The following is a 56196-nucleotide window of genomic DNA, read 5'->3' as shown; positions in this document are numbered from 1 at the left end:
TCGGGGCCCGAGGGTGACGCTCGCTCTCACGCTCGCCACCGTCGCCGGGATAGGCTATAACCCTTTCAAGGGTTCTTGACCTATCGACCGATTCTGGACCGGAGTCGCCGGCCGGGTGACAACCAGGGGGGCTGGGGGCTTGTCGCTGCGGTCTCGCCTCACGCTGTTCTTCGTCGTGATCGTGGTGGTACCGGTGGCGGCGATGACGCTGTGGCAGTTGCGCGTCGCGGCCGCGACCGCGGCCCACTACGAGCGCGAGGCGCTCGCGGTCGACGGGCACGCAGCCGGGCTCACCCTGCGCGCCCAGGGCAGGCATGCGTCGGAGGCGGCCCGGCTGCTGGCCGGGAGCCCGGAGGTCCAGGCGGCGCTGGTCCGGCCGGACCGGCGCGCGCTCCAGGCCGTGCTCGACCGGGGCGAGTTCGCCGACCTGCTCGTCGCCGTGACCGGCGCGCACGGGGAGCTGCTGGCCCACCGTGGCCGGACCGAGCCCAACCTGCTGGCCGACGTGCCCGTGCCCCGGCTCGAAGCCCTGCTCGGGTCGGCGCCGGCCGGCCGCGACAGCGGCCTCCTGCAGCGCCAGAGCGTGCCTGTCGAGCGCCGCGACTGCCGCGCCGACCGGTGCCTGATGGGCACCGTGGTGGCCGGCGTCTGGCTGGATGTCCTGGAGCTCGGCCGCCTGCGCCCCGACCGGGGCCAGGGCGCGGACCTCACCTTCGTGGTCGGGGGCCGCCCGGTGGCGAGCACCCTCACCTGGATGACCGGCCGCGACCGGGTGCCAGTGGCCGACCAGCCCCGGGGCGGCGAGCTCGCCGGCCGCCGGGTGCTCGCCTCGACCGGCTGGCTCTCGGCCACGCCCGGTCAGGAGGCGAGGCTGCTGGTCACCGCGATCGACGGCACGGCCGCCGGTGCGGTCGACACCCGGCTGGTCGCGCTGGTCCTGCTCCTCCTGGTGGCCGCTGGTCTGATCGCGACGCTGCTCGGCGCGACCCTGGCCCGGCTGCTGTCCCAGCCCCTCCGCGAGCTCGCCGATCAGGCCCGTTCCATCGCCAAGGGGAACTTCGCGAGCCCGCCTTCGGCCGTGCGCTCAGGCGGGGAGGTGGGGGAGCTGGCTCGTGCCTTCGACAGCATGCGGGTCGAGCTGGGGGAGTACCTGGCCGCCCTGCGAGCCAGCCGGGACGAGCTGTCCCGGTCGATGACCCGCCTCGGCCAGACCCTCTCGTCAACGCACGACCTGCCCAAGCTGCTCGAGGTCGTGCTGGAGGCGGCCGTGCGGGCATGCCGGGCACGGGCAGGGAGCGTGCTGCTGCTCACCACCGACCGGGCTGCCCTCGTGCGCCAGGCCACCTACGGGCTTGCCGACCGGGAGCTGGCCGGCCGCATCGCGGTCGGGCAGGGCGTGGCCGGGTCGGTGGCAGCCACCGGCAAGCCGATGGTGGTCTCGGCCCCGCCCGAGGTCCGCCGCGTCTCCTCCCAGGTGAGCGTCCCGCTCCTGGCTCAGGGACGCGTGCTCGGGGTGCTGAACGTCTACGACCGGGAGACGGGCGAGGCGTTCACGCTCGCCGACGCCGGCGCCCTGGCCGACTTCGCCGTCCAGGCCGCCGTCGCCATCGAGAACGTCCAGCTCCACGAGGAGGCCGAACGCCTGTCGCTGACCGACGCGGTGACCGGCACGTGGAACTACCGCTACTTCGAGCGCCGCTTCGAGCAGGAGCTCGAGCGCTCCCGCCGCTTCGACCGGTTGTTCGCCCTCCTCATGCTCGACGTGGACCACTTCAAGCTGGTCAACGACCGCCACGGGCACCAGCGCGGCGACGAGGTGCTGATGGAGCTGGCTCGCCGGATCGTCTCCAGCGTGCGCGACATCGACACGTTCGCCCGCTACGGCGGCGAGGAGTTCGTGCTCATCCTGCCCGAGACCAACCTGGCCGGCGGGATCGCCACGGCCGAGAAGCTCCGTGACCTCGTCAACGCCCGGCCGTTCACCGACCGGCCAGGGGACGGGGGCGTCCGCCTGACCCTGTCGATCGGGGTCGCGTGCTACCCAGAGCACGCGCGCTCCACCAGCGACCTGCTGCGGGCGGCCGACGACGCCATGTACGAGGCCAAGAGCCGGGGCCGCGACCGGGTCGTGGTCGCGGGCGCGGCGGCGGCCCCGACCAGGGCGCGGCGGCGGCCCACCCCGATCCGTCCGGCCCGGGTCGAGTAACAGGCTGCGCCAAGAGGTGGAGCCGGACTGGCGAGCTTGTCTTGGTCGCGAGCGGCATGCGCCTGCATTCAGTAGCATCGCCTCATCGACGATGCGCAGGCTCGGGGGGTCGAAACCACATGCTCGGAGGGTCGACGTGAACGTACGCAAGGCCGTCATTCCTGCGGCGGGGCTCGGGACCCGGTTCCTGCCCGCCTCGAAGGCACAGCCCAAGGAGATGCTCCCGGTCGTCGACAAGCCGGCGATCCAGTACGTGCTCGAGGAGGCGGTCCGGGCCGGGCTCGAGGACATCCTGATCATCACCGGCCGCGGCAAGGGCGCGATCGAGGACCACTTCGACCGCGCCTGGGAGCTCGAAGGGGTCCTCGCCGAAAAGGGCGACAGGGAGAAGCTGGCCGAGGTCCGAGCCATCTCTGACCTGGCCGAGATCCACTACATCCGCCAGAAGATGCCGCTCGGGCTCGGGCACGCGATCAGCGTGGCCGAGCAGCACGTGGGCGACGAGCCGTTCGCCGTGCTGCTCGGCGACGACCTGATCGGCGAGGACGAGAAGCTGCTGGCCGAGCTGGTGAGCTCCTTCGAGCGCCACGGGGCGAGCGTGATCGCGGCCATGGAGGTCGAGCCGTCGCAGATCAAGGCCTACGGCGCGATCGCGCCCGGCGACGAGGTCGAGCCCGGCCTGTACCGGGTGGCCGACATCGTCGAGAAGCCCGACCCGGACGAGGCCCCGTCCAATCTCGCGTCCATCGGCCGCTACGTGCTCCACCCCGACGTCTTCGACGCTCTGCGGGAGACCAAGCCCGACAAGAAGGGCGAGATCCAGCTCGTCGACGCGCTGAAGCGTCTCACCCAGGCCGGGGAGGCGGGCGTGAACGCGATGGTCTTCACCGGCAAGCGCTACGACGTGGGGGACAAGAACGACTACCTGCGGGCCACCGTCGAGCTGGCCAGTCGCCGGGAGGACGTCGGCCCCGGGTTCATGGCGTTCCTGCGCCGGTTCATTGCCGAGGCCGAGCAGGCCGAGCCCTGCCGCCACTGATGTCCGCCCGCTTCCCGCCCGCCCGGCCGAACCCGCCCGGCCTGCTCCCGTTCGGGGAGGCCAGGGCGCGGGTGCTCGAACGGGTGCGGCCCCTGCCGGCCCGGGACGTGCCCCTGGGCGACACGCTCGGCTGCGTGCTGGCCGAGGACGTGCGCGCCGGCGAGGATCTGCCTCCGTTCGCCAACTCCTCCATGGACGGCTTCGCGGTCCGCTCAGCCGACCTGGACGGGGCGGGGGAGGAATCCCCGGTGCCGCTCCGGGTGGTGGGGGAGGTGTTCGCGGGCACGGCCCGCCTGCCGGTGGTCCAGCCGGGGACCGCGGTGCGGATCATGACCGGCGGCGCCCTGCCGCCCGGGGCCGACGCGGTCGTCCCGGTCGAGCAGGCGACCGTGGAAGGTGACGAGGTGCTCGTCCGGTCGCAGCAGGGGGAGCGCGCCTTCGTGCGCGAGGCCGGCGAGGACGTGCGCGCCGGCACGGTCGTGCTGGAACGCGGGCGGGTGGTCGACCCCGCCGCGGTCGGCATGCTCGCGTCGGTCGGGCGGCGCTCCGTGCCGGTCCACCCCCGCCCGCGCGTCGCGGTGGTCTCCACCGGCGACGAGCTGGTCGACCCGGGAGAGCCGCTCGGGCCCGGCCAGATCCGCGACTCGAACTCGTGGCTGCTGGTCGCTCAGTCCCATCTGGCCGGAATGGAGGCGTTCCGCTGCGGCCGGCTCCACGACGACCCAGCCGCTCTGCGCAGGGGCTTCGCACTGGCCGCGGCCGAAGGGGACTTCGTGCTCACCTCGGGAGGGGTGTCCGTAGGCGACCGCGACCACACCAAGCGGGTGCTGGCCGAGCTCGGAGACGTCGAGCTGTGGCGGGTGGCGATGCAGCCGGGCATGCCCCAGGCGTTCGGCCTGGCCGCGGGAACGTGGCTGTTCGGGCTGCCCGGCAACCCGGTGTCGTGCTTCGTGGTGTTCGAGATGCTGGTGCGACCGGCGCTGCGCCGGCTCGCCGGCTACCCGGCCGACCGCCTGGACCGGCCCCGGGTCGCGGCCCGGCTGGGCGAGCCGGTGCTGAGCCCCAAGGGCAAGGTCTCGTTCCTCCGTGTGCGCCTCGACGTCGCGGGCGACGTCCTCCTGGCCACCCTGACCGGCGACCAGGGCTCCGGGGTGCTCAGCTCGTGCACGGGCGCCGACGGCCTCGCGGTCGTGCCCGAGGAGGCCGACCAGCTCCCCGCTGGCGCTCCGGTCCAGGTCGTGCTGCTCCGCGAGGACCTGGCATGGGTGACCTGACCCCGGACGGCTCCGAGCCCGGGGCGGGGCTCACCCACCTGGGCCCGACCGGGGCGGCCAGGATGGTCGACGTGTCGGCCAAGCCCGAGACCCGGCGTGAGGCGGTGGCGGGCTGCCGGGTCCTGCTCGCCCCGGCAACGCTCGAGCTGCTCGCCTCCGGCGGGCTGCCCAAGGGGGACGCGCTCGCGGTGGCCAGGGTGGCTGGGATCATGGGGGCCAAGCGCACTCCCGACCTGATCCCGCTCTGCCACCCGCTGCCGCTCACCGGGGTCGAGGTCGACCTCGCGGTCGAGGCGGACGCCGTCGCGATCACCGCCACCGCCCGGACCACCGGCCGGACCGGGGTGGAGATGGAGGCGCTGACCGCGGCCGCCACCGCCGCCCTGGCCCTCTACGACATGGTCAAGGGCGTGCAGCGGGACGTCCGCATCGACGACCTGCGCCTCCACGCCAAGCGGGGCGGCCGCTCCGGCGACTGGGAGCGCCGGTGACCGGGGCGGGCGCACCCCGGGCGGCGCGAGCGTGGGAGGAGCGCCGGTGAGGCTCGACGGCATCCGGGTGGCGGTGCTCACCGTGAGCGACCGGGTCGCCGCGGGGGTCCGTGACGACGCCGGGGGCGGCGCGCTCTACGGGCTCGTCGAGGGAGCCGGCGGGGAGGTCGTCGCCCGCGGCGTGGTGCCTGACGAGCGGGCGGCGGTCGGCGCCGCCATCCGCCGCATGGCGGCCGAGGCCGACGTGGTGCTCACCACCGGCGGGACTGGGCTCGGCCCGCGCGACGTGACTCCCGAGGCCACCCGGGACGTGCTCGACCGGGAGGCGCCCGGCATCGCCGAGGCGCTGCGGCACGCCAGTCTTGCGATCACTCCGTTCGCGATGCTGTCCCGGGCCACGGCCGGCCTGGCCGGCCGGACGCTGGTGGTCAACCTGCCCGGCAACCCCAAGGCGGTCGGCGAGGAGTGGGCGGTGCTCGCCGGCGTGCTGGGCCACGCCGTCGCGACGGCCCGCGGGCCGGTGCCGGACGCGAGCCACGAGGCACCCGGCACCTGACCGCCGGCACGCTCCGACCGCGCCGGATCGGCGCGCCGGTGGCCCTTTACGGTGTCACGGGGTCCCGGATCGGATACATTTGGCCCGCGTCGGTCTTCCCCCGGCAATCGGACCCGCCCGATGGAAGGTGGCAGCGTGAGCCTTGTCCTCCTCGCCACCGTGATCGTCATCTGGGCGTCCCTGCTCCTGCCGCTCATCTTCCGCGACCGCTCGACCTGGCCGTCCCGCCAGGCCCCCGCCCGGACGGTGCCGGGCGACCCCGCCGCCGTCACGGCCCTCCGCGGCCGGGCAGTCTGGCGCCCGGCCGCGAGCCCTCCGCGCGACCGGGGCCGCCGCGGACTCCGGCGCGGCCCGCGTGACCGCCGGCTCCAGCCCGCCCACGGCCGGGCTGCCCACCCCAGCAGGGCTCGGTCGACCCGCGGCCAGGCCGGGGGCCGCAGCGGGGCGCGGCCGGGCCTCGGCGCGGCGGCCCGCAGGGCGGTGCTCCGCCGCCGTCGCCTGCTGGTCCTGCTGGTCGCGGCCGCGCTGGCTGCGCTCCTGCCTGCGATCACGCTCGGGGGGACCTGGCGGCCCGTTGCGGCGGCGGCGGGTACGCTGCCAGCCGCCTACCTGGCCGCGCTCGCCGCATCCGCCACGCACCGGAGGCGCGCGGCCGCCGGGCCCGGGCGCTCCCCCCGATCCCTCCACGCCATCCACCGACGCCGTAGGCGCCGAGGTCGACCAGCACGGCCAGGAACCTCCACGACCAGCCCCATCCGGTTGCGGGGCACGTTCACGCCCCTCCCCGGGCCGGCCGCGCCCGAGCCGGACCGGCTCGAACCGGCCGCGCTGGTCCGAGGCCTGCGGGCCTGGCGCGCGTCCCGGGCGGGGGCGGACAACGGCGCCGACCGGTGGGCGGCGCTCCTGCCTGGCCACGCGCCACCGTCAGCCGAATGAGCCTCGATGACGTCCGTCAGGGGGTCCAGGCCCGCCTGGAGGCCAAGCACCGGGCCCGCGAGGTCGGGCTGGGCAACGCCCGCCAGGCGACCCGCCGCTGCGCCAACGCGATCCGGGCCGTGCACCGGGGCGAGCTCGAGCTCGCAGACCGGCTCCTGGTCGAGGCCAGGGAGCTGCTCGACGTGGCCGAGGCGACCCTGGCTGCCCATCCCGACGTGTACTACGCCGGGTTCCTGCAGGACGCCCAGAAGGAGTACGCCGAGGGCCTGGCGACCCGGGCGCTGGTGGCCGGCGCGCCACTGCCGCCTCCCGAGGACACCGGGGTGGGGGACGCCCCCTACCTGAACGGCCTGGCCGAGGCGATCGGCGAGCTCCGCCGGCACCTGCTCGACCTGCTCAGGGCAGGTGACGTGGCCCGGGCCGACGAGCTGTTCACCGCCATGGAGGAGATCCACGCCGTCCTGGCCGACGTCGACTTCCCCGACGCGATGACCGGCGGGCTGCGGCGCTCCACCGACGTGGCCCGCTCGATCATCGAGCGCACCCGCAGCGACCTCACCCTCACGGTCGTCCAGCGCGACCTGGCCGACGCCCTGCGCCGCCGTGCCGACAGCCCTGGCTCCTCTACCCTTGAGGAGTTCCCAGGCGGCCGGCGCGACGAGAGGGCCTGAGCGTGAGCGACACCCCGTTCCAGGAAGCGCCGTTCCAGGAAGCGCCCAGCCCCTTCGACAAGCTGCTCGGGCTCAGGGTCGAGGCGGCCTCGGCCGACCGGGTCCGGGCCGTGCTGGAGGTGACGCCGGACCTGCACCAGCGGGACGGCATCGTCCACGGCGGGGTGTACGCGGCGGCGGTCGAGACCGTGGCCAGCATCGGGGCCCAGCTCGCGCTGCAGGGGACGGGCAGGGTCGTCGGCATCTCCAACCACACCGAGCTGCTGCACGCGCTGCACCGGGGCGAGCTGCACGCCGAGGCGACCCCGCTGGCCCGCGGCTTCTCCACCCAGCTCTGGGAGGTCGCGGTCACCGACGGCCGCGGCCGGACGGTGGCCCACGGCCGGGTCCGGCTGCTGAACCACCGGTAAGCACCTGCTCAGAAGTCCTGGGCGTAACTTGGCGGGAAGCCCTGGTCGCTGGCCCAGGTTACGGGCAGAAACCTCTGGTGACCTGCTTGGAGGCCGGTCATCCAGGAGAAGCCGGGACAGCTCGGGCGCCGGCCCCTGCCTTCGCGCCGGAGAGGCTCTACAGTACCGGCCGGAGGCGTGCGATCGGTGACGGGACGGCCTCGGCGCGAAAGGGGGGCGCATGCGGATCGACGGGCTCGACCTCGCCGTCTACACGGTGCCGACGGAGGAACCGGAGTCCGACGGCACGCTCACCTGGAACGAGACGACCGTGGTGGTGGTCGAGCCGAGGGCCGGCGGGGTCACCGGGCTCGGCTTCTCCTACGCCACCGCGGCCTGCGCCACGCTCATCTACGACGTGCTCACCGACGCGGTCGTCGGCGCCGACGCCATGAACGTGTCCGGAATCTGGTCGAACATGGTCAGGCGCATCCGCAACCTCGGCCGTCCCGGCATCGCCTCGATGGCCATCGCCGCGATCGACACCGCCCTGTGGGACCTGAAGGCGCGCCTGCTGGAGCTGCCGCTCGCCCGGCTGCTCGGCACGGTGCGCGAGGAGGTCCCGGTCTACGGCAGTGGCGGGTTCACCTCCGCCACCAACGACGAGCTCGCGCGCGAGCTGGCCGGCTGGACCCAGGGAGACCGCATCCCTCGGGTGAAGATCAAGGTCGGGACCGCCTGGGGCAGCCGGCCCGAGCGCGACCTCGACCGGGTCGCCCTGGCCAGACGGACCGTTGGCGACGACGTGGAGCTGTATGTCGACGCTGGCGGCGGCTACAGCCGCAAGCAGGCCGTGCGCCTGGCCAGGGCGTTCGCCGAGGAGGGCGTGTGCTGGCTCGAGGAGCCGGTGTCCTCCGACGACCTGGTCGGCCTCCGCGAGGTCCGCGACCAGACCGAGCCCGACATCGCGGCCGGCGAGTACGGCTACGACCTCCCCTACTTCGAGCGGATGATCGGGGCGGGCGCGGTCGACTGCGTGCAGGCCGACGTGTCGCGCTGCGCCGGGATCACCGAATGGCTCCGGGTCGCCGCGCTCGCCGCCGCCCACAACCTGGAGATCTCCGGCCACGGCGCCCAGTCCCTGCACGCCCACCCGGCCGCGGCGGTCGGCAACCTCCGCCACCTCGAGTACTTCCACGACCACGCGCGGGTCGACCGCCTGCTGTTCGACGGCGTGCTCGAACCGACCGACGGGGTGCTCCGCCCGGACCTGTCCCGCCCGGGCATGGGGCTCGAACTGCGGCGGGCCGACGCCGAGCAGTTCGCCGCGGACGGCTGATCGTGCGCCTACCAGCGCCTGTCAACTGGCCAGCAGCTCCTTCGCCTGTAACTGCCAGCAGCTCCTTCTCATGCCCCGCTTCCCGGCCGGCGCGGACGCTGGGGTTCGCCTACCCGCGCACCGGCCGGTCGTGCGAGGCCGCCTCGACCGGCCCGAGCGCCTCGAGAGCCGGGCTGGAGCTCGGCGAAGGGTCAGGCGCCGAGGTCGTAGATCTGGCCGGGGTCCATGTCGAGGCCGTTCATGACCTGCCAGAGGGCGGCCAGGGCCTTGGCGGCGTTGCGCCTGGCGAACGGGGGCAGCTCCTCCCCGTGCTCGCGCAGCACCCCGGCCAGCCGCTCGTACGCCTCGACCAGGCCCGCTTCGGGCTCGGTCAGCTCGACTCCCATCCGGTTGCGCATCACTGCCTCCGCTCGCCCTCGCCGCCGATCACGGTCCGCTCGTCCACCACCCGCTTGGCCTTCAGCTCGAACCGGGGCAGCGAGCCGGTCTCGACCTCGCGCACCCCGAAGCGCAGGGCCTCGTGAGCGCCCGCCAGGTCGCCGGCCAGGCGCTCGAGCAGCGGCGCCCGGTCCACCACAGGGTCGGGCACCTCGACGAGGACCTCGATCTCGTCGCGGATCCCGTCGACGGTGAACAGGTGGATCTGGAACTCGTCGACCTCCTCGTGCTCCCGGACGATGGCCTCGATCGCGCGCGGGTAGACGTTGGTGCCCCGCACCAGCTTCATGTCGTCGACGCGCCCGCGGATTCCGCCCTCGTACAGGTCGAAGGTGCGCCCGCAGCCGCACACGGTGTGGGGGACCTTCACGACCAGGTCGCGGGTGCGGTAGCGCAGGACCGGGATGAAGCCCCGGCCGAAGGAGGTCACCACCCGCTCGCCCATCTCCCCGTAGCCGACCGGCTCGCCGGTCTCAGGGTCGACCACCTCCTCGACGTAGTGGTCCTCGATGACGTGGGTGCCACCGGGCTGCTGCTCGCACTCGAAGATCATGATCGTGCCGAGTTCGGTCATGCCGGCGGTGTCCCCGGCCTTGGCGCCCCACTGGTCCTCGATGAGGCGCTTGGTGGCGGGGATGGACCCGGCTGGCTCGCCCGAGAGGATGAGCCGCCGCACCGGGCTCGCGGCCAGGTCGATCCCGAGCTTCCTGGCCTCCTGGGCCAGGCGCAGCGCGTAGGTCGGGGTGGACGCCACCACGGTCGCGCCCATGTCGGCGAGCTGGCGCACGCGCTGCTCGGTGGTCATGGCCCCGCCGGCCAGGACCAGGCAGCCGAGCTTCTCGGCGGCGCCGTGCAGGCCCCAGAACCCGATGAAGGTGCTGTAGCCGAAGGCCACGAACACGGTGTCGGCCGGCCGCACGCCGAACCCCCAGAGCGCGTAACACCACATCTCCGCGATCCACTCCCAGTCCTTGAGGCTGTCCAGGACCCGGATCGGGGTGCGGCCGGTCGTGCCGGAGGTCGTGTGGTAGCGGACGGCCGCCTCGGGCGGGGCGGCCAGGACGTCGCCGTAGGGCGGGCGCTCGATCTGGCCCTGCATCCACTCGTCGCGGGTCGTGAACGGGATCCGGCGTAGGTCGTCCAGGCTGCGCACCGAGTCCGGGGTCACGCCGGCGCCGCGCAGGCGCTCGGCGTGCCAGGGGACCTTGGCGCCGGCCCACTCGAGCAGGGACCGGAGCTTGCGGAGCTGGAGCGCCTCCAGCTGCTCGCGTGGCATCGTCTCGTGCCGCGGGTTCCAGTACTGCGACTCGGGCATGCCGCCTCCTCTGCGTCGTTGCACGCGGCTAACCTCCGCCCAGATTGAAGCCGTTTTCGGTCGGTCCGGCCAGCGGCACCGGAGATCTCCTGGCGCGCGCGTCATGCGACGATGACCGCATGACGGAGGCCAAGGGAGCCAACCCCCGGCCTCGGCGGCCAGTCCACCACCAAGGAGGTCACTCTGGCGTGGGTCACTCTGGCGTGGGTCACTCTGGCGTGGAGGTCACTACGGCGAGGAGGTCACTACGGCGAGGAGGTCACCTCGGCGAGGAGGTCACTACGGCGGGGGGGTCACCTCGGCGAGGGGTCATTACGGCGATCGTCGAGGCGCTGGACCGGGAGGCGCCGTGAGCAGCGGGACGGGAGGGCGTGATGGAGGTCGGAGTCGGGCTGCCGACGGCGGTGCCCGGGACCACGGGGGCGCTGGCCGTGGAGTGGGCCAGGCGGGCCGAGCAGGGGCCGTTCGCAAGCCTCGGCGTGCTCGACCGGGTGGTGTACCAGAGCTACGACCCCTTTCTCGCCCTGGCCGCGGCCAGCGCCGTCACCAGCCGGGTGCGGCTGGCCACGATGATCGTGATCGCGCCCCTGCGCAACCCCGTGCTGCTGGCCAAGGAGGCCGCCTCCCTGGACGCGCTGTCGGGTGGCCGGCTCACCCTGGGCGTCGCGGTCGGCGCCAGGCGGGACGACTACGAGGCGGTGGGGGTCGACCACCGCAGCCGCGGCCGCCGGCTCTCCGAGCAGCTCGCCCACGTCCGCCAGGCCTGGGAGGAGGGCCCGGTCGGGCCCCGGCCGGCCCAGCCGGACGGGCCCGAGCTGCTGGTGGGGGGCCTGTCCGGGCAGGCGTTCGTGCGCATGGCCAGGTACGCCGACGGCTACGTGCACGGCGGCGGGCCGCCCCGGGCGTTCGCCGGCGCGGCCTCCCGGGCCTGGGCGGCGTGGACCGAGGCGGGCCGGCCGGGCCGGCCGCGCCTGTGGGGCCAGGCCTACTTCGCGCTCGGCGGCGACGACGACGTCGAGCAGGGCGCCGCGTACCTGCGCGAGTATTACGCGTTCACGGGCCCGTTCGCCGAGAAGGTCGCGGCTGGCAACCTGCGCTCGCCCCGGATGGTCAAGGACCTGGTGCGGGGGTACGAGGAGGCCGGCTGCGACCACCTGGTGCTGCTGCCCACCGTGGCCGACCTGGCCCAGCTCGAGCGCCTGGCCGACGTGCTGCGATGAAGGTCGGCATCCTCGGCGCCGGGCCCGCCGGGCTCTACCTGGCCCTGCTGCTGAAGAAGCTCGACCCCGGCCACGAGGTCCGGGTGGTCGAGCGCAACCCGCCCGGGGCGACCTTCGGCTGGGGGGTGGTGTTCTCCGAGGAGACCCTCGGGGCGCTCCGGGACGCCGACTACGAGACCCACGAGCAGATCACCGACAGCTTCGCCAAGTGGGGCGCGATCGACGTCCTCTACCGGGGCGAGACCGTCCGCTCCCGGGGCCACGTGTTCTCCGGGATGAGCAGGAAGGTCCTGCTCGAGCTGTTGCAGCGCCGCTGCCGGGAGCTCGGCTCGGTCCTCGAGTTCGAGCGCGAGGTCGCCGACCTCGAGCCGTTCGCCGGCTGTGACCTCGTGGTCGCCGCGGACGGCGTCTTCTCGACCGTGCGGCGCCGCCTCGAGCGGCACTTCGAGCCGAGCCTCGATCCCCACAGGACCAAGTACGCCTGGTTCGGGTCCGACCTGGTCTTCGACGCCTTCACCTTCGTGTTCCGCGACACCGAGCACGGCCTGTTCCAGGTCCATGCCTATCCGTTCGACGCACGCACCAGCACGTTCATCGTGGAGACGCACGAGAGCACCTGGCGCCAGGCCGGGCTGGACCAGATGTCTGAGCAGGAGAGCCTCGAGTACTGCCAGGAGCTGTTCCGGCCGGAGCTGGGCGAGCACCGGCTGCTGTCCAACCGCTCGATCTGGTTCACCTTCGAGACGCTCCGAAACCGTAGCTGGCACCACGGCAACGTCGTGCTGCTCGGCGACGCCGCCCACACCGCCCATTTCACCATCGGGTCGGGGACCAAGCTGGCCATGGAGGACGCCATCTCGCTGGCCAACGCACTGCAGCGGTTCCCAGGCGACCTGGAGGCGGCCCTCACCCGCTACGAGCTGGAGCGCCAGCCGGTGGTGGAGCGGTTCCAGGAGGCGGCCCGGGACAGCGCCACCTACTTCGAGAGCGTCTCCCGCTACAACCGGTTCGAGCCCGTCCAGTTCGCCTTCAACCTGCTCACCCGGAGCGGGCGCATCAGCCACCTGGAGCTCGAGCGGCGCGACGCGCGCTTCGTGGCCGCTGTGGACCGGTGGTTCGCGGGCGCAGCCACCGGCCAGCACGCCCCCATGCTGGCCCCGCCGCCGCTGTTCACACCGTTCACCCTGGGCGCCACCACGGTCGGCAACCGGATCGTGCTCTCGCCCGGTGGCGAGGACGTGGCCGTGGACGGGCAGCCCGGCGAGGTCCACGAGCGGGCCATCGCCGCGGCGGTCCGGTCGGGAGCGGGGCTGGTGCTCACCGAGGAGGTGGCGGTCTCGGCCGAGGGGCGGACCACCCCGGGCACGCCAGGGCTGTACCGCGACGAGCACGCCACCGCCTGGCGGTCGCTGCTGGAGCGGGCCCGGGCCGAGGGCCCGGGGCTGCTCGGCGTCCGCCTCGCCCACGCCGGCCGTCGTGGGGCCACCCAGCCCCGCCGCCGGGGTGTGGACCGGCCCCTCCGCGAAGAGGGCTGGCCGCTGCTGGCCCCCTCGCCGCTGCCCTACACCCCGCAGCACCCCGCGCCCCAGGAGCTGACGCGGGAGGGCATGGAGCAGGTCCGCGAGGCCTACCGGGCGGCCGCCGGGCGGGCGGCCGAGGCCGGCTTCGACCTCCTCGTGCTCGACATGGCCCACGGCTACCTGCTCGCGAGCTTCCTGTCGCCCCTCACCAACCGCCGCCAGGACGGCTACGGCGGGCCGCTCGAGCAGCGGCTCCGCTTCCCCCTCGAGGTCCTGGACGCCGTCCGGGCCGCCTGGCCGTCCGAACGGCCGCTGGCGGTCCGCCTGCAGGCGAGCGACCGGGCCCCGGGCGGTCTCGACATCGACGACGCGGTGGCGGTGGCCGGGCGGCTCCGCGGGCACGGCTGCGACCTGGTCGAGGTCGCGGCCGGCTGGACCGTGCCCTGGGACCGGCCCGACTACCGCTGGCTGTACCTGGTGCCGGCCAGCGACCGGGTCCGCAACGAGGCGGGCGTGCCCACCGTGGCCGCGGGCAACCTCACCACCGCCGACGAGGTGAACACGATCCTGGCCGCCGGCCGGGCCGACCTGTGCCTGCTCGACCCTAGGCTCCACGCGGCCGCCGGCTGACCGGGTGCCTACCGCATCCCGGCGTCGCCGGCACCGGGGACCGGCTGCCACCAGACCCCGGCGTCGCGGTGACCGGGACCGGCTGCGCCAGACCCGGCGTCGCCGGCCACCGGGACCGCCGCTACCCGACCCCGGCGTCGCGGGCCGTGGCGGCGACCAGATCCCAGACCGCGGCCGGGTCCTCCACGTGGGCGTTGTGCCCGAGCCCGGGCAGCTCGCGCACGTGGGAGTGGAGCACGGCCAGGTCGGCAGTGCCGACCATCGGGTCGCCGGCGCCGCGGGCGAGCACCACGGCCGCCCGCGCGGCGGCCAGGGCCCCCGCCATGTCCGGGGCGCCGAGCCCGAAGGCGGCTGGGTCGAACGCGAGCCGCCAGCGGCTCCCGGACTCGGCAACGCCCGAGGCGACGACCGGGGAGCCCGGCTCGACCACGCCGTCCAGCCCGACCGAGCGGAGGTAGCGGGCGGCGGCCTCCTCCCGGGTGTCGAACCAGCGCACCGGCTGGCCGGCCCGGCGGCGCATCCCCTCCAGGTCCTCGGCGCTCCAGCGGACCTTGATGCCGAGCCCGACCACGGCGGCGACCACGAGCCCGTACCCCTCGCCCGCCAGCAGCAGCCCGACGTACCCGCCCATGGAGTGCCCGGCCACCACCACCGGGTCCGGGCGCCCGTCCAGCAGCGCCGCGACTGCGCTGGCGTGCGCCTCGTAGGAGTAGGCGGGCAGCGTCGCCGAGCGGCCGTGGCCCGGCAGGTCGACCAGCAGGCGGGTACCGGGCCAGCCGGTCGCCAGGTCAGCGACGCCACGCCACACCTCACCGGTGGCGCCGAGCCCGTGGAGCAGCAGCAGGACCGGCGCCCCCCCGCCGTGCTCCTCGTGCCACAGGGACTGCATTGGCCGCTCCTCGGATCGCTCGGGGCACAGATGCGGCGCTGGAGGGTTTGCCGCCCGGCTGCCGACGCTGAATCATCCCATCCCATGGACCACGACCCGACCCGTCCCATAGGCCATGACCCGACCCGTCCCATGGATCCCGACCTGACCCGCGACTTTCTCGACTGCTTCGGCGGGCTGGCTGCGATCGGCAGGGACCCGGCGACTGGCGGGTACCAGCGCTTCGCCTGGACCGACGAGGACAGGGCGGCCCGACAGTGGTTCGCTGCCCAGTCCAAGGCCCGCGGGCTGGCCTACCAGCGCGACGCCAACGGCAACCTCTGGGCCTGGTGGAGAGCGCCCATGCCTGAGGCGCGCGAGGCCGGGCCGCCTGAGGCGGCCGGGGCCCAAGCACCGGAGGCGGCCGGGGCCAGGCAGCCGGAGGCGGCCGGGGCCAGGCAGCCTCAGGCGGGCGCGGCCCCCGGTGAGGGCCGCGTGCTGGTGGTCGGCAGCCACCTCGACACCGTGCCCCAGGGGGGTGCCTACGACGGCGCGCTCGGGGTGGTGGCCGGGTTCGTCGCGGTCTCGGCGCTGGCCCGCCGGGGCGTCACCCCGAACCGCCCGGTCGCGGTGGCCGCCTTCGCCGACGAGGAGGGCGGCCGGTTCGGGCTGGCCACGTTCGGCAGCCGCCTGCTGGCCGGCACGCTGGCGCCGGCCGATGCGCTGGCCCGGCGCGACGCCCTGGGAGTGACCGTGGCCGAGGCGATGCGGGCCGACGGGCTCGACCCCGGCCGGGCCGGGCCGGACCCCGCGCTTGCCGGGCTGGTCGGGGAGGTCGTCGAGCTGCACGTGGAGCAGGGCCGGGGCTTGGCCGACGTGCCCGCGCCGCTCGGGGTCGGGACCGGGATCTGGCCCCACGGCCGCTGGCGGCTGGCGCTGCGCGGCGAGCCGAACCACGCCGGCACGACCCGGCTCGAGGACCGGCGCGACCCGATGCTGGTGCTCGCGCGCGGGGTCGAGGCGGCCCGGGCGCTGGCGGCCGGGGCGGGCGCGGTCGCCACCGTCGGGCGGGTCCTGGTCGACCCCAACGGCACCAACAGCGTGCCGGGCGCGGTCGACGCCTGGCTGGACGCGCGCGCCCCCGACGAGGCGACCCTCGACGGCCTGGTCGGCGCCTGGCAGCGGGAGGTCGCCAAGGCCGGCCGGCTTCACCGGGTCGAGGTCGGGCTGGCCTGCGAGTCGCGCAGCCCGGCGGTCGAGTTCGACGCGGATCTGCGGGCCCGGCTGGTGGCGCTGCTCGGCCAGCAGGGCCTGCCGGCACCCGAGCTGCCCACCGCCGCCGGCCACGACGCGGGGGCGCTCGCCGCGGTCGTGCCGACCGCGATGCTGTTCGTGCGCAACCCGACCGGGACCAGCCACAGCCCGGCCGAGCAGGCCGCCGACGCCGACTGCGCGCTCGGCTGCGAGGTGCTCGCCGCGGTGGTGGAGGCGTGGGCGTGCCGGTGACCACCTGGCACGCCGAGCGCGCCTGGCTCGGCGGGGACCGGGTCGCGCGGGACGTGCTCATCGAGACCCGGGCCGACCGGATCGCCGCGGTCGAGCCCAGCCGCCCCCCGCCCCCTGGCGCGCGGCGGCTGCCCGGGCTGGTCCTGCCAGGGCTGGCCAACGCCCACTCCCACGCCTTCCACCGCGCCCTGCGCGGGCGCACCCACGGCGGCCGGGGGGACTTCTGGTCCTGGCGCGAGCGGATGTACCAGGTGGCCGCCAGGCTCGAGCCCGACACCTACCACGCCCTGGCCCGCGCCACCTACGCCGAGATGGTCCTGGCCGGTGTCACCGCGGTGGGGGAGTTCCACTACCTGCACCACCCGCCCGGCGGCGGCCGCTACGCCGACCCCAACGCCATGGGCGACGCGCTGGCCGCGGCCGCCCGCGACGCGGGCATCCGCCTGACCCTGCTCGACACCTGCTACCTGCAGGCCGACGTCGACGGCAGCCCGCTCGCGGGCCCCCAGCTCCGCTTCGGCGACGGCGACGCGGGGCGCTGGGCAGAACGCGCCGACCGGCTCGCCGAGACCCACGGTCAGGCGGGCGGGGTGCGGGTGGGCGCGGCCGTCCACTCGGTGCGGGCCGTGCCCCCGCCCGCCATGCGGGCCGTGGCGGCCTGGGCCGGCGGCCGCCACGCGCCCCTGCACCTCCACCTGTCCGAGCAGCCCCGCGAGAACCAGGCCTGCCTGGCTGTGACGGGCCGCACCCCGGCCGGGTTGTGCGCCGACACCGGCGTGCTCGGTGAGCACACCACCGTGGTCCACGCCACCCATCTGACTGGTGACGACGTCGGGCTGCTGGGCGGCAGCTCCACCGGGGTCTGCCTCTGCCCCACTACCGAGCGCGACCTGGCCGACGGCATCGGCCCGGCCGCCCGCCTGGCCGCCGCCGGCACGCCGCTCTGCCTTGGCAGCGACAGCCACGCCGTGGTCGACCTGTTCGAGGAGGCCCGCGCCGTGGAGCTGGACGAGCGCCTGGCCACCCTGCGGCGCGGCCAGCACCGCGCTGCGGACCTGCTGGCCGCGGCCACCCGGCAAGGCATGCGGTCGATCGGCTGGGAGGAGGCCGGCACCATCGAGCCCGGCCGCCTGGCCGACCTGGTCGCCGTCCGCCTCGACACCCCGCGTCTGGCCGGGGCGCCAGCCGACGACCTGCTCGCCGCGGTCGTGTTCGCCGCCACCGCCGCCGACGTGTCCCATGTCGTCGCCGGCGGCCAGCTCATGGTCGCCAGCGGCCACCACACTCGCGTCGACGACGTCCCCGCCGCGCTCACCCGCGCCATCGAGGCCGTGACCGACTGACCCCGGCGGGTGCCACCCCGGGGTCATGCGGGCGGCAGCCGCGCGGTCCCCGGCGGTGCCATCCGGGCCGATGGGCGGGAGGAGTGCCGGTTCTCCCCGCAGGCGCCGCCCTGGGCCCCGATGGGCGGGAGGAGCGCCGGTTCTCCCGGCCGCGGCCGGGAGAACCGGCCGTTACACGACCACGTCGACGAAGTCCACGCGCATCCCGGCGACGAGGCGGGCCGGGTCGGGGTCGAGCGCGGTCCGCTCCGGGGAGGCGTAGTAGGCCGCGTCGGCCTCCTGCCACGGCGAGGGCCCGTCGTGGCCCAGCAGCCAGACAAACTCGTCGGTCCCGTGGACGGCCCAGGCGCCGAGCACGGTGAAGCCATGCCGCTCGCGCAGCGGCCGGATCTTGGCTCCCCACTCGGCCACCCACTCCCGCATCCCGCCAGCGACGATGGTGTAGCGGCGCAGCTGCACCGTCATACGACTCCCCTCCCCGAAGCTGATCCGCCAGTCAAGCAGATCAGGGCATGCCCAAGCATGCTCAGGGCACGCCAAGGACCCGTGGCTTCTTCGTGTTGCGGGGGTTGGGCCTCCACCTCGGCAGAATCACCTCCTGCGCGAAGGGAGCAACTCGGCGACCAGCTCCTCCACCCGGGCGGCGGCGCCGGCGGGAAGCGCGCCGCGCACGAGCCGGCGCGCGTTGCGCGCTTCCGCCGGGAGGGCCGCGGCCGCCTGGGCTGCACTGGCAGCGAGACGCCCGCCGAGGGCCGAGAGCTCGGCGTGCACAGCGGCGTCCGGGTCGTAGGTGGGGATGGGCAGGTCGAGGACGCGTTTGTGGATGTGGCGCGGACCGAACAGCCCGGTGGTCATGAACGCTCTGATCCGGTCGGCGGCCCACTCGCTGTTGAGGACGGCGGCGAGGTAGTACGCCTCCGCCGGGTCGTGGAACGACGCCCAGTAGGTCTGGTCGCGGACGACCAGCGGGTGCTCGGTGGCCGTGCTGTCCACGACCGCCGCCACCGGCCGGCTCCCCGCGCTGGCGTACAGCACGAGCCAGCGGTCGCGTCGAGCCTGGGCGGACAGGTGGCCCAGATGATCCAGCCGTTGCCACAGCGGCGGGCCCTGCCTGGTCCGGACGCCGTGCCAGGCGTGCTCGGCCGCGTCGAACCAGCCGGCTGCCCCGGGACGGCCGTGAAGGCGCAGCTCCTCGGGGCCGGCGACCCGGAAGGCCGGGTCGCCGGGGGTGGCCAGGACCGGCAGGACCACGGTCCAGGGCATGGGCGAGAGAATGTGGGGGAGCAGGTGCTCCGCGGCGGCCGTGGAGAACAGGGCGGCCCGCTCGACCACCGCACGCAGACGGATGTCGCGGAGCAGCCTGGCGGTCGCCCGGGCCGACGGGTCGGTCTCGACCACGACCTGGGCTGGCCCTCCCCCGCGCGCGCCGACCACGCGGACGCCGAGCAGGGTCTGGGGGTAGAGCACCGCCCCCTGCCGGAACCGGCGCCGGTACGGGCTGCCCGCGGCGGCGTCGCCCGAGGGCCGGCTCGGGCTGGTCGTCCTGCCGGCCTGGCCTGCGGCGTCGTCCGAGGGCCGCCAGGCGCTGCGAGGGCCGAGCCGGTCGAGCACGAACACGACCGTCTCCCGCCGCAGCCGCTCGGCCACGACCGACGGGTCGGGGTCGCGGGACGGCAGCCGCCCGCGGTAGACGCGACCGGGCCTGGGGCGTGCTGGAGCGGGCTCGCGGGCGCTGGCGAACACCACGCAGCCCGGCACGCTGAACAGCGGGTCGACCGCTGCCAGGTCCCACAGGCCGGTCACGTCGAACCGCCCACCGTGGCTGCCCTCCCGCAGCGCCCGGTGGTGGGTCGCGGTGAACACGCTGCGGGGCATCACGAACGCCAGCCGCGGCAGCCAGTCGTCGTCGCCCGGGACCAGGAACCGGCGGAACGCCTGGGCGAGGAACAGCGTGGCCAGCTCGGTGTGGGCCTGCTCCCCGGCCGTGCGGGGTGCTACGCCGGTCTCCGCGGCCCGGCGCAGCACCAGCTCGCGCCGACCGGCGACGGTCACGTCGGCCACCGTCAGCCACGGCGGGTTGCCCACCACCAGATCGAAGCGCTGGTCCTCCGGGGGGTCGAAGCGCTGGTCCTCGGCGGAGAGCGCGTCACCCCGGTACACGGGCACGCGTACGACCTCGCGCGCGTGGGGGAGCAGGTCGACGACTGCGAGCAGGTAGGTCGCCTTGGCCACGGCGACCGCGAGCGGGTTGACGTCCATGCCGGCCACGCCACCCAGCAGCCGGCGCAGCAGGTCCTCCTCGCCGTCGCCGGCCAGGCGTGCGCGCAGGCGGCCGATGGCCGCCCGCAGGAACGACCCGGAACCGCAGGCGGGGTCCAGCACGCGCGGCTGCCTCCCAACTGCCGTCCACGGGTCGAGGGCAGCCTCGACGACCTCCCCGGCGAGCCAGCCGGGGGTGTAGTACTCGCCCAGGCCGTGCCGGGTCTCCGCGCCGACGAGCTGCTCGTACACTGGCTTGAGCACGTCCTCGCGGACGGCGCCCAGGTCGTAGGCGGCGACCTGGGCGGCAAGGGCCGCGCAGGCCGCCTGCAGCCGGGGCTCCGACGCCAGCAGCGGCCACTGGAAGTAGTCGGCGTCGACCAGGTTGGCGATGCGCCGGCCTGCGGACCAGGTGCCGTCGAGCACGGCGCCGGCCTCGCCGTCACCGAGTGGCCGGCGCTCGATGGCCGCGAACACCAGCAGCCGGGCAAGCAGGGCCAGGTAGGTGTGACGGACGAACAGCTCCTCCCGTGCGTCACCGCCGCCATAGCTGCTGCACACCTCCTCTGCCCAGGCGTCCCGGTGCGCCCGCAGCAGCGGCTCGCCGGCGAGGTCGCGCAGTGCCTGCCGGAGCCCGGCCGTGGTGGCGACGAACGCCGCGCTGTCGAGCCCGAAGTCGCGCGCGAAGCTCGACGCCGTAGGCGGGAGCAGGGCGGTCACGCCACGGCGCCTCATACCGCGGGGTAGCCGCCGTCGACCGGGAAGCGCTCGGCGATCGCCTCGCCGATCCCCCTGGACGCCCCGGTCACCAGCGCCCGCTTGCCTTCCAGCCGGCCCATTCATACACCTCCGCGGCCCTCGAGATCTCTTCAGGGATGGGGAAGGCGGCGCAGCGGGCGGTCATCCCACCGTCGGCGACCACCGCGGCGCCGGCGCGGCCAGGAAGCATGCGCCGCACCGCCACGGCCGTGCCGTCCAGCGGGCCGAGCTGGAGCACGCGCAGCCCGCGGTAGTACAGCACGCCCGCGTCCAGCACGCCCGCGCCGGGTGTGATGCAGACTCTCCGGTACATGGATCCCCAGCCCGCTCCGCTCGCTCCGCCCGTCCGCCGGCCGGTCATGCGGCAGCGCTGGAGCCACGTCAGCTTCCTGCACTGGCCTTACCCGGCCGCGGTGGTGCAGGGCCTGCTGCCGCCGACCCTCGAGGTCGAGACCGCCGCAGGGTCGGCCTGGGTGGGCCTGGTCCCGTTCCTCATGGAAGGGGTGCGTCTTCCCGGCCTGCCGCCGGTGCCGTGGGCCTCACGGTTCCCCGAGACCAACGTGCGCACCTATGTCCGGGGCGCCGACGGCCGTGCCGGCATCTGGTTCTTCTCGCTGGACGCCGCACGCCTGGGCGCCGTGGTCGCGGCCCGGGCCACCTACCAGCTGCCGTACTTCTGGGCCGGGCTGTCGGTTCGGCTCGACGGCACCCAGGTGCACTACCAGAGCCGGCGCCGGTGGCCGGGTCCCCCGGGCGCCCGCTGCCACGCGAGGGTGGAGGTTGGCGCCCCCTTCGCTCCGGAGGAGCTCGGCGCCCTGGATCACTTCCTCACCGCCCGCTACCGCCTGTACACGGTGGTCGCCGGCCGGGCCGCCGAGGCCGAGGCCGAGCACGCGCCCTGGTCCCTGGCCCGGGCCCGGCTGGTCACCCTGGAGGAGGATCTGGTGGAGGCGGCCGGCCTTCCCCGGCCGGGCGAGCCCCCGCTGGTCCACTACTCGCCGGGGGTCAGGGTCCGCGTCGGGCGGTGGAGGTACGTGCACCCGCGAGCGGCCCGAGCCCGGGTCAACCGCGATCCCCCCGCGACCGGGTGCGAATAGCGTACCTGCCGGCCCACGGTCCCCGGGGTGAGGGGCAGGAAGCGGGGGACGCCCAGCCTCGCAGTGCCAGCCTGGAATCGGCTGTATCCAAGGCAACATCACGACGAACACGGCCCTGTACCAGGTGGCTTCGGCCAGGCCGGGTCCGCGGCCGGCAGGTCCCCGCCGGCTTCTGTCACGCTCGGTGCGCCCACGATCGAGACGAAGCCAGGGAGCTGCCGGCGCACTGCGCAGCTGTCGGGCGATCAGGGAGGCGGGTCGGCGCGCCGGATGCGCCGGGCGTCCGGGCCGCGTTCCAGGTCGATCTCGCGGAGCAGCCGGTCGACGTTGGCGAGCAGGCTGCCCTGGATGTGCCAGAGCTCGGGGTCGGTGCGGGCGTCGACCAGCATCAGCTCGGCGAGGACGTCGCGGTGGGTCTGGGCGATCTCCAGCGCGATCCGCAACGGCACCGCCTCCCGCGCCGGGCCAGCCACGTCGGGGGCGACGAGCTGGCCGAAGGCGGCCACGCCGCCGCCTAGCTCCACCAGCAGCCGCCCCAGCGCGACCAGCACCTCGGGCTCGGCCTGCCCCCGCGCTTCGATGCTTTCGGCCAGGTCGGCCAGGTCCCGGCAGACCCCCCGAACCTGGATCGCGGCGTGCTCGAGGGCGGCCAGGCCGGCGCGCAGGCTCGAGGTGCCCTCCGCGACCCGCCGCCTGCGCGGGTTCAGCCGCAGGCTGTCCTCAGCCCGGGCCAGGGCGATCCCGGCCGAGCGGAGCGGCGCGTCCAGCTCGTGGGTGCGGCGCACCCAGCCATGGGCCAGCTCGCTCGACCACCCGTCGGTCAGTTCCTCGCCCATCGCTGCGAGCAGCCCGGCCATGTCGTCGGCGACCTCGCCGATCGCGTCGCCGGCCGGCTGCACGTAGACCGGCGGCCCGAGCAGGACGTTCACGGCGACGCCGGTCAGCGCGCCGATCAGCGTTTCCGCGACCCTGCTCTGGGCGGCGGCCTGGGTGGCGCCGGTCACGGCCAGCACGAGCATCGCGCTGATGGGCACCTCGAGTGCCTGCTCGCCGAGCCGCAGGAGCTGGCCGACGACCAGCGAGGCGAAGATCACGATGGCAAGCCCCCACCAGGTCAGGCCCACCACGTTCGACAGCAGCACGGCCACCAGTACGCCGGCGACGACGCTGCCGACGCGCTCCAGCCCGCTCCTGACCGTCTCGACGATCGTGATCTGGGCCACCAGCAGGGCGGTCAGCGGCGCGAGCAGCGGCAGGACCTGGTCGCCCAGGAGCTGCCGGGCAAGCTCGTAGGCCAGCACCGCGGCCAGGGTGGTCTTGGCCGTCCGCCAGCCCGGGGGCGCGCCGCGCCCACGGTAGGCAGCCCAGGAGGGGCGGCCCAGCCGCCGGGAGCGCAGCGCGGCCACATGCCGGGAGAACCACGCCGTGGCGGTCGCTCCCATCCTGGAGCGACCCCAGAGGGCAGCTGGTCCTCCTCGCCGCACATGGATCGGGAATCGGGTTCGTTCAGCCATGGGGAACCGGGTTCTTCAGCATGTCCGGATCGAGGGGAGCGTTCAGGTGGTTCCGCTGCCGGCCCCGGACGTCGCACTACCCAGCAGTGTCACACCACCCAGTACAGGTTTCGTCTCCGTTACTGGCCCGTCAAGCGTGCCTCGACCGTGACGTGGGTGCGAGCGGTCCGCCACGGCTGGCAGGCGATGCGCCCCGTCACGGATTGACGCCTGAGCGAGCTACTGCGTACTATGCTACGCACGAGCTAGCTATGTCAAGAATTTCTCCGCCCAAACGGCGCAAGCAGCGAGGTGAGGCGAATGCGACGAGTTCGGATCGGCAAGACACGCCGAGGCTCTCGGGACGAGGCCGACCGGCGCAGCTGCCAGGGCGACCGGCCCACCGTGCGGGACCTGTGGGAGCTGCTGGGGATGCCACGCCCGAGCCGATGAGCAGCGCGACCCAGGACCGCCACACCGCCAGGCACCGGAGGGGCGTCATGGGCGGCGTCATGGACCTGGCAGCGGCGCGTGCCGTCGACGCTCCCCGGATGGATGGGGACGGCTGCTGGGCACACCCGCACCCGACGGCGTGCGCGTGCCGTCAGTCGTGCGACCGGCCCGAGATCAGCGACCTCGGCCTTTGTGGCACCCACTATGCCGAGATCGTCGGCCGGTCGCGTCCCGCCTGACCGCTGCGGTGCGTGCCGGGGCGCGGGCGCTCAAGGTCATGTCACGTCGTCATGTCACGTCGTCATGTCACGTCGGTTCGGGACCAGCGGTAGTGGGGTGACCGCGCCCGTCGTACGGCCACGGGCATGGGCGGGTCCGGCGGGGCAAGCCGCCGCACCAGTGCCCCCTCGGCCAGGAAGGCGGCCTCCACCTCGCGGCCGGATGCCCTGACCGGATCGAGGCCGGCGTCGAGGATGGCTCGGGTGCAGGCCCTGCCCAAGCGCCCGGTGAGCGCCTCGTGCACGATCGCGGGGAGGGTCTCGGGGTCCTGGAGTGGCCACGAGTGGGTCCCTCCATGGACGACGACCAGCTCCCCGGCTGTGCGGCGGGCCGCGTCGCGAGCGGTCGCGAGCGGCACCACGAGGTCGCAGTCACCATGGACGGCCATGACCGGCACCTCGGCCTGCCGGATCCGGTTGAGCAGCGGGACGCTCGCCGGGGCGTAGAGGGCGGACAACCCAGGGCCGAGAAGCCGCCACGGAGCGCTCAGGTGGCCGAGCGCGACGGGCGCGGCCAGCCGGCTGAGCTTGAGCGCCTGCTCGACGTCACGGGCAAGCGGGACCGTGCCCAGGGTGTCGGCCAGGAGCATCCCCCCGAGGACCCCGATGGATGCCGGCGCGACCGCCATCAGACGGACGAGCTCGTCCCATGGTGCGCCGACGCCCGCGTCGACGAGCAGCAGCGCGATGGCAAGCTCTGGCCGTCCGGCGGCCAGCTCGGTCACGAGCCGGCCGCCCAGGGAGTGGCCGGCCAGGATCGCCCGGCAGATGCCGAGCTCGTCGAGCAGGCGGCCGAGCAGGCGGCCGTAGTCGTCGAGCCCTCGACCGTCGCTGGCTGCCCCGCTTCCGGCGACGTCCGCCGCCACCACCCGGAAGCCTGTCGACGCCAGCCGGCTGAGCGTCTGCACGTAGAGCCGGTCGGTTGGCAGCAGCCCGCTGGCGAGCACGAGCGGGATGCCTCGTCCGCCGACGGCAATCGTCACCTGCTGCCCGCCGATGGCCAGACGATGCCGGGCCAGCCGAGTCTTCCCCGCCGCCCGCGGTGTCCCGACCGACCCCGGTGTCCCGACCGCCCGCAGGGTCCCCGCGGCCCGCGGTGTCCCCGCGGACCAGGACGCGAGTCCGCGGGCCCCGTCCACCCTCGAGCCGTCGGCAAGGGGCAGACATGAGCCGGGTGGGTCGGTCACCTCCAGTTCCGGCTCCACCGCCCCCCACGCTCCCCGCAACGTCTGTTCACGCCTCCGTTACCTCCCGTTTGCGAGCCGGTAAGGAATATAGAGTCCCATGCCAGGCGGGTCCCGAGCGAGGCCCAATGCAGCAGCCGGCCGAGCGGGCGGATACTGTGGGGGCTTGACCGGGGAGTGCGAGAAGGATGAGGCGCCGCGACCCACGAGCAGCCCTGGACCTCTACCGGCAGCTGGCCGGCACCTACGACCTTGCAACCGGCTGGCTCGAGCCCTACCGGCACCGGGCGATCTCGAAGCTGGGCCTCCAGCCCGGCGATGTCGTGCTCGACGTGGGCTGCGGCACCGGGATGAGCTTCACCCCGATCGAGGCGGCCATCGGCCCGCAGGGGCGGCTGGTGGGCATCGAGCAGAGCCCGGAGATGCTGGCGCACGCCCTGGCGCGAGTCCGCGCGGCGGGCTGGGCGAACGCGACCCTGCTCGAGGCGAGCGCCGAGGAGGCCGTGATCCCGGTGCAGGCCGACGCGGCGCTGTTCGCCTTCACCCATGACGTGCTGCGCTCTCCAGAGGGGCTCGCCAACGTGCTTGGGCAGGTACGGTCCGGCGGGCGTGTGGCTGCGGCGGGCCCCAAATGGACGCTGCTCGCGCCGCCGCTGAACCCGCTCGTGTGGCAGGTGGCCCGCCGGTTCGTGACGACCTTCGAGGGGTTCTGGCGGCCCTGGACGGAGCTCGAGCGCTTCGTGCCGGCCCTCACGGTGGAGGAAGCCGTCCTGGGCTGCGTCTACGTCGTCTGGGGACTGCGCCAGCCACCCGCTCCGTAGCTGTTCACAGCAAGGCGAGGACGCGGGTTGACAGGCAGGTCGTCACGATGCGGGGCGTCGATGCCGGCAGGGCCCCTCCTCGGAGTTCCCTGTGACAATACGTGGATGAACATGAGGTCGAGGAGCCTTGGCAATGCGGGAGCACGTTCCTTTCCGGCGGTCGCCGGCCAGGCCGTTCGCCGCGGGCTGAGGAAAGGGATCCCGTCGGGGAGGGCGCGCTTCGCGGCAAGCGACGGCGTCCCGGTGGCGTACGAGCTGCGTGCTCGGCCCCTCTCCAGGCGGCCCTGGGTCGTGCTCGTCCAAGGGCTCGGCTTCGACCGCTCGGGCTGGGATCCGGTCGCGCGGCGGCTCGGCCGGCACTTCCGGCTCGTGCTGCTCGACAACCGGGGCATCGGTGCCAGCGGCGTGCCACCCGGGCCCTACACGGTGGCGGCCATGGCCGGCGACGTCGTGGCCGTGCTGGACGCGGCCGGGATCGGGCGCGCCCACGTCGTCGGGGCCAGCCTCGGTGGGATGATCGCCCAGGAGCTGGCCATCGGGCATCCCGACCGGGTCGATCGGCTCGTCCTGGCCTGCACCACGCCCGGCTGGCCGTCCGGCTACCCACCGCCCGTGCCCACGATCCGCCTGCTGGCGCAGGCCGGCCGGCTGCCCCGCGAGGTCGCGCTCCGCCGCCACGTCGAGAACGCCCTGGCCGCCGACACCGTCGATGGCCGGCCCGAGCTGGTCGAGCACATCATCGCCCACCAGCGGTCCCGGATCCCGGACCGCGACGGATGGATGGCCCAGGCGACCGCCGGCGCCCGCTGGGCCGGTCGCGGCCGGCAGCGTCACATCCAGGCCCCGACGCTGATCGTGCACGGCACAGCCGACCAGGTGGTGGACCCGCGCAACGCCAGCCTGCTCACCGGCCTCATTCCCGACGCCCGGCTGGTGACCTTCCCCGGTGCCGGCCACCTGCTGTTCTGGGAGGACCCCGAGCGCTTCGTCGAGGTGGCCACCTCCTTTCTCCGCGACCGGGCGCTCGCCGGCCGGTCGACCTAGCGGCGACCCCGGCAAGGTTGGAGAGGAGCCACCAGACGGCATCGCCATCCACCACAGCATCGCCATCCACCACATGGGTATCCTGGGTCTCTCCTACGATCACCGAGCGCTGGACGGGGGTGGTGGCCGGGCAGTTCCTCGCCCACATCCGCGGCCGGCTGCAGTAGCGCGACTGGGAGGCGGAGCTGTGTGCACCGACCGGCGAGGGCGACGTTGAGCCCGCGGGCGAGCAAGCCGTTCGAGTCCACCTTGGTGGTCTCGAACGCTGCTCGGCGCCGACGTGCCAGGCTCGCTCGGCCTGGACGGGGCGGCACTGGCCTGCGTCCTCGCCGGCAGCGCGACGGCGCTGTTCCGCCTCCGACAAGCCAGTGAGGGAGGACCCAGATGAGCGCTGGCAAGACCGAGGAGCTGCCGCACGTGGTGATCGTGGGAGCCGGGTTCGCCGGGCTGGCGGCGGCCAAGGCGCTGGCCAAGGCGAAGCCGCCGGTGCGGGTCACGCTGGTCGAGCGGCACAACTACCACCTGTTCCAGCCGCTGCTGTACCAGCTCGCCACCGGCGTGGTCGAGCCCGCCGACATCGCCCACCCGGTCCGCGGGATCGTCCGCAAGCCGTGGCGGGTCGCGGTGCGGATGGCGACGGTGAGCGGGGTCGACCGGGATGCCAGACAGGTGCTGACCGAGGACGGCCAGCGCATCGGGTACGACTTCTTGGTCCTTGCAGCGGGCGCGTCGGTGGCCACGTTCGGCATCGAGGGGGTGGAGGAGTACGGCTTCCCGCTCAAGACCCTCGACGACGCGGTACGGCTGCGCAGCCATCTGCTGCGCCAGTTCGAGCAGGCCGAGATCGACCCGGGCCTGGTGGAGGCGGGCGCGCTGAGCGTGGTGGTGGTCGGCGGTGGCCCGACCGGGGTGGAGATGGCCGGGGCGGTCATCGAGCTGTTCCACCACGTGCTCGCCCACGACTTCCCGGACCTGGACACCAAGCGGACGCGGGTGGTCCTGCTCGAGGCCACCGACCACCTGCTGGCACCGTTCCATCCGCAGTCGCGGCAGCACGCCGTGGAGAAGCTGCGCGCCCGTGGCGTGGAGGTGCGGCTCGGGCAGGCGATGGAGCACGTCACGCCGACCGAGGTCCAGCTCAAGGACGGCACGGTGATCCCGACCCGCACACTGGTGTGGGCGGCAGGGGTGCGGGTCTGCCCGCTCGCCGACGCTCTCGGCGTGGAGCAGACCAGGGGCGGCCGCATCGTCGTCAACAAGGACCTGACCATCCCAGGCCATCCCGAGGTCTTCGTCGTGGGGGACATGGCCGCAGCTACCGACGACAAGGGCGGGCTGCTGCCGCAGGTCGCCCAGCCCGCCATCCAGGCCGCCAAGCACGTCGCCAGGCAGATCACCGCCTCGTTGCGGGGTGGCGCGCCGCGGGCCGGGTTCGTCTACCGGGACCGGGGGATCATGGCCACGATCGGGCGGCACGCGGCCGTGACCGAGCTGCCGAGCGGGCCGCGCTTCAAGGGCGTGGTCGCCTGGTTGATGTGGCTGGGGCTGCACCTGGTCTACATCGTGGGCTTCCGCAACCGCGTCAGTGTCCTGCTGAGCTGGGCGTGGAGCTACCTTACCTATGACAGGCACGCCCGCCTGATCTTCGACCCGGTGAAGGCGAGCGAACCCGCGCCGGCGCTGCCGGGCGGTGCGGCCGCCGCGGCGCTGCCTGGCCCGGCCGCCCCGCCAGTCCCTGGCCCGGCCGCCTCCCAGGACCCGGACCCGGCCGCCTCCCGGGACCCGGACCCGGCTGCCTCCCGGGACCCGGACCCGAGAGCCTCGCCGGACGGGGCAGAGGAACGGCGGACGGTGTGACCTCCACGGCCGCCGGGGCGGCTGACCTCATGGCCGCAAGGCGGCCGTCGCCACGCAGCCCGCTCCCTGGCAGGGCCAGGGCTTGACATAGCAGTCTCATGCTAAGTATAGTTAGCACACCGAGCGACCAAGGAGGCCGCTCGACAGACTAGAGAGGAGGCACCGATGGCCACCACCAAGGAGACCGCCGAGGATCTCCAGGCCCAGGTACTGGACGGGATCCGCAAGAGCCAGGCCGCCGTCATCGAGGGCATGCGCACCTGGACCGAGACGATCCAGCAGCTCGTGCCGCAGTCGGCTGCGTGGCCGCAGCCCGAGCAGCTCCCCACCCCGACCGAGGTCGTCGACTCTGTGTTCGACTTCGCCGCCCAGTTGCTCAACGCCCAGCGCGAGCTCGCCCACAGCGTGCTCGGCGCCACCGCGTCGATCGGCGAGCGGGCCCGCGAAGAGGCCGGGAAGGCCACGCCGCCGGCGCAGAAGACGACCAAGAGCAGCTGACGATGCAGGTCCGCAACCTGATGCAGCAGCCGGTGGTCTCCGTGGGGCCTGGCCAGTCGGTGCGCCAGGCCGCCCGGCTGATGCAGGACCACGTGATCGGCTCGGTCGTCGTCCAGGAGGGCGACCGCTTGGCCGGCATCCTCACCGAGCGCGACGTGCTGCGAGCGGTGGCCGAGGGCCGCGACCTCGAGCGGACCCCGGTCGCCGAGCTCATGACCAAGAGCCTCGTCACCGCCGGTCCGAACTGGGACGTGGTCGTGGCCGCGAGCGTGATGACCGCCAACCGCATCCGCCACCTCGTCGTCCAGGAGCAGGACCGGCTGCTGGGGGTGCTGTCGCTGCGCGACGTGCTGTCGGTGTTCCTGCCCGACCAGGTACACGAGCAGTAACCCGCCGGGCGGTCCGACCGGATCCCCACGCGTGCGGCGCCGAGAGGCGCCGCTCGCGATCTGGGCGCTCATGCCGGCTCCGGCTGCTCGTCGAGGCAGCGAACCTGCTCACACTGGCTCGAATGGTGGCGCGCTCGAGCGCGACTCGCTCGTGCCCTCAACGCCATGCCGGCAAGGGGAGCTGGGACGGGGCCGGTACGATCTCCCCCCACTCCCGCATCCCAGCTCCCTGCCCTACGTATCGACACACCCCCGACCGGTCTGGACCACCGGTCTGGACCACCGGCTTGCCTTCCCGCTCGCGCGCGTTGGAGCCGCCGGTGCCGAGCGGTCTTGCCGCGTTGTCGGCGCCGCTGGCGGCCTTGGCCGGGTGACCATCACGCACCAATACAAACCGCTCCAAGCGTGTAGGATCCGGCGATCCCGGCAGGAACAACCAGACAAAGGAGACATATCGTGCGGTTGTATCGCATCGTGATCGGCCTGATCGCCGGGCTGGGACTCCTCATCGTCGGCGCCCTGAACCTCTCCGACACCGCGGTCAAGTGCAGCGGCAAGGTCATGCAACCCGGGGCCATCTGCACGACCACCCGCAAGGGCACCACCACCGAACGCACCTATGACCAGCAGCAGTCCTACAACCGCCGGATCGGCGTGCTGTCGATCGGGGGCGGGGTGGTCGTGACGCTGGTGAGTGGGGCGTTGCTGGCGGGCGTGGTCCGCAAGCGGCGCGCCACATCGCAGCCGGTGCCCGCGTCTTCGGGCCAGGGGTAGCCCGGCGCTCCCGGCGGTCGACCGGGCCGGCGTGCGCCTGACGGCGTACTCGTCCGAGTGTCGCCTGGGGCCCGGCGGTGACACCAAGCGTCATCGTCGCCGACCTCCGGCAACAACAAGCTCGAACCAGCTTGCGACCGCGATGTCGCTGTCATGCCGGCGCCACCCCGCCGGCGAGCGTGTGCGCTTGGGGGTGGTGGACGTAGTTGGGGCGCAGGTCGGCCTGGTCGTAGTAGCGGTGGAACACCGGGGTGGCGGCGGCCGAGATGGGCGGCACGATCCATGACCAGTCGGCGGGGGTGATCCGCCCGGCGCGCTGCTCTCTGGCCAGGTGGGTCAGGAAGCGGTGGGACTCGGTATGGTGGTCGGCGATGGTGATCCCGGCCCGCTCGAAGGAGTGCAGCACGGCCACGTTGAGCTCGACCAGCGCCCGGTCGCGCCATAGTGAGCGCTCATGGGTGGTGTCGAGCCCCAGCTGCCCGGCGACCACCGGCAGCAGGTCGTAGCGGCTGGTGTCGGCCAGGTTGCGGGCGCCGATCTCGGTGCCCATGTACCAGCCGTTGAACGGCGCGGCCGGGTAGCAGATGCCCCCGATCTCCAGGCACATGTTGGAGATCACCGGCACGGCGTGCCAGCGCAGCCCAAGGTCGGTGAACCACCCGTAGCGGGGGTGGCAGAGCGGGACCTCGAGCACCGCGTCTGCGGGCAGGTCGAACAGCCTGGCAGGCTCCCCAGGAGCCTGCACCACCAGCGGCAGCACGTCGAAGCGGGTGCCCGGCCCGCCCGCCCAGCCCAGCCCGCGCACGGTGTCGGTGAAGCTGGCCGAGCGGGGGTCGCCGACGACCGTGCCGTCTGGACGGCGGTAGCCGGCGTAGCGGATCAGCTGCTCGTTCCAGATCCGCGGACCGTCCCGCTGCGGGGTGCTGGCGGCGAACACGGTGACGGTGGGGCGGATCCGCCCGCCGTTGGTGGCCTGGCGCAGGTGGGTGACTGCCTCGGCGGCGACGTCGTCGGGGTCGGCGACGTGGCGCCGGTCACGCACGCGCAGGCTGCGCCAGTACAGGCGGCCGATGCAGCGGCTTGCGTTGCGCCATGCCACCCGTGCCCCGAAGGTCAGCTCCGCGGGGGTGTGGACGTAGGTGCCCGACTCCTGGATCTGGGCGTGGACCTGGTCCAGTCGTGGCTGCACGGGCCCTGCCGCGGGGCACTCGGTGTGATGCAGGCGCAGGAACTCCTCCGCGGCGGCCGGGTCGACCGCTGCTCGCGCCGGGGCGGGCCGGCCAGGCCCCCACGGCCATGACCAGACCGCTGGGGCCACAGGATGGTGCGCCTCCTCCGAGCGGGGGCACCCCTCCGGCCCGCGTCCACCGTAGCCAATGCCAGTCCTCACGGCGCTCACTCTCCCGACGAAAGCGACGTCCCTGACAGCCGGCTTACAGTGCCATAACTAATCATTTCGGACTAGGCTTGACTTTGGCGGATCCACGCCCGGCATCCTCTGCCCGCCCGTCCGAAGCCGGGGATGACCTACGACGGGTCCAAGCCGAGCAGCTCTTCGAGCGATGGCCTCGCGTTCGGGTCGTCGACCCCGACGACGAGCCAGCACCGGGACCCGGACACCTCGCCTGACCGGGGCTTACTGCCGGCCATCCCCTCCTGGTGTGCTGCAGGTTTCGCACACCAGGAGGCACGCCTTCGTACGCGGTCAGCCGTTGACGAGGACTACCTCGTACTGGTCGGCGGTAGGCGGAAGGCCCGTGTCGAACTTCGCGTTCACTACCGCGAGTCGACTGCCAAAGCGCGCCGCCGTCGTTGGCACCTGGAACAGGTCGCTGGTGATGACCTCCTCCACCACCCCGGACGCCAGGTCCGGGCGCAGCCGGATCCTGGACACCTGGTTGCTGAAGTTCTGCACCGCCCACAGCCGCCCCGCCTCAAGCACGATGCCGTCGACGTTGGGCACGCTGACCCCGGCGATGGCCGCGCTGGCGCCGCTGGCCGGATCGACCGTGTACAGCTGGCCGGTGGCGGAGTGCGCCACGATCAGGGTCTTGCCGCTGGGGGTGGCCGCGATGCCGTTGAGGTTGAACGCCCCGCTGGTGTCGGCCGCCGGGCCGCTGAGCGCAAGCGTGCGGGACGGCCCCAGGGCCCCGGCGCCGCTGACCGGCACGAAGCAGAGCCTGGCCTGCAGGGAGTCGGTGAACCAGGCGCCGTCTTGGGTGACGGTCACGTCGTTGACGAACGTGGTGGCCGCAGCGGCGCACTGGTAGGTCGCCACGGTGGCGCCGGTGCGGGTGTCGTAGACGTAGGCCTGCCCGGTCAAGCCACCGGCGACAAACAGCAGATCGTGGGCGATATCGGCGGCCATGCCCACGGCCATGCGGCCGTCGGGGGCGTCGATGAACAGCTCGGCGCTGCCGCGCTGGAGGTCGCCGCGGAAGATGTCGCCGCGGAACAGGTCGCCGGCGTAGAAGGTGGCCCCGCGGCCGGCGGCGATGCCCTCGGCCGAGCTGGCGCCCGGCAGGACGATGAGCTCGGCTGGGCGGGCCGCGGCGGCCGGCGCGGCCAACGCGGCCACCAGGGCCAGCAGCAGGAGCGGCACCGCCCCCAGCCGGACCCGCGCCACTGCCGACCTACGCTGCGCAGTCGAGTGCATCGACCATCCTCCTGTTCAGGTGCTGACGGGGCGGGCCCGGCCAGTATGGCCGCCGCCCAAGCCGCACGTCCATCAATCGACCATGAACAGCAGGGAGCCAATCGACCATGAACAGCAGGGAGCGTCGCAGCTCGGCGCCGGGATGAAAGGCCAGCCTTGACGTATCACCCAAAGCTCGCGGTGCGGTCGTGGTCCTTCCCGGACCCGATGGCGACCGACCGAGCTGTAACGATCCATGGGCGCATCGCGGTCTTGACGACAGCGGCACGACCGAGGAGCGGTCCCCCCCCTCCTCGGTCGTGCCATCCAACCCGCGAGGATCATCCAGGCCGGCCGTGCCACAAGCATCGGCGGCGACCGGTGCTCAGTGGACGCCTACGCGCTGGCCGGCATGGAACGACGGCGCCGTGTCGCCCTGTCGCAGCAGTCCCAGCTCCCGGGCCCGGGTGACGGCTACCATGCACGGGCCACCAGCCGCGCCCGATGACCGAACTCCCGGCAGGTGCGAAGCTACCTTCTCTCGAAATGCGGGAATGGCGGCGCAGCCTCGTAGGCCGCCACGCGCGTCTGCGCCTTGCGCAATCGTTCGACGTCGAGTTTGGGCGATCGGTCGAATCGGTACAGGCCGTTGCGCTCTTGGAACGTGTCGGTGAGCTGGGTGTAGCAGTACCCGAACATCCGTGGATCGTCGAGGAGTACGCCGACCAGGCCGGTGAAGCGGCCGTACACCTCTTCCTCGTCCGCAGGGCGTTGACCATAGCCCCACGAGGCTGCGTCGTCGTCACCGCTGGCCGAGGGTGCGGCGTCGGGGTCCCACCAGATCCCGCCGAACTCGCTGCAGAAGTACGGCTGGCCGCGATAGGGCAGCGACATGGGGCGGCCGCCGGGCAGGGTGTTGAGGTACGGGCGGCCCTCGGCGAGCCCCGACATCTGCTGGGCGAAGACCTTGGGGTCCTGCTCGTACAGGTGCGAGTCGAAGACGTTAGTCTCCGACACCCGGTGGGAGTACCCGGAGGCGTCGATGACCGGACGCGAGGTGTCAGCAGCCTTGGTGGCAAGGAACATGGCTCGGGTGACGTCGTCGAGGGTGGTGATGCGGTCGTGCAGCAGCTGGTAGGTCTCGTTCAGTGGGCACCAGCCGACGATGGAGGGGTGGCTGTAGTCGCGTTCCACAGCCTCCAGCCACTGCGTGACGAATGACACTGTCGGTTGCTGGTTATCCCCCTCCCTGCCGCCGCTGGCCGCTCCCCAGTCGCCGAACTCGGCCCACACCAGATAGCCCAGCCGAGGTAGCCGTGGCAGTCGGGACCGGCAACACGGCCGACGCCTACGGGCTGAACACCGGAAAGCAGGCGCCCGGCCGCGAGGCCGACCTGCTGCTGATCGACGCGCCCAAGGGGTCCGGCTGTGATGACGGCCTGACCTCGCTCGAGCACGGCGACGTCCCCTCGGTCAGCCTGCTCATGATCGACGGCCAGATCCGGTCGGTGGGGACCAGGAACACCCTGCCCCCCAAGCGGCTGCCCGAGATCCGGGCGAGCTGAGCTGGCACAGGTCCCGGGTGTCGCGGCTCAACGCACGACCTTGCCGGGAAGGTCTGCTGACCGGCGAGAGGTCGTGGTTGACGCAGTCGCCGAAGCGGGGGTCGCGGCACGCTCTCACGACCGCCGGACCCCATGAGCTGGTGCCCATCGAGCCGCCGGCGAGCGGCCCCGCCGGAGAGGCGGCGTCATGGTTGCCTCGACGCGCCGGCACCTTGGTGTGGGTGAGCCCCCTTGTCGGTGGGTGAGTCCCTTTGTCGGGGGTGCTGTGTAGCCTGCGGGCATGCCTGACACGGCGCATTCGCATGCGTATCTTGGGCGGTCCACGGTCGATCCCGTCAGCCGGCGGGTCGGGTTGCAGACCTCCGGCGGGGCGACCATGGCCGGCCCGGCGGCCAACCCGCGGTTCTTCACCGGCTTCCTGGCCGGTGCCGAGCAGGCGGCGGCCGGGTTGCTGGCCGTCGCCGACGTCGCCCAGTCGCGCTACCACCAGCCGCAGGTCGCCGCGCTTCGCGACCCGGTGGTGACCTGCAGCGGGGATCGGCTGCGGTTTGAGTCGTTCTCCGGCTGCTGCGGGGTCTATGCCCGCCTGGACCTCCTGTCGGAGGTGCTGGACGGTGAGGTGCTGGACCGCGGCACCACCAACGTGGACGTGAACGGTCCGCTGCGGGAGGCGCTGGCCCGGGTGGGTGGCGCCGATCCGCTGCATCTCGCGGTCGGTCCGGACGAGCTGGCGGTGACGACGCTGGATGGGCCGGTGGTGGAGAAGAAGGTGCCGCTGCCCGAACGGTGGCTGCGCGGGTTCGCCGAGGTGCAGGTGATCGCGGCCGGGTTCGACCTGCGGGCCGAGGTGCCGGCGGCGGAGGCGGTGCGGTTCCTGCGGTCCCTGCCGAGCAGTTCGCGGGCGGGCGGTGCGCTGTGGGCAGTGCCGGCCGGCCGGTCGCTGCGGCTGGCCTCGCGGCCCGCGCCCGGCGCGGTGTGCCTGCCCGGACCGCAACGGCTGGAGGCGCTGCGGCCACTGCTGCGGCATGCCGGCGCGCTGCGGGTGTACGGGCCGGCGGTCGGCGCCGGCAGCCCGCCGGTGACAAGCGTCTGGGAGGTGGAGCTGCGCGGCATGCGGCTGCTGCTGATGTTGTCGCCGGAGCCGCGGCGGGGCTTCTCCGGTGAGGGCGCGGTGCTGGACGCGCTGGCCGGCGACCAGGTCGAGGCCGATGCCGATCTGGTCGGCGCGCTGCTGGCGTTCGAGCCGCGGGTGGAGGTGGACCTGTTGGCGGAGCGGTCCGGGCTTCCGCCGGGACGGGTGCGGGCCGCGCTCGGCCAGCTCGGCACCGCGGGGCGGGTGGGCTACGACGTGGCCGAGTCGGCTGGGTGTCGATGCCCGGATGGCAACGAGCCCGAGAGGGGCGGCGACTTGTCGATGCGCTGCGGGATGACCCCTTCCTGGCGGCGCTGGCGCCGCGGCTGTTCGAGGTCGACGGCGTCGGCCGGCTGTTGGCGTGGTCGGTCCGCGACTGGACCCCCTCGGGAGCGGACTGGCCGGCGGCACTGGCCGTGCTGGCGGCGGAAGGCCGGCTGGAGCGCGACATGCTGCTTGACCGCTGCCTCGGCCGGCTGCTGCGCGGCGGACATCCAACCGAGCTGCGCGGCTTCCTGCTGCTGCACCAGGCGCTGAGCCCGGACCTGGACGAGGTGGCGGGCCGGGCACGGGACTACGCCCGCCTGCTGGTGGACGCCCATTCCACCGTCGCCGTGCCGGCTCAGCGCGCGCTGCGTCGGCTCGACGACGCCGGCCGGCTGGACCTGGGCATGCTGCTGGCGGCCAGCAGGGCGGTGCTGTTCCGCCCGGAGAAGAAGCTGGTCGGCGCGCAGCTGTCCTGGCTGGACGCGGCGGCACGGCGGCAGCGCGACCGCGCCGGCGAGGTGCTTTGCGCGGTCGCGGTCGCGTTCGGGCAGGAGGCACCCGACCTGCAGGCACGGGCGCTCTCCCTGACGCTGCGGCACGCGCGGCACGCCGACCAGGCGGCCCGTGCCGAGCTGCTGCGGGCCGCGGCCGGACTCCCCGCCGACCTGCGGGAGCGGGCCGCCACGGCCCTCGGCGGCCAACTGCCCGACCCGCCGGCCGCAGCGCCGCGGGCGGTCGACGGGCCGGCCTCGGCGTCGTGGCCCGCCCTGCTGCCAGCGACGCCGCGCGAGCTGCCGCCGCCCGCCGGGCACGTTGATCCTGCCGAGCTGGTCGCCCGGCTCGAGCAGGCCGCGGCCGAGGGGTGGCAGCCATGGGAGTACGACCTGCAGCAGGCCCTCCTCCGGCTGCCACGCGAGCCCGACGCGGCGGCTGCAGACCGTGCCCGGCGGCTTGCGACGCCCGCTGGCAGGCGGCTTGCCGACTGGCTGGCCACCGGCGGCATGCCCGACCCCAAGGTGACCCGCATGGTCTACACGATCCGGCGGCGCCGCTACTGGCCGCCGTCCTCGTCCCGGCCGGCGCGGGAGGAGCTCGTCCGCGTGCTCGCAACCGTGGCCCCGCAACCAAAGGCCACGCGGCTGCTCGGCCTGACCGCGCGCCATGGCGTGGCCGCGCGCCGCCTGCTGCCGCAGCACCCGCCGCTCGCCCCCCTGCTCTGCGACCTCGCCGCACCCCAACGCTGGGAGTACGGCCATGCCGGGTGGCTGCTGTGCTGGCCGGCCGTGCTGCCCTCCCACCGCGACGTCATCGCCGCGCACCTGCAGCCGCAGCTTGCGCACCTGCCCCACGGCGCGCGCGGCGATGGGCAGGTGCTGCCGCTGCTTGCCGAGGCCGACGGCCCGGTCGGGCCCGGGCTGACCCTCGCCCTCGCCCACGGGCTCGGCGCCCGGGACCAGACTGACCGGGCAGCCACGGTCGACGCCGCACTCATCCTCGCCGGCCGCCGCCAGCTCGACGGGTCCGCGCTCGGCAGCGAGCTCGGCGCGCTGACCGCCCTCGGAGCGCTCCCGCTGAATGGCGTCACCCCGGCGCTGCGAGACATTGCGCGGTCAGGAGCGTCCGCCCTGGTCTGGGCGATCGTGGCCGCGGCGCTCCCCCCAATGCTGCCGCCCGCGGTCCAGCGGCCGCCCCGACGGCTACCCGACCTCGTGGCACTCGGCACCGAGGTCGCAGGTGCTGCCGACGGCCACGCTGCGATCCCCGGGCTGACCGCCGTCACCGGACGTCGCGGGTCGAGTCGACTGGTCGCCGAGTCCCGTCGCCTGGAGCGCGTCTTGGCCCGAAGCGGATGATCCCGTCGGCACTGTTGCATCTGGGCGAAGGGCGTCGCCGACCGTCTTGTGGAAGTGCGTGTCCGGTCCGCTCGGGCCCGGCCCCATCTCCCACCGGTAGAGACCGAACTGTCCGCTCGTCGACGCGCCGGTGGCGAGGTAGTGCGCGCCGCCGCCGGACGCGTTGACCAGCTCGGGCGGATGGCTCCCCGGGCGGAACGTCGCGCTGACCTCTCCGCTGTCACCCAGATAGCGGGGTGGGGGATAGGACATGTCAGCTTCCGCTTCCGTAGGGGCGGGTGATGATCTCCAGAACGTGGCCGCTCGGGTCCTCCCAGTAGACGCCGCGCCCCCCGTCGTTGGTGTTGAACTCGCCCGGCCGCTGCCGACCGGGGTCGGCCCAGTAGGGCAGACCCCGCTCGCGAATGCGCCCGAAGATCTGGTCGAACTCGGACTCGCCGACCAGGAACGCGTAGTGCTGCGGATGCACTGGGCCGTGGTCGTCGGCGAAGTCGAGAGAGACGTCGTTGTCGACCTGCACGACAAGGAACGGCCCGTACAGCGTGGGCGGGGCGACGCCGAGGATCTCGGCGAGGAAGGTCGCCGACTGCTGCTTGTCGCGCACGGACACGATGGTGTGGTTGAGGTGGACGGGCATCAGAACTCCTTTGCCTTACGCTGCCGGGCACGTCACCAGGCTTGGCCTTGTCACGCGCGCCCCGGTCTCCTGCCGCATGATCTTCGCGGCGGCAGTCTTGCGACGGCCACTATACATATGTATAGTTCATAGCTATCATGAGTAGCTGCTCGTACCTGTGTATAGGGGTTGAGGGATGGCGGTCCACCCGGTGGGCGATCCAGCGTTCGAGGACCTGACGGCACGCGCGCGGATCAGGGACGCGGCGCTACGCCTGTTCGCCGAACGGGGCATCGACGGGGCGACGATCCGGGACATCGCCAAGGCGGCGGGCGTGTCGGCGGGGCTGATCCGGCACCACTTCGGGTCCAAGGAAGCGCTGCGCGACGCCTGCGACGCCTACGCGCTGGAGCGTTCCATGCGCATCAAGGAGCAGGCGGTCCTGGAGGGCAAGGGCGCCGACCCGGGGTTCCTGCCCGCCGTCCACCCGACGATGCTGCTGCTGCAGCGCTACCTGGGGCGCTCGATGGTCGACGGGTCGCCTGCGGCCGCGTCGCTGTTCGACCAGATGGTCGAGCTCGCCGAACAGTGGATCGCCCACCACCACCCTGGCATAACCGCGGATCCGCGCGCCTACGCCGCGGTGCTCGTCGGGATGCAAGCGGGCCTGCTGGTGATGCACGACCACCTGTCCCGGGCGCTGGGAGCCGACGTGCTCAGCCCCGAAGGGCATCTGCGGATGAGCAGGGGAGTGGTGGACTTCTATTCGCACGCCCTGCTCAGCCCGGACCTGGCCGCCCAGGCACACGCGGCCTACGACCGGCTCCAGGCACAACGATCCCCTACCGCGGCGGAGCCGCGCTCCGCGGCTGAAGGAGCACGACGATGACCGAGGCGATCCGCGCTGAGGCGCTGGTCAAGACGTTCGGGCACACCCGCGCCCTGGACGGGCTGGACCTGACCGTACGCACCGGCGAGGTGCACGGCTTCCTCGGCCCCAACGGGGCCGGCAAGACCACCACGATCCGCATCCTGCTCGGCCTGCTGCGCGCCGGCGCCGGCACGGCCCGGCTGCTGGGCGGCGACCCCTGGCACGACGCGGTCACCCTGCACCGCCGGCTGGCCTACGTCCCCGGCGACGTCACCCTGTGGCCCAGCCTGTCCGGCGGTGAGGTGATCGACCTGCTCGGCCGGCTGCGCGGCGGGCTGGACAAGCGGCGCCGCGCCGCCCTGCTGGAGCGCTTCGACCTGGACCCACGCAAGAAGGGCCGGGCGTACTCCAAGGGCAACCGGCAGAAGGTCGCCCTGGTCGCCGCGCTGGCCTCCGACGTGGAGCTGCTGCTGCTGGACGAGCCGACCTCGGGCCTGGACCCGCTGATGGAGGCCGCCTTCCGCGACTGGATCAACGAGGAGGAACGCGCACGCGGGCGGACGGTGCTGCTGTCCAGCCACATCCTGGCCGAGGTGGAAGCGCTGTGCGAGCGGGTCACCATCATCCGCGAGGGTCGGACGGTGGAGACCGGCACCCTCACCCAGCTGCGGCACCTGACCCGCACCTCGATCACCGCCGAGCTGGCCGGCCCGCCGACCGGGCTGGCCGGCCTGCCCGGCGTACACAACCTGAAGACGCAGGACGGCCGCGTGCGCTTCGACGTCGACACCGGCGCGCTCGACGCGGCGCTGCGCCACCTCAGCGGCGTGGGCGTGCGCAGCCTGGTCAGCCAGCCGCCCACCCTGGAGGAGCTGTTTCTGCGCCACTACCGGACTGGCCAGCCGGCCGACACCGCCCAGGACGGCAGGCGCGCGGAGGTGGCGCGATGAGCACCCTGACGGGCTCCGGCAAGCTGGTCCGCCTGATCCTGCGGCGAGACCGGCTGCTGATGGCGCTGTGGATCGTGTTCTTCTGCCTCATCCTGAGCAGCTTCGCGGCCTCCCTCGGCGAGGTCTTCCCCACGGCCGCGGAACGCCAGCAGTACGCCGACAACGCGGGATTCGTCGCGCTCTACGGTCGCCTGTCCGGCACCAGCCTCGGCGAATTCGTCGCATGGCGGGCAGGGTTCCTCCCCGTCGTCGTCGGTCTGATCGGCCTGCTTACCGTCATCCGGCACACCCGCACCGAGGAGGAGACCGGCCGCCGCGAGCTGCTCGGCGCCACCGTGGTCGGCCGGCACGCGGGCCTGGCGGCGGCGCTGGCCGCGACCTTCGGCGCCAACCTGGTGCTCGCCGCGCTGGTGGCGCTGAGCATGATCAGCCAGGACCTGCCCGCCACCGGATCGTTGGCCTTCGGCGTGGAGCTCGCCGCCGCCGGGCTGGTCGGGCTCCGCCAGCGCGACATCCCCGTCACCTGACCGACCACACCATGCAGGTTTGAGAAGAACAGCCGCGACAGGCGCTACCGACGCCCGCCGCACATCCGTCTGACCGTCGACACCCACCAGGGTGTTACCCACCCCAGGGTGTTACCCACCGCCCTGAGCTGGGCGGTTGACGCTCACCAGGGATGGCACGATGAAGTGACGGCGTGCCAGGTCGCCGATCTTGGGAACCAGGCGAGGGTTGCCGAGGTCAGATAGACAACGACAGCGGCAGCCGGGGAGGGGAGATGCGACGCTCGATCGTTCTCACCGTCACTGCCCTGGTGCTGCTGAGCGGCTGCTCGGTCGTGCGCGACGTGTCCGCTGCGCGCTGCCCCTCGTCGCGGAAGCTCCTCCCCCAGGGTGCCGCCGACTACATCGACTTCGTCCGTGTCGGCGGGATCACCTACCACGCTGGGATCAGGCCGGCGGCCGGGCGGGCGCTGCGCGACAGCGACCTCGGCGCCCAGGTCGCCGTGGTGCGCTGCAAGCTCGCCGACCACATCATCGAAGGGCCGGGCACGCGCCTGGACGGCGACGCCGCCTACCTGGACACCGGCACCCCTGTCTACGCGGTCAAGGGCTACCGGCCGACCTTCCGCCTGGCGGCGCGGCGAGACGGCAAGCTGGTGCTGTTCGAAGCCGCCGACAACCCCCGCGCCCGGACCTGGGCTGACCTGCTCGACCTTGGCGGCAAGGTCAGCTGGATCGGCGTCAACGACGGCAACAACCGACAGGTCGCGGCGATCAAGGACCGAAAGCAGGTCGCCCGGCTGGTCGACCTGCTGCTTGGCAGCCCCGCCGGCAAGCCAACGGCCTGCGCCGACGGGGGCAACGTCTTCCTGGCCTTCCATCTCGATGACGCGACGGCCACCGTCTTGAGCTACAACCTCCACTTCCGCCGTCTGGACTGCCGCGACCCCCTGCCCAAGCCGTTCGGCGCCGCGATCCGCGCAGCGCTGCGATGAGCCAGCGCCTGGATGTGGCCAGCGGACGGATGCGGCTGGGTTGAGACCATGCCTGCCTGGCGTCGCCCAGCCGTGGGATGTCTCCTCGCAATGCCGGTCGGTCAGCGCAAGAGCACCGTCCTGCCGCAGACGCGATCGCCTCAGCGCTGGCCGGCCAGGCGTGGACGTTCCTGGCGTCTCGGGCTTATGGTGAACCGGTCCGGTTCTCAAACGGGGAGGTCGGGGTCGTGCGGAAGCTGTTCTTGCTCCTGGCCGTGGCCGCGCTGGTGGTCGCGACAGCAACAAGCGCCACGGCAGCCAAGCCGGGCCCGGGCACCAGTACCGGCGTCGGCTCCGTCTTCGTCCCCAACCCCGTCCAGTCGCTGGGTGACGAGTCGCTGACCGACCAGAAGGACGCCGACGCGGCTGTGCCGGCGGCCGCCTACCACGGCGTCACCCTCACCAACCTCGACGGGAGCGGGTTCCTGCGCGGCGACTACGCGACCGTCGTCAGCGAGACCGGCAATCCCGCCTACTCGCCGACGAACACCTTCCGCTACACCCGCCACCAGGACGAGTTCGAGCAGGTCATGGCCTACTACTGGATCACCGAGGCGCAAAAGTACATCCACACGCTCGGCTTCGGCGTCTCCCGGCGGCCGATCGACAACCAGCCCCAGGCGGTCCGGATCAACCAGTGGGGGCTCGACAACTCGTTCGCGACCGACCACCCGAAGAACGAGCTGCGCTTCGGCAAGGGCGGCGTCGACGACGCCGAGGACGCCGAGGTGATCCTGCACGAGTACGGGCACGCCATCCATTTCTCGCAGAACTTCGTCTTCGGCTCCGAGCAGGCGGGGGCGATCAGCGAGGGCTTCGCCGACTACTGGGCGGTGACCGTCGGGGACGTGGTCTCCAAGGCGCTGGGCGTCCCGGCGCGCGAGCCGCTGCCGTGCGTCGCCGACTGGGACTCGGTCTCGTACACCAGCACGGTCCCGCACTGCCTGCGGCGCGTCGACACCGACCTGCACTACCCGCAGGACCTGAACGGCAGGGTGCACCACGACGGCCAGATCTGGTCGCGCGCCCTGTGGGACATCCGCCAAGCGCTCGGCAACGTCAGAGCCGACACGATCATCCTCCAGGGCTCGTTCGACTTCCCTGGCACGACCATGCCGGACCTCGCGAACCGGACGGTTGCGGCCGCGCAGCAGCTTTATGGCAGCGCCGCGGCGGCGGTCGTCACAAAGGCCTTTGCCGACCGCGGGATCCTCTGAACCGTCGCAAGAGCGATAGGAGGGCGCGTCCCAGCTCCGCGAACAGCCGCGGCCATGCCGGATCGTAGGAAACGATCTCAATCTAGGGTGTCCGTGATGCTGCGCCCTGGCATGAGGAGACCGGACGATAGGCGGACCATAGGCAAGGTGTCACGCCTGCCAAGGAGGTCCGGCCTTGGGCAGGCTTGGCTGCGACATCACAGCCTGGGCGCGGGCGGACGGTCGCCGACCGGGTGACGTTCCTCACCGACCGCGACGGCCGGGGCGCCCGCAGTTGCTCCTTCATGGGTGTTGCCAGCGCCCGCCGCGATCGAGGGGGTTTGTGCTGTGGCCAGTGCAGGGTGCTCGGATCGGTGACTGACCGCGCCTGGGGAGACACCGATGACCCGCTTGAACGCACGGCTGAAGGCCGCCTCCGAGTGGTAGCCGAACAGCGTGGCGAGTTCGCGGATGGTGGTCCGGCCCTGCTGGAGGCGCGCCAACGCGACGTGCATGCGCCAGCGGGTGACGTACTGCACGGCAGGCTCACCGACCAAGTGGGTGAACCGAGCCGCGAACGCTGAGCGGGACATCGCAGCCTCGTTCGCCAGCGAAGCGACGGTCCACGGATGCCCGGGGTGACGGTGCACGGCCACGATCGCTTGGCCGATCTGTTGGTCTTGCAGCGCGCCGAGCCAGCCGGTCCGCGCGGCCGGGTCCCCTTCGATCCAGGCGCGGATCGCCTGGATGACCAGGATGTCGGCCAAGCGGGTGATGACCGCTTCACCGCCAGGGCGCAACTGGCGCACCTCGGCAGCCATCAGGCTGAGGGTGTCGCCGATCCAGGTCCTGGAGGGCGCGGTGGCGCCATCGGTGTGGATCACCGGCGGCAGGAGTCTGAGGAGCTGGGTCGCGGCGGGGTCGTGGAAGGAGACGATGCCGCACACCAGCGTGGACGGCGCCCCACCACCGCCGTGGCGCAGGATCGAGTAGTGCTCGCTGAGCAGCTGCTGCGGGAGTTGGTCGACCCGTCGGGCGGGCGTGACCCCCGGCTGGCTGAACAGCCGGTGGCCGCGGCCGTGCGGCACCAGCGCGAGGTCCCCCGCTCGCAGGTACAGCGGGTCGGCGCCGTCAACGCCGAGCCAGCACCCACCGGCGGTGACGACGTGGAAGCTCAGGCAGTCGGCGAAGGCGGGCATCTCCAGCGCCCAGGGCGCGGTTGCCTCCGTCCGGCAGTAGAAGGCCCCGGTCATCCGCAGCAGGTGCAGCGCCTCCCCGAGGGGGTCGACCGGCGTCCAGGGATAGTCGTGCGTCATGCCAGACCAATCGTCCCAACTTCATGGATGAATGAGCATAAACGAGCGACGCACAAGCATAGCGTGTCCCAAGGCTGCTGGGTAGCGTGGACGCAATCTACAAGACAGGCGTCTGGGGCGCATGGCAGAGGGAGCACAGCGATGAAGGTGCTGGTTGTTGGAGCAACCGGCGGCTCGGGACGTGCCGCCGTCGACGAACTGCTGTTGCGGGGCCATGCGGTGACCGCGTTCTCGCGGCACGCTGCGAGGCTGGGTGCGGTGCCCGGCCAGCTGCGCGCGATCAACGGGGACGCAACCGACCCCGCCGACGTCGACCGCGTGGTCCGCGGGCAGGAGGCGGTCATCGTCACCCTTGGGATCAGCGAGAACGCCCTTCGGATCCGGTTGCTCGGCCCTACGAGCACGCCGATGGACGTCCGGTCCCGAGGCACCCGCAACGTCATCACGGCCATGCGCCAGCACGGGGTTGGCAAGCTGGTGGCGCAGACGTCCTACGGGGTGGGGGCGACCCGGGACAAGCTTCCGCTGCTGCAACGGCTGGTCTTCCGGCTGGTGCTGCGACCGCAGATCGCCGACACCGAACGCCAGGAGCGTGCGGTGCGCGCCAGCGGTCTGGACTGGGTGATCGCCCAGCCGGTCAACCTGACCGACGACCCGCACGCGGGTCTCCCGTTCGCCTCGCCGACTGGCGAGCTTCGCGGCATGAAGGTGTCCCGCAGCTGCGTCGGCCGGTTCCTCGTGCAGGCGCTGGAGGGATCCGAGTACGTGGGCAGGTCAGTCGCCCTTTCCGCCGTCGCCCCCGCCACGACCCTTCCGGCGTCCAGCGCCTGATCCAGCCCGCAGCGCCACGAGGTCGTGCTCGTGGCAGCTGCCCGGCCAGCCCCGTCGCACCACCACAGCACGCCCAGAGCGTCGACACCGCCAGCCCCTGGGCGGTGTGGTGTGGCGCTTGGCGTCATACAGCACCTTGTGGTTGGCCCACCCGGCGGCGCGTTGCACCCGGGTGCCCAGCCCGTCGACCACGACCGCCTCGCCGGTTTGGCCATCTCCTCAAGCAGCTCGCGCAGTCCTTGGAGGGTTCAAGCGTGAGCACCTTACCGATGGGCTGGTCCCCGTCAACGTCCGAACGCGCGGAGCATCACGGACACCCTCAATGGCGGGTCGCTGCTTGCCGCCCGACAGACGGCCAGCGACAACCGGTTCATCCATAACGTCCAGAGCATGCCACACACTATCGAGCCGGGCATCGAACCGCCCCCTCTGAGAGACAAACGCCCAGCTCAGGGCTTTATGCAACACGATGTTCCGTGCCAAGGCGCCCGCTGGACCGAGCCGACGACCGGGCAAGGATCAGCGTCCCTAGCGGCGTCGCTGCCGCCGCGCCAGCACCAGGCGGGTGTGCTGGATCCGTAACCCCTGAGAGCGGGTCAACGGCATTTGACGAGCCTGCGGGGTCAATGTAGATTGACTTCATGGGTGAGGCGGCTCCGAGCGAGGTGACCGCGGTGGCGGCGGCGACCGGCAGCCAGGACCCGGAGGTTGGGCTGGCCGCGGTCGCCGCCCTGCGCGGCCTGGTGGAGGTGCTGGAGGCCCTGCAGGTCGAGAACGCCCGCGCCGAGGGCTGGTCGTGGCAGCAGATCGCGGCCAGGCTCGGGGTCACCAAGCAGGCGGTGCACAAGAAGTACGCCGGCCGGCGGTTCGGGTTCCGGAGGTAGGACACGTGGTCCAGCGCAGCGAGCATGTCGGCCGGGTCCTGGACCTGGCCCGGGAGGAGGCCGCCCTGGTCGGCCACTGCTATGTGGGTCCCGAGCACCTCCTGCTGGGCCTGCTCCGCGACGGCGGCGGCGGGGCCGCCCGGGTCCTGCGGGCCCGTGGCGTGGACCTGCAGGCCGCGAGAGCCGCGCTGGGCCGCCTGGCGGAACGGGGGGTGGTGCCCGGCCCGCGGCCAAGCGACGCCGAGCTGCTGGGCACGCTCGGCATCGACCTGGAGGCGATCCGTCGCACCACCGAGCAGGCCTTCGGCCGCAAGGCCGTGGGGTGGGCGATACGGGAGGCTGTTCGCCGGCGACGCGGTGGGGTTGGGCGGGTGCCGCGGACGCCGCTGCGCGACCCACCATGCTTCGCCTGGCGCGCGCAGTACTTCGCCAGCGAGCAGGCCGAGGTGCTCGGCTACGCTGAGGTCGGCCCGGAGCTGCTGCTGCTTGGGGTGGTGAAGGACATCCAGACGTCCTGGCCGAGGTGCATGAAGAACCGCTGGGTGCGGCAGCTGCACGCCTCCGTCGGCCTTCCCAACGGCTACCGTGGCGCGGCCGGACCCCTGCTCGAGGCGTTCGGGGTGGACCTGGACGAGCTGCGTGAGGCCCTGGTGACCGAGCTTCAGGCGGCCGTGCCGTGAGCCGGTGTTGCGAAGCGGTACGTCATGGAGGATTCCGGAGGTAGCGCGAGGTGTTCGAGCGGTTCACCGAGCAGGCCCATCTGGTCCTCGACCTTGCCCGGGACGAGGCTGAGCGGCTCGGCCACCGCTATCTCGGCCCGGAGCACGTCCTGCTCGGGGTGCTCGCCGAGGGCCAGAGCGGGGCTTCGCGGGTGCTGCGGGCCTCTGGGGTGGAGTTGGCGGCGGCGCGTGCCGAGCTGCTCGATCTGGCAGGGCGGGCGGTGGTGCCAGCTCCCCGGCCGAGCGACGCCGAGCTGCTGGGGATGCTGGGGATCGACCTGGACACGGTCCGTCGCAACACCGAGGAGACGTTCGGCTTCCGGGCGGTCGGGGAGGCGACCTGGCGGGTGACGCGCCGGCGGGGTTGGCGGGGCGGGAGGGTGGTGTGGACGCCGCTGTGTGGCCCGCCGTTTTTCGCCAAGCGCGCCCTGCAGCTGGCCAGCGAGCAGGCGAGCGCGCTCGGCCACGGCGAGGTCGGCCCCGAGCATGTGCTGCTTGGGGTGCTGGAGGATGCTCGCCAGCCGGCGGGCGGCACAAAGGGGTCCCGGCGGCACCGGCGGATCACCGCGCACGTCGGCCTGCCGGGCGACTACCGGGGCGCGGCGGGGCCGCTGCTGGAGGCGCTCGGGGTGGACCTGGACGGGCTGCGGGATGCCGTCGCCGCCGAACTGCGCGGGCTTGCGTCGTGAGCCGGCGTGGGCGGCTGGGGTTCGTGGCCGCGTGCCTGCTGGTGTTCGCGCTGCTCGCCGCCTGGGATGTGAACCCGCCCCGGCCGCTCAGCTCCGGCGCCACCGTGATCGGCGGCAGCGACCGGCTGGCCCGCGACATCGCGCCGCTGCTGCGCTGAGCGGCAAACCACTATCCGATCTGACACCTGAGGGTTACGCTGCGGGAATGGAGCGCTACTGCGTGGGCGCCAGCATGGAGCTCGACTGGGCCGAGGACCAGGCCCAGGCGAAGTGGGACTGGTGCCTGGCCAAGCGGGTGTTCGGCTGCTTCCGCCCCTACTGGCGGCGCGGGCTGGGCGCGGTCGCGTGCATCGCCGCCGGGGCCGTCATCGGGCTGGTCCCGGCGGTGGTCACCAAGGGCGTGATCGACGCGCTGGCCCACCCAGGCGAACGGTTCAGCGAGCTTGCGTGGCTGATCCTGCTGGGGGTGGCCGCGTCGCTGGTCGGCGGGCTGATCGGGGTGGCGGAGTCGTGGTTCAGCGCCACCATCAGTCAGCACATCATGCACGACCTGCGCGAGCAGCTGTTCGGCCGGCTGCTGCGGCAGTCGGTCGGGTTCTTCACCAGGAGCCGCACCGGCGACGTCATGAGCCGCATCGGCAACGATGTCAACGCCGTCGAGGACGTCGTCGCCGACACCATCCTCGGGCTGGTCTGGAACCTGTTCGTGATCCCCAGCACGCTAGTGTTGATGGTGGTGCTGGACTGGCGGCTCACCCTGCTGGCGCTGGCGTTGATGCCGCTGGCGCTGCTGCCCAGCCGCCGCATCGGCCGCACCACCTACCAGGCCCGCAAGCAGACCCAGGCCCATCTCGGCAAGCTGACCGCCTACCTGCAGGAGGTCCTCGGGATCTCCGGGATCCTGCTGGTCAAGGCGTTCGTCACCCAGCGCCGCGAACGAGCCCGCTTCGGCGCGCTGAACGGCGAGCTGCGCCGGCTGCAGCTGCGCCAGGAGATGATCGGCCGCTGGTTCTACATGCTGATGGACGTGCTGCAGACCGCCGGCCCGGCGGTGCTGTGGCTGTACGGCGGCTGGCTGGTCTTCGGTGGCCAGGCCACCGTCGGCACCGTGGTGACCTTCATCGTGGTCCTGGCCGGGCGGCTGGGCGGCGCGATCGGGTCGCTGGGCAGCCTGCACGTCAACATCACCGGGTCGCTGGCGCTGTTCAACCGCATCTTCGCGCTCCTGGACCTGCCGGCTGAGGTCACCGACCGCGACGGCGCCCGCCCGCTGCAGCGGGTCCGCGGCGCGGTCGGCTTCGACCGGGTCACCTTCGCCTACCGGCCGGAGCTGCGGCCGGCGCTGCAGGCGGTGTCGTTCCGGGTCGAGCCCGGCCAGCTGGTCGCGCTGGTGGGCCCGACCGGGGCCGGCAAGTCGACCGCGGTGTCGCTGGTGCCCCGCTTCCACGACCCCCAGCAGGGCCGGGTCCTGGTCGACGGCCACGACGTCCGCGACCTGACCTTGGAGTCGCTGGGCGGCCACATCGGGATCGTGTTCCAGGACACCTTCCTGTTCCACGCCTCGATCGCCGACAACCTGCGCTACGCCCGCCCCGACGCCAGCGACGACGAGCTGGTCGCCGCCGCCACCGCCGCGCACCTGGACGGCTTCATCGGCTCGCTGCCCGACGGCTACGACACCGTCGTCGGGGAGCGCGGCCACCGGCTGTCGGGTGGGGAGAAGCAGCGCGTCGCGATCGCCCGGGTGATCCTCAAGGACCCCCGCATCCTGCTGCTGGACGAGGCCACCTCCCACCTGGACACGGTCTCGGAGCAGCTGATCCAGGCCGCCCTCAAGCCGCTGTTCGCCGGGCGGACCACGATCGCGATCGCCCACCGGCTGTCGACCGTGCTGGCCGCCGACCAGATCCTGGTGCTGGACCACGGCCGCCTGGTCGAGCAGGGCAGCCACACCGAGCTGCTCGCGGTCGGGGGGCTGTACGCCCAGCTTTACGAGCGCCAGTTCCAGGCCCAGGAGCCGGCGGTCGCGCAGCTCAGCCGCTGACCGCCACGGTCCTCAGTCGCACAACGCGGCGTGCCGCCGCTCAGCTCCGCCCGGCCGCGCGCAGCAGGGCCTCGCGGACCCAGCGCTCCTGCGGCTGCCCGGCGAGGTGGTGCTCGAGACGATACAGGCGGCAGGCGAGCGTGTACTCGGCGGGCCAGCGGCACACGACTCCAGTGCCACCACGAAGGCCACACGAGGGTCCTGATGTGCGCAGGACAGACCGCGGTCGACGGCAACGGGGCGCCCCAACACCCTGGTGACATGGCGGCGCAGATCGGGCTCGCGCTCGACAACCTCCAGGCCGTCCTGGCGGGCGCGGGCATGAGCCTCTCGAACGTGGTGCGGCTCAACACCTACACGACCGACGTCGACGCGTTCATTCAGCACGGAGCCGTTCTGGGCCAGCGCACGGGCGCGGCCGGTGTCGCGCCCCCGGGGACCCTGCTCGGCGTCGTCCGGCTCGCCTTCCCCGAGCTCATGGTGGAGCTCGAAGCGACCGCCATGGCCTGACGGCCCTACGGCCCTCCGCGACCGGGCGGTTCCCCGTGGCCGCTTATCAACGGGTCCCGCGCAGGACCGAGCGCAGGTACTCGGCGCTGGTCCACACGTCGGCCACCGGGCCGTCGCCCCTGGGCTCCTCGGTCAGGATCGTGTCCTGCTCCAGCACATACCAGCCGTCGTAGCCGCGGGCGCGCAGGGACCCGACGATGGCAGGCACGTCCACGTCGCCCGACCCGAGCGGGCGGTACATCCCGTCACGCACCCCTTGGGTGTAGGTCAGCCGGCCGTCCTGGACCCGCCCGGCGATCCTTTTGTCCACGTCCTTGAGGTGGGTGTGGGCGATCCGCTCGGGCGCCTGCCTGGCCAGCTCGGCCGGGTCGGTGCCGCCGATGAACAGGTGCCCGGTGTCCAGGCACAGGGAGATCGAGGAGCCTTCGAGCACCCGCCAGACCTCGTCGCCGTTCTCGACCACGGTGCCCACGTGCGGGTGCAGCACCGCCCGGACGCCGTGCTCGGCGGCCAGCGCAGCCAGGCGGTCCAGGTTGGCCAGCAGGGTCCGCCAGCCGGCCTCATCCAGCTCCGGGCGGGTGTCGTAGCCCTCTTGGCCGGTGACGGCCGACAGCACCAGCACGCCCGCGCCGGAGGCGTCGTAGCCCTGGAGCAGGCGCTCGACCTCTGGCACGGGGTCGTGCCCGGCCACGTGCAGCAGCAGCGGGGTGAACCCACCGACGGCCCGCAGGCCATGGTGGTCCAGGACCCGGGTCATCGCGTCGGGTTCGCCGGGCAGGAAGCCGTCGGGCCCGAACTCGGTCGCGCTCAGGCCGACCTCGCGCATCTCGGCCAGCACCCGGTCGGGCCGCAGCTGGTAGCCCCAGCCCGGGACCTCGCAGACCCCCCAGGAGATGGGCGCGCCGGCGGTCTTGCCCTCGGCGGCAGGTGTCTCGGTCGTGCTCATGTGCGCACCTCTTTCATCCGCACCGGTCGGTGCACGTGCAGGGACGTGGTACAGGCTTCGGCGATCCAGCCGGCCTCGAGTGCGTCGACGCCCGCGGCCAGCAGGGCGGCGTCCACGACCGTGTCGGCGCGCACGATCGCGCCCTCGGCGACGGCCAGGTCCTCCGGGCCGGGCTGGGCCACGAACTCGGCGGTGTCGCCGAGCACGCCGGTGACCAGGGTCGGGTCGACGGTGCCGAGTCCGACGACCACGGGCCGGCGGGCGGTCACCGGCCCGCCCCCTGCGGCAGGGGGACCGGCGGGGCGCTGCTGGCCCGGACGACCAGCCGGGGCGCCACGAGCTGCTCGGCGCCGGGTCGGTCCGGGGCGGCGATCCGAGCCAGCAGGCGGCGGGCGGCCAGCCCGCCGATGCCGGCGCTGTCGGGGTTGACCGAGGTCAGGGAGAGCTGCCGGAGCTCGGCCAGGAAGGTGTCGTCGTAGCCGGTGACCGCCAGCCCGCCGGGCAGGTCGACCCCGGCGTCGGCCGCGGCCGACATCGCCCCCACGGCGGCCAGGTCGTTGACGGCGGCCAGCGCCGTGACCGGGCGGCGGCGGCTGCGCCCGCCGCCGAGCAGCGTGGCCGCGGCGGCGTAGCCGCCGTCCTCGCTGAAGTCGCACGCCTGCACGACGATCTCGTCGCCGAGCCCATGGCGGGTCATCGCCGTGCGGTAGCCGGCAGCTCGTTCGTCGGCCACGGCCCCCCCAGCCCCGCCCAGGTGCGTGATGTGGCGGTGGCCGCGCTCGACCAGGTGATCGACCACCAGCCCCATGCCGGCGGCGTCGTCGCTGCGCACCACGTCGGCGCGGGCCAGGCCCTCGGCGCGGGCGCCGACGACCACCACGGGCAGGTCGCCGACCACGTCGGCCAGCCGCGCCGGGTCCGGGACCGAGCCGACCACCAGCAGGCCGTCGACGCGCAGGTCCCGCAGCGCCCCGATCACCCCGACGTCGAGCCGGCGCTGGCCGCCGGCGCTGGAGGGCAGCACGGCGCTGGTCAGCAGCGTGGTCAGCCGGGCCTCCTCCAGCACCTGGCTGACGGCCTCGACGATGTCCATCGACCAGGGGTTGCGCAGGTCGGCGGCCAGGACCCCGGCCGCTCCCGAGTGCACCGCCGACAGCGACCGCGCGGCCCAGTTGGTCCGGTACCCCAGTTCGGCGGCGGCCCGCCGGACGCGCCGGCGTTTGTCCTCGCGGACCAGCGGCTCCCCGCGCATGACCAGCGACACCAGCGACTTGGACACCCCGGCGCGCTCGGCGACGTCGCGGATCGTCGGCCTGCGCGGCGGGCCGGCGACCTGCTCAGCCACGGGTCGGGCCCTGCGCGGGCGCGGGCTCGCGACCGAAGGTGGCGCCCGGGACGGGGAGGACCGCCTGCCAGGTGCCGCTGGCCGCGGACGCTTCGGCGGCGGCGATGACCTCGGCCACGGCGTGGGCGTCCTCGATGGTGGCGTTGCGGCGCTCCCCGCCGGTCACTGCGACGAGGAACTTCTTGGCCTCGATGACCTTGAGGTCGTCATAACCCATGGCGATGCCCGGGCCGGGCTGGAACCTGGCGTAGTCGCCCAGGTGGGGGTTGCCGAGCACGGTGGTGTAGCCCTGGTGGGGGCCGCCGCGACCCAGGCAGACCCGCAGCTCGTTCATCTGCTCGAAGGCCCAGACGGCCGAGCCGTCGGTGCCGTAGAGCTCAAAGCCCAGGCCGCACTGGGGCCCGACGATCGTGCGCGACGCCTCCAGCGTGCCCACCGCGCCGGGGCCCTGCGCGGTCGGGGCGAAGCGGACCAGGGCGGCGGCGTAGTCGTCGTTCTCCACCGGTCCCAGCTCGCCGTCCTCGATCACCGCGAAGTGGGTGTCTGAGCCCATCGGCAGGATGGGCCGCTCGGCGTAGATGGTGCTGGTGAGCGCGCTGACCTCGGCGATCGGGCCGACGAGGTAGCTCACCAGGTCGACGACGTGGCTGAGCAGGTCGCCCAGGGCGCCGCTGCCGGCCAGCTCACGCTTGAAGCGCCACGACAGCGCCCCCTTGGGCGCGGCGGCGTAGCCGGAGAAGAACACCGCGCGGACGTTGGTGATGCGCCCGAGCGCACCCTGGGCCACCAGCTCGCGGACATGCTCCACGGCCGGGGCGTGGCGGTAGTTGTAGCCGATGGAGGTGACGATCCCGGCCGTTCGGGCGGCCGCGGCGACCTCGCCGGTCTCCCGCGCGTCCCGCCCGACCGGCTTCTCGATCCAGAAGGGCTTGCCCGCCTCGGCGGCGGCTAGGCCGATCTCGTGGTGCAAGACGTTGGGGGCGCAGATCGACACCACCTCCACCTCCGGGTCGGCCAGGACCTCGCGGTAGTCGCCGCTGCCGCGGGCGTAGCCGAGGATGCCGCGGGCGTAGGTGACGCGGTCGGCGGCGGTGTCGGCGGCGTGGACCAGCCGTGGCCGCAGCCCCAGCTCCGGGTAGACCGACGGCAGCGCCTGGTAGGCGCGGCTGTGGAGCTTGCCCATCCAGCCGACGCTGATCAGCCCCACACCGACGTCGCCGCTCGCGGTGCCGTTCGTGCCGCCGTTCGTGCCGCTGTCCGTGCTGGTGCTGGTCATGTGCGGCCTCCCCGCGTGCTGGGGGTGGGTTGTCGTGCCCGCCCGAGCTCACCTGCGACGGCGGCGGCGAGCAGGGTGGCGTCGGAGCCGATGGCCACGAAGGTCCAGCCTTCGGCCTGTCGCGCGGCCGCGGCGGCGCCGTCGCCGACCAGCAGCCCGCACGCCTTGCCGTGCCGCTTGGCCGCGGTGCGGACCCGCTCGAGCGCCGCGAGGTAGGTGGGTGCCCGCAGGTCGCCGGGCACGCCGAGGTTGTAGCTGAGGTTGTAGCTGAGGTCCTGGGGCCCGACGAACAGCACATCCACCCCGTCGAGGGCGGCGATCGCCTCGACCTGCTCCACGGCGGGCGCCGACTCGATCTGCACCACGCCCAGGACCTCGCTGCTGGCGCGGCCGAGGGCGCCCGGGTCCAGGCCGAAGCGGCAGGCGCGGTTGTAGGTGGCCACGCCCCGGTCGCCGTCGGGCGGGTGGCGCAGGTGCCTGACCGCCTCGCCGACCTCCTCGGCGGTGTCCATCCGGGGCAGCATCACCCCGGCGGCGCCCAGGTCCAGGACCCGGCCGATGCGGATGCGGGCGCCGGACTCCACCCGCACCACGGTCGCGACGCCGTAGGCGCCGGCGGCGGGGACCAGGTCGCGGACCTGCTCCTCCCCGCCCGACCCGTGTTCCAGGTCCAGCACCAGCCAGTCGACCCCGGCGGCGGCGCAGGCCTCGGCGGTGAGCGGTGAGGCGGCGCCGACGAAGGTGCCCAGGGTCGCCTCGCCGGCGGCCAGGCGGGCCCGGAGCCGGCCGTGGTCCAGCGGGGACGGTGTGGCCCGGGTGGGGCCGGTGGGGCCGGTGAGGCTGGCGGGGTCATCCGTCACCGATCAACATCTCTGTGCGAGCCATCGCCGTTCTCCTCCGACGCTGCTATGGCATCCTTGGACCGTTCCAAGTTGGACCGTTCCAAGGATGGACGACGGTGGCATTCGCGTCAAGAGCGAGTTTGCTCCTTCGGGAAGGGCGACCCTGAGGGTTGGTCACGCGGCGGCATCACCGGTCGCTCGACGGGATACCGGCATCGCTGGCGAGGCGCGCGACGTGTCGCGAGCGGCCTTCCTGGTCCAATCTCAGCTCGGGATAAGGACCGACACGGACGAGCTTCACTGCGTCAGCTCAGTCCTACGGCCACCTCGCCACACCTATATCGACATCTAGCCGCGTACCGCTCAGTACCACCAGCCCTGGATAGATGCACTCCTCATAAACGGGTGGCAGCCACCGTCTCGCTCTGAAGTAATGTGCTCAGTATCGCAAGGCTACGGGCATCGGGATGTCATCGCAGTCTTCCTGGGTAGCGGGTTGTTCGGTGGGCTCTGCCCGTTTCGGCATTGTTACGAGCGCCGGCTGGAACCCGGGACCCAACGCCGGACGAGCTGCTCAGCCATGCTCTTTGTGCTCATAGCGTGCGAGCATCCCGCAAACCCCTCAACCGGTCATGAAACCCCTCTAAGGCTTGCCTTGCCGCTGGCCGAGAAGAGTCCCATGGGCCAGATTCCTGCACCCCGGTCATCGCTTGCCCGCCGCTTGAGGCTGGCGCTTGCGACCATGCTGCTGCCGGTCGCGGCGGTCGCTGGGGCAGGACTGGTCACGTTCCGCTTTTCGATCTCGGCGCTCGAGGAGTTCCGCGAGGAGACCGTCGAGGAGTCCAAGCGCATCGAGGCGGTCAGGCACCTGCTCGTGGAGGCTGACGACCTGGGCGAAGCCTCCGTCGAGCAGGACGACCCGGCCACGGGCAAGCGGTTCGTCGCGCTCAGCGCGCAGATCGACCGGCGCTTCGACGATCTCCAGACCTTGGCCACACAGCAGGAGCGTCAGCTCGCGGCGGAGGCCGACGCGATGTGGAAGACGTCCGCGGCCGATATCGAGGCGGCAAAGGCGATCCCGAAGGGGGGCGCGACCGACAACCGGCTCGATCCGTTCCACGATCATATCGACCAGGCGGGTTCGATCCTGGCCGACCTCCACTCGCTCAACGGCAACCAGGTCGCAGACGAGATCTCGTCACTGCGACGGCGGGAGCAGGACCAGCTCCTGGCCGGCCTCGCCGCGCTCGTCATCGGCTCGACCGCTGCGTTGTTCCTGGCCCGGCGGCTGGGCCGCTCGATCACCCGACCTCTGCTGTCGTTGAAGGACGCGGCGACGCGGTTCGGCTCGGACGACCTGTCGCATCGGATCCCGGTGAGTGGCGACGACGAGCTGGCCCAGCTGGGCAACGCCTTCAACGCCATGGCGGGCAGCCTCCACAAGAGCAGGGCCGACCTGCGCGAGAGCGAGCAGCGCTTCCGCGCCCTGGTGCATCACGCCTCGGACGTGTTCACGGTGATC

54 protein-coding genes and 1 pseudogene are annotated in these 56196 nt (G+C 73.2%); 36 read left to right on the top strand and 19 right to left on the bottom strand.

The genetic code is table 11. The annotated features are described in order from the left end of the window. Positions 1–139 precede the first annotated feature (139 nt). From VG276_12225 to VG276_12185, 9 genes are all read left to right on the top strand, one after another. Positions 140–2206 carry a diguanylate cyclase gene (locus VG276_12225; GenBank protein HEV8650144.1) on the top strand — a complete coding sequence of 689 codons (2067 nt, stop codon included), beginning with the start codon at positions 140–142 and terminating at the stop codon, positions 2204–2206. Between the two features lie 91 nt (positions 2207–2297). After that, a complete protein-coding gene (gene galU, locus VG276_12220) occupies positions 2298–3245 on the top strand; it encodes a UTP--glucose-1-phosphate uridylyltransferase GalU (GenBank protein HEV8650143.1) in 948 nt (315 codons plus the stop codon). Further along, positions 3245–4519 (top strand): gephyrin-like molybdotransferase Glp, encoded by a 1275-nt coding sequence (gene glp, locus VG276_12215; GenBank protein HEV8650142.1) that lies wholly within the window; start codon positions 3245–3247, stop codon positions 4517–4519. The genes galU and glp overlap by 1 nt, the downstream gene beginning before the upstream one ends. Next, positions 4507–5010 (top strand): cyclic pyranopterin monophosphate synthase MoaC, encoded by a 504-nt coding sequence (moaC, locus tag VG276_12210; protein ID HEV8650141.1) that lies wholly within the window; start codon positions 4507–4509, stop codon positions 5008–5010. The genes glp and moaC overlap by 13 nt, the downstream gene beginning before the upstream one ends. A gap of 46 nt (positions 5011–5056) precedes the next feature. Further along, the gene (locus VG276_12205) at positions 5057–5566 is read left to right on the top strand and encodes a MogA/MoaB family molybdenum cofactor biosynthesis protein (protein ID HEV8650140.1); all 510 of its coding nucleotides are present in this window, start codon (positions 5057–5059) and stop codon (positions 5564–5566) included. 135 nt (positions 5567–5701) lie between these two features. Then, positions 5702–6502 (top strand): hypothetical protein, encoded by an 801-nt coding sequence (locus tag VG276_12200; GenBank protein HEV8650139.1) that lies wholly within the window; start codon positions 5702–5704, stop codon positions 6500–6502. Continuing rightward, complete coding sequence (locus tag VG276_12195) at positions 6499–7173, top strand: haloacid dehalogenase (GenBank protein HEV8650138.1); 675 nt, start codon at positions 6499–6501, stop codon at positions 7171–7173. The genes VG276_12200 and VG276_12195 overlap by 4 nt, the downstream gene beginning before the upstream one ends. Positions 7174–7175: 2 nt before the next feature. After that, the gene (locus VG276_12190; GenBank protein HEV8650137.1) at positions 7176–7583 is read left to right on the top strand and encodes a PaaI family thioesterase; all 408 of its coding nucleotides are present in this window, start codon (positions 7176–7178) and stop codon (positions 7581–7583) included. A gap of 220 nt (positions 7584–7803) precedes the next feature. Next, positions 7804–8901 carry an enolase C-terminal domain-like protein gene (locus tag VG276_12185; GenBank protein ID HEV8650136.1) on the top strand — a complete coding sequence of 366 codons (1098 nt, stop codon included), beginning with the start codon at positions 7804–7806 and terminating at the stop codon, positions 8899–8901. A 191-nt stretch (positions 8902–9092) separates the two neighbouring features. Here VG276_12185 and VG276_12180 read toward each other — a convergent pair whose 3' ends face one another. Beyond that, complete coding sequence (locus VG276_12180; GenBank protein HEV8650135.1) at positions 9093–9299, bottom strand: hypothetical protein; 207 nt, start codon at positions 9297–9299, stop codon at positions 9093–9095. Further along, positions 9299–10654, bottom strand: coding sequence for an AMP-binding protein (locus VG276_12175; GenBank protein ID HEV8650134.1), 1356 nt, complete (start codon positions 10652–10654; stop codon positions 9299–9301). The genes VG276_12180 and VG276_12175 overlap by 1 nt, the downstream gene beginning before the upstream one ends. A gap of 374 nt (positions 10655–11028) precedes the next feature. On the opposite strand from VG276_12175, the gene VG276_12170 reads away from it, so the two are divergent. Next, positions 11029–11874, top strand: coding sequence for an LLM class flavin-dependent oxidoreductase (locus VG276_12170; protein HEV8650133.1), 846 nt, complete (start codon positions 11029–11031; stop codon positions 11872–11874). Beyond that, positions 11871–14024 (top strand): FAD-dependent monooxygenase, encoded by a 2154-nt coding sequence (locus VG276_12165; protein HEV8650132.1) that lies wholly within the window; start codon positions 11871–11873, stop codon positions 14022–14024. The genes VG276_12170 and VG276_12165 overlap by 4 nt, the downstream gene beginning before the upstream one ends. A 121-nt stretch (positions 14025–14145) precedes the next feature. On the opposite strand, the gene VG276_12160 is transcribed toward VG276_12165, so the two are convergent. After that, positions 14146–14913 (bottom strand): alpha/beta hydrolase, encoded by a 768-nt coding sequence (locus VG276_12160; protein ID HEV8650131.1) that lies wholly within the window; start codon positions 14911–14913, stop codon positions 14146–14148. Between the two features lie 132 nt (positions 14914–15045). Between VG276_12160 and VG276_12155 the strand changes: the two genes are divergently transcribed. Both VG276_12155 and VG276_12150 read left to right on the top strand, forming a co-directional pair. Next, positions 15046–16398, top strand: a complete 1353-nt coding sequence (locus VG276_12155) for an allantoate amidohydrolase (protein ID HEV8650130.1) — start codon at positions 15046–15048, stop codon at positions 16396–16398. Continuing rightward, the gene (locus tag VG276_12150) at positions 16395–17741 is read left to right on the top strand and encodes a formimidoylglutamate deiminase (protein ID HEV8650129.1); all 1347 of its coding nucleotides are present in this window, start codon (positions 16395–16397) and stop codon (positions 17739–17741) included. Before VG276_12155 ends, VG276_12150 begins: the two co-directional genes overlap by 4 nt. A 171-nt stretch (positions 17742–17912) precedes the next feature. Here the strand turns inward: VG276_12150 and VG276_12145 are convergent, their stop codons facing one another. The 3 genes from VG276_12145 to VG276_12135 all read right to left on the bottom strand — a co-directional run bounded on the left by VG276_12145 (position 17913) and on the right by VG276_12135 (position 21072). Further along, positions 17913–18206 carry an NIPSNAP family protein gene (locus VG276_12145; GenBank protein ID HEV8650128.1) on the bottom strand — a complete coding sequence of 98 codons (294 nt, stop codon included), beginning with the start codon at positions 18204–18206 and terminating at the stop codon, positions 17913–17915. 126 nt (positions 18207–18332) lie between these two features. After that, positions 18333–20720 carry an N-6 DNA methylase gene (locus VG276_12140; protein HEV8650127.1) on the bottom strand — a complete coding sequence of 796 codons (2388 nt, stop codon included), beginning with the start codon at positions 20718–20720 and terminating at the stop codon, positions 18333–18335. An 85-nt stretch (positions 20721–20805) separates the two neighbouring features. After that, the gene (locus VG276_12135; GenBank protein ID HEV8650126.1) at positions 20806–21072 is read right to left on the bottom strand and encodes a hypothetical protein; all 267 of its coding nucleotides are present in this window, start codon (positions 21070–21072) and stop codon (positions 20806–20808) included. Here VG276_12135 and VG276_12130 point away from each other — a divergent pair. After that, positions 21071–21856 (top strand): DUF2071 domain-containing protein, encoded by a 786-nt coding sequence (locus VG276_12130; protein ID HEV8650125.1) that lies wholly within the window; start codon positions 21071–21073, stop codon positions 21854–21856. The two genes, VG276_12135 and VG276_12130, sit on opposite strands and share 2 nt — an antisense overlap. Before the next feature lie 245 nt (positions 21857–22101). Here VG276_12130 and VG276_12125 read toward each other — a convergent pair whose 3' ends face one another. Then, positions 22102–23298 carry an aromatic acid exporter family protein gene (locus VG276_12125; protein HEV8650124.1) on the bottom strand — a complete coding sequence of 399 codons (1197 nt, stop codon included), beginning with the start codon at positions 23296–23298 and terminating at the stop codon, positions 22102–22104. 805 nt (positions 23299–24103) lie between these two features. Beyond that, on the bottom strand, positions 24104–25063 hold the full coding sequence (locus VG276_12120) for an alpha/beta hydrolase (protein HEV8650123.1): 960 nt from the start codon (positions 25061–25063) through the stop codon (positions 24104–24106). 389 nt (positions 25064–25452) lie between these two features. On the opposite strand from VG276_12120, the gene VG276_12115 reads away from it, so the two are divergent. The 6 genes from VG276_12115 to VG276_12090 all read left to right on the top strand — a co-directional run bounded on the left by VG276_12115 (position 25453) and on the right by VG276_12090 (position 30647). Further along, positions 25453–26085 (top strand): methyltransferase domain-containing protein, encoded by a 633-nt coding sequence (locus tag VG276_12115; protein HEV8650122.1) that lies wholly within the window; start codon positions 25453–25455, stop codon positions 26083–26085. A 243-nt stretch (positions 26086–26328) separates the two neighbouring features. Next, positions 26329–27129, top strand: a complete 801-nt coding sequence (locus VG276_12110) for an alpha/beta fold hydrolase (protein HEV8650121.1) — start codon at positions 26329–26331, stop codon at positions 27127–27129. 384 nt (positions 27130–27513) lie between these two features. Then, entirely contained in the window at positions 27514–28986 is a 1473-nt protein-coding gene (locus VG276_12105) for an FAD-dependent oxidoreductase (protein HEV8650120.1), read from the top strand. A gap of 165 nt (positions 28987–29151) precedes the next feature. Next, a complete protein-coding gene (locus VG276_12100) occupies positions 29152–29484 on the top strand; it encodes a hypothetical protein (GenBank protein ID HEV8650119.1) in 333 nt (110 codons plus the stop codon). A 2-nt stretch (positions 29485–29486) separates the two neighbouring features. Continuing rightward, positions 29487–29873 (top strand): CBS domain-containing protein, encoded by a 387-nt coding sequence (locus VG276_12095; GenBank protein HEV8650118.1) that lies wholly within the window; start codon positions 29487–29489, stop codon positions 29871–29873. A 456-nt stretch (positions 29874–30329) separates the two neighbouring features. Then, complete coding sequence (locus VG276_12090) at positions 30330–30647, top strand: hypothetical protein (protein ID HEV8650117.1); 318 nt, start codon at positions 30330–30332, stop codon at positions 30645–30647. Positions 30648–30798: 151 nt separating this feature from the next. Here the strand turns inward: VG276_12090 and VG276_12085 are convergent, their stop codons facing one another. The 3 genes and pseudogenes from VG276_12085 to VG276_12075 all read right to left on the bottom strand — a co-directional run bounded on the left by VG276_12085 (position 30799) and on the right by VG276_12075 (position 34590). After that, positions 30799–31965 carry a nitric oxide synthase oxygenase gene (locus tag VG276_12085; protein HEV8650116.1) on the bottom strand — a complete coding sequence of 389 codons (1167 nt, stop codon included), beginning with the start codon at positions 31963–31965 and terminating at the stop codon, positions 30799–30801. 387 nt (positions 31966–32352) lie between these two features. Further along, complete coding sequence (locus VG276_12080; GenBank protein HEV8650115.1) at positions 32353–33303, bottom strand: hypothetical protein; 951 nt, start codon at positions 33301–33303, stop codon at positions 32353–32355. A gap of 510 nt (positions 33304–33813) precedes the next feature. Continuing rightward, a pseudogene (locus VG276_12075) lies at positions 33814–34590 on the bottom strand (glycoside hydrolase family 2 TIM barrel-domain containing protein). A gap of 8 nt (positions 34591–34598) precedes the next feature. Between VG276_12075 and VG276_12070 the strand changes: the two are divergent. The 3 genes from VG276_12070 to VG276_12060 all read left to right on the top strand — a co-directional run bounded on the left by VG276_12070 (position 34599) and on the right by VG276_12060 (position 38099). Then, positions 34599–34847, top strand: a complete 249-nt coding sequence (locus VG276_12070; GenBank protein ID HEV8650114.1) for a hypothetical protein — start codon at positions 34599–34601, stop codon at positions 34845–34847. A 280-nt stretch (positions 34848–35127) separates the two neighbouring features. Further along, entirely contained in the window at positions 35128–36516 is a 1389-nt protein-coding gene (locus VG276_12065; GenBank protein ID HEV8650113.1) for an SWIM zinc finger family protein, read from the top strand. Further along, on the top strand, positions 36429–38099 hold the full coding sequence (locus VG276_12060) for a hypothetical protein (GenBank protein HEV8650112.1): 1671 nt from the start codon (positions 36429–36431) through the stop codon (positions 38097–38099). The genes VG276_12065 and VG276_12060 overlap by 88 nt, the downstream gene beginning before the upstream one ends. A gap of 253 nt (positions 38100–38352) precedes the next feature. Here the strand turns inward: VG276_12060 and VG276_12055 are convergent, their stop codons facing one another. Beyond that, the gene (locus tag VG276_12055) at positions 38353–38736 is read right to left on the bottom strand and encodes a VOC family protein (protein ID HEV8650111.1); all 384 of its coding nucleotides are present in this window, start codon (positions 38734–38736) and stop codon (positions 38353–38355) included. 175 nt (positions 38737–38911) lie between these two features. On the opposite strand from VG276_12055, the gene VG276_12050 reads away from it, so the two are divergent. From VG276_12050 to VG276_12030, 5 genes are all read left to right on the top strand, one after another. Continuing rightward, a complete protein-coding gene (locus VG276_12050; protein HEV8650110.1) occupies positions 38912–39604 on the top strand; it encodes a TetR family transcriptional regulator in 693 nt (230 codons plus the stop codon). Then, on the top strand, positions 39601–40536 hold the full coding sequence (locus VG276_12045) for an ABC transporter ATP-binding protein (protein ID HEV8650109.1): 936 nt from the start codon (positions 39601–39603) through the stop codon (positions 40534–40536). The genes VG276_12050 and VG276_12045 overlap by 4 nt, the downstream gene beginning before the upstream one ends. Further along, on the top strand, positions 40533–41063 hold the full coding sequence (locus VG276_12040) for a hypothetical protein (protein HEV8650108.1): 531 nt from the start codon (positions 40533–40535) through the stop codon (positions 41061–41063). Before VG276_12045 ends, VG276_12040 begins: the two co-directional genes overlap by 4 nt. A gap of 254 nt (positions 41064–41317) precedes the next feature. Then, positions 41318–42037 (top strand): hypothetical protein, encoded by a 720-nt coding sequence (locus VG276_12035; GenBank protein ID HEV8650107.1) that lies wholly within the window; start codon positions 41318–41320, stop codon positions 42035–42037. Positions 42038–42264: 227 nt separating this feature from the next. Continuing rightward, the gene (locus VG276_12030; protein ID HEV8650106.1) at positions 42265–43293 is read left to right on the top strand and encodes a bacillolysin; all 1029 of its coding nucleotides are present in this window, start codon (positions 42265–42267) and stop codon (positions 43291–43293) included. Between the two features lie 197 nt (positions 43294–43490). Here VG276_12030 and VG276_12025 read toward each other — a convergent pair whose 3' ends face one another. After that, a complete protein-coding gene (locus VG276_12025) occupies positions 43491–44588 on the bottom strand; it encodes an AraC family transcriptional regulator (GenBank protein ID HEV8650105.1) in 1098 nt (365 codons plus the stop codon). A gap of 141 nt (positions 44589–44729) precedes the next feature. Between VG276_12025 and VG276_12020 the strand changes: the two genes are divergently transcribed. The 6 genes from VG276_12020 (at position 44730) to VG276_11995 (ending at position 49755) form a co-directional block, all read left to right on the top strand. Beyond that, complete coding sequence (locus VG276_12020) at positions 44730–45419, top strand: NAD(P)H-binding protein (GenBank protein ID HEV8650104.1); 690 nt, start codon at positions 44730–44732, stop codon at positions 45417–45419. Between the two features lie 641 nt (positions 45420–46060). After that, a complete protein-coding gene (locus VG276_12015) occupies positions 46061–46303 on the top strand; it encodes a hypothetical protein (GenBank protein ID HEV8650103.1) in 243 nt (80 codons plus the stop codon). A 5-nt stretch (positions 46304–46308) separates the two neighbouring features. Continuing rightward, positions 46309–46983, top strand: coding sequence for a Clp protease N-terminal domain-containing protein (locus VG276_12010; GenBank protein HEV8650102.1), 675 nt, complete (start codon positions 46309–46311; stop codon positions 46981–46983). 50 nt (positions 46984–47033) lie between these two features. Then, positions 47034–47711, top strand: coding sequence for a Clp protease N-terminal domain-containing protein (locus VG276_12005; protein ID HEV8650101.1), 678 nt, complete (start codon positions 47034–47036; stop codon positions 47709–47711). Continuing rightward, positions 47708–47869 carry a hypothetical protein gene (locus VG276_12000; GenBank protein ID HEV8650100.1) on the top strand — a complete coding sequence of 54 codons (162 nt, stop codon included), beginning with the start codon at positions 47708–47710 and terminating at the stop codon, positions 47867–47869. The genes VG276_12005 and VG276_12000 overlap by 4 nt, the downstream gene beginning before the upstream one ends. A gap of 62 nt (positions 47870–47931) precedes the next feature. Beyond that, positions 47932–49755: an ABC transporter ATP-binding protein gene (locus VG276_11995; GenBank protein HEV8650099.1), complete on the top strand. Its 1824-nt coding sequence runs from the start codon at positions 47932–47934 to the stop codon at positions 49753–49755. Positions 49756–49795: 40 nt separating this feature from the next. Here VG276_11995 and VG276_11990 read toward each other — a convergent pair whose 3' ends face one another. Next, positions 49796–49921, bottom strand: coding sequence for a hypothetical protein (locus VG276_11990; protein ID HEV8650098.1), 126 nt, complete (start codon positions 49919–49921; stop codon positions 49796–49798). A gap of 38 nt (positions 49922–49959) precedes the next feature. Here VG276_11990 and VG276_11985 point away from each other — a divergent pair, with 38 nt between their 5' ends. Continuing rightward, positions 49960–50265 carry a RidA family protein gene (locus VG276_11985; protein HEV8650097.1) on the top strand — a complete coding sequence of 102 codons (306 nt, stop codon included), beginning with the start codon at positions 49960–49962 and terminating at the stop codon, positions 50263–50265. 46 nt (positions 50266–50311) lie between these two features. Here VG276_11985 and VG276_11980 read toward each other — a convergent pair whose 3' ends face one another. The 5 genes from VG276_11980 to VG276_11960 are packed head-to-tail and all read right to left on the bottom strand — an operon-like array spanning position 50312 to position 54692. Continuing rightward, positions 50312–51211, bottom strand: a complete 900-nt coding sequence (locus VG276_11980; protein HEV8650096.1) for a sugar phosphate isomerase/epimerase — start codon at positions 51209–51211, stop codon at positions 50312–50314. After that, positions 51208–51480, bottom strand: coding sequence for a hypothetical protein (locus VG276_11975; GenBank protein ID HEV8650095.1), 273 nt, complete (start codon positions 51478–51480; stop codon positions 51208–51210). Before VG276_11975 ends, VG276_11980 begins: the two co-directional genes overlap by 4 nt. Next, positions 51477–52556, bottom strand: coding sequence for a LacI family DNA-binding transcriptional regulator (locus VG276_11970; GenBank protein HEV8650094.1), 1080 nt, complete (start codon positions 52554–52556; stop codon positions 51477–51479). The genes VG276_11975 and VG276_11970 overlap by 4 nt, the downstream gene beginning before the upstream one ends. Further along, positions 52549–53832 (bottom strand): Gfo/Idh/MocA family oxidoreductase, encoded by a 1284-nt coding sequence (locus tag VG276_11965; protein HEV8650093.1) that lies wholly within the window; start codon positions 53830–53832, stop codon positions 52549–52551. The genes VG276_11970 and VG276_11965 overlap by 8 nt, the downstream gene beginning before the upstream one ends. Continuing rightward, complete coding sequence (locus tag VG276_11960; GenBank protein HEV8650092.1) at positions 53829–54692, bottom strand: aldolase/citrate lyase family protein; 864 nt, start codon at positions 54690–54692, stop codon at positions 53829–53831. The genes VG276_11965 and VG276_11960 overlap by 4 nt, the downstream gene beginning before the upstream one ends. A gap of 478 nt (positions 54693–55170) precedes the next feature. On the opposite strand from VG276_11960, the gene VG276_11955 reads away from it, so the two are divergent. Then, on the top strand, positions 55171–56196 hold a 1026-nt coding region (locus tag VG276_11955; protein ID HEV8650091.1), incomplete at its 3' end, for a HAMP domain-containing protein.

The sequence above is a fragment of the Actinomycetes bacterium genome (genome assembly GCA_036000965.1).
In the GTDB taxonomy this organism is placed as follows: Bacteria; Actinomycetota; CALGFH01; order CALGFH01; family CALGFH01; genus DASYUT01.
The sequence above is the reverse complement of the archived record's forward strand: the minus strand, read 5'-3'. Positions and strand labels throughout refer to the sequence as shown.

Excerpts from the sequence above, each read along its gene's own strand:
- VG276_12065 (HEV8650113.1), top strand. The coding sequence starts at position 35,128 with ATGCCTGACACGGCGCATTCGCATGCGTATCTTGGGCGGTCCACGGTC.
- VG276_12040 (HEV8650108.1), top strand. The coding sequence starts at position 40,533 with ATGAGCACCCTGACGGGCTCCGGCAAGCTGGTCCGCCTGATCCTGCGG.
- VG276_12025 (HEV8650105.1), bottom strand. The coding sequence starts at position 44,588 with ATGACGCACGACTATCCCTGGACGCCGGTCGACCCCCTCGGGGAGGCG.
- VG276_12170 (HEV8650133.1), top strand. The coding sequence starts at position 11,029 with ATGGAGGTCGGAGTCGGGCTGCCGACGGCGGTGCCCGGGACCACGGGG.
- VG276_12195 (HEV8650138.1), top strand. The coding sequence starts at position 6,499 with ATGAGCCTCGATGACGTCCGTCAGGGGGTCCAGGCCCGCCTGGAGGCC.
- VG276_11980 (HEV8650096.1), bottom strand. The coding sequence starts at position 51,211 with ATGAGCACGACCGAGACACCTGCCGCCGAGGGCAAGACCGCCGGCGCG.
- VG276_12055 (HEV8650111.1), bottom strand. The coding sequence starts at position 38,736 with ATGCCCGTCCACCTCAACCACACCATCGTGTCCGTGCGCGACAAGCAG.
- VG276_12105 (HEV8650120.1), top strand. The coding sequence starts at position 27,514 with ATGAGCGCTGGCAAGACCGAGGAGCTGCCGCACGTGGTGATCGTGGGA.
- VG276_12020 (HEV8650104.1), top strand. The coding sequence starts at position 44,730 with ATGAAGGTGCTGGTTGTTGGAGCAACCGGCGGCTCGGGACGTGCCGCC.
- VG276_12130 (HEV8650125.1), top strand. The coding sequence starts at position 21,071 with ATGGATCCCCAGCCCGCTCCGCTCGCTCCGCCCGTCCGCCGGCCGGTC.
- VG276_12015 (HEV8650103.1), top strand. The coding sequence starts at position 46,061 with ATGGGTGAGGCGGCTCCGAGCGAGGTGACCGCGGTGGCGGCGGCGACC.
- VG276_12160 (HEV8650131.1), bottom strand. The coding sequence starts at position 14,913 with ATGCAGTCCCTGTGGCACGAGGAGCACGGCGGGGGGGCGCCGGTCCTG.
- VG276_12125 (HEV8650124.1), bottom strand. The coding sequence starts at position 23,298 with ATGGGAGCGACCGCCACGGCGTGGTTCTCCCGGCATGTGGCCGCGCTG.
- VG276_12035 (HEV8650107.1), top strand. The coding sequence starts at position 41,318 with ATGCGACGCTCGATCGTTCTCACCGTCACTGCCCTGGTGCTGCTGAGC.
- VG276_12060 (HEV8650112.1), top strand. The coding sequence starts at position 36,429 with ATGCTGCTTGACCGCTGCCTCGGCCGGCTGCTGCGCGGCGGACATCCA.
- VG276_12100 (HEV8650119.1), top strand. The coding sequence starts at position 29,152 with ATGGCCACCACCAAGGAGACCGCCGAGGATCTCCAGGCCCAGGTACTG.
- VG276_12115 (HEV8650122.1), top strand. The coding sequence starts at position 25,453 with ATGAGGCGCCGCGACCCACGAGCAGCCCTGGACCTCTACCGGCAGCTG.
- VG276_11985 (HEV8650097.1), top strand. The coding sequence starts at position 49,960 with ATGTGCGCAGGACAGACCGCGGTCGACGGCAACGGGGCGCCCCAACAC.
- VG276_12135 (HEV8650126.1), bottom strand. The coding sequence starts at position 21,072 with ATGTACCGGAGAGTCTGCATCACACCCGGCGCGGGCGTGCTGGACGCG.
- galU (HEV8650143.1), top strand. The coding sequence starts at position 2,298 with ATGCGCAGGCTCGGGGGGTCGAAACCACATGCTCGGAGGGTCGACGTG.
- VG276_12145 (HEV8650128.1), bottom strand. The coding sequence starts at position 18,206 with ATGACGGTGCAGCTGCGCCGCTACACCATCGTCGCTGGCGGGATGCGG.
- VG276_12045 (HEV8650109.1), top strand. The coding sequence starts at position 39,601 with ATGACCGAGGCGATCCGCGCTGAGGCGCTGGTCAAGACGTTCGGGCAC.
- VG276_12165 (HEV8650132.1), top strand. The coding sequence starts at position 11,871 with ATGAAGGTCGGCATCCTCGGCGCCGGGCCCGCCGGGCTCTACCTGGCC.
- VG276_12095 (HEV8650118.1), top strand. The coding sequence starts at position 29,487 with ATGCAGGTCCGCAACCTGATGCAGCAGCCGGTGGTCTCCGTGGGGCCT.
- VG276_12080 (HEV8650115.1), bottom strand. The coding sequence starts at position 33,303 with ATGCACTCGACTGCGCAGCGTAGGTCGGCAGTGGCGCGGGTCCGGCTG.
- glp (HEV8650142.1), top strand. The coding sequence starts at position 3,245 with ATGTCCGCCCGCTTCCCGCCCGCCCGGCCGAACCCGCCCGGCCTGCTC.
- VG276_12050 (HEV8650110.1), top strand. The coding sequence starts at position 38,912 with ATGGCGGTCCACCCGGTGGGCGATCCAGCGTTCGAGGACCTGACGGCA.
- VG276_11965 (HEV8650093.1), bottom strand. The coding sequence starts at position 53,832 with ATGACCAGCACCAGCACGGACAGCGGCACGAACGGCGGCACGAACGGC.
- VG276_12175 (HEV8650134.1), bottom strand. The coding sequence starts at position 10,654 with ATGCCCGAGTCGCAGTACTGGAACCCGCGGCACGAGACGATGCCACGC.
- VG276_12155 (HEV8650130.1), top strand. The coding sequence starts at position 15,046 with ATGGATCCCGACCTGACCCGCGACTTTCTCGACTGCTTCGGCGGGCTG.
- VG276_12180 (HEV8650135.1), bottom strand. The coding sequence starts at position 9,299 with ATGCGCAACCGGATGGGAGTCGAGCTGACCGAGCCCGAAGCGGGCCTG.
- VG276_12185 (HEV8650136.1), top strand. The coding sequence starts at position 7,804 with ATGCGGATCGACGGGCTCGACCTCGCCGTCTACACGGTGCCGACGGAG.
- moaC (HEV8650141.1), top strand. The coding sequence starts at position 4,507 with ATGGGTGACCTGACCCCGGACGGCTCCGAGCCCGGGGCGGGGCTCACC.